General features: G+C 57.3%; 58 protein-coding genes, 3 tRNA genes and 3 pseudogenes (2 of these 64 running past the window's edge). 13 read left to right on the plus strand and 51 right to left on the minus strand.

Annotated features, from left to right (window positions below; genetic code table 11):
* A protein-coding gene (locus tag GYM47_RS11840) for an EAL domain-containing protein (protein WP_153842729.1) crosses the window boundary here: on the plus strand, positions 1-1,070 show its 3' portion. 838 nt of this gene lie to the left of the window's left edge; only the last 1,070 of its 1,908 coding nucleotides appear in the window; the start codon falls outside the window, past its left edge; the stop codon is at positions 1,068-1,070.
* A 55-nt stretch (positions 1,071-1,125) separates the two neighbouring features.
* On the opposite strand, the gene GYM47_RS11845 is transcribed toward GYM47_RS11840, so the two are convergent.
* From GYM47_RS11845 to GYM47_RS11855, 3 genes and pseudogenes are all read right to left on the minus strand, one after another.
* Positions 1,126-1,449 carry a tryptophan synthase subunit beta like protein gene (locus tag GYM47_RS11845; protein ID WP_139526945.1) on the minus strand — a complete coding sequence of 108 codons (324 nt, stop codon included), beginning with the start codon at positions 1,447-1,449 and terminating at the stop codon, positions 1,126-1,128.
* A 103-nt stretch (positions 1,450-1,552) separates the two neighbouring features.
* On the minus strand, positions 1,553-5,233 hold the full coding sequence (locus GYM47_RS11850; RefSeq protein WP_231128592.1) for an immunoglobulin-like domain-containing protein: 3,681 nt from the start codon (positions 5,231-5,233) through the stop codon (positions 1,553-1,555).
* Positions 5,230-5,481, minus strand: a pseudogene (locus GYM47_RS11855) (immunoglobulin-like domain-containing protein); the annotation flags it as partial. The gene GYM47_RS11850 and the pseudogene GYM47_RS11855, both read right to left, overlap by 4 nt.
* A 118-nt stretch (positions 5,482-5,599) precedes the next feature.
* Between GYM47_RS11855 and GYM47_RS11860 the strand changes: the two are divergent.
* The gene (locus GYM47_RS11860) at positions 5,600-5,764 is read left to right on the plus strand and encodes a hypothetical protein (protein ID WP_168444460.1); all 165 of its coding nucleotides are present in this window, start codon (positions 5,600-5,602) and stop codon (positions 5,762-5,764) included.
* A gap of 69 nt (positions 5,765-5,833) precedes the next feature.
* Here GYM47_RS11860 and GYM47_RS18295 read toward each other — a convergent pair whose 3' ends face one another.
* The 16 genes and pseudogenes from GYM47_RS18295 to GYM47_RS11925 all read right to left on the minus strand — a co-directional run bounded on the left by GYM47_RS18295 (position 5,834) and on the right by GYM47_RS11925 (position 19,255).
* Positions 5,834-6,886, minus strand: coding sequence for an immunoglobulin-like domain-containing protein (locus GYM47_RS18295; protein ID WP_331272614.1), 1,053 nt, complete (start codon positions 6,884-6,886; stop codon positions 5,834-5,836).
* Positions 6,817-7,752 carry an immunoglobulin-like domain-containing protein gene (locus GYM47_RS18525; RefSeq protein ID WP_168444461.1) on the minus strand — a complete coding sequence of 312 codons (936 nt, stop codon included), beginning with the start codon at positions 7,750-7,752 and terminating at the stop codon, positions 6,817-6,819. The genes GYM47_RS18295 and GYM47_RS18525 overlap by 70 nt, the downstream gene beginning before the upstream one ends.
* A gap of 117 nt (positions 7,753-7,869) precedes the next feature.
* On the minus strand, positions 7,870-8,226 hold the full coding sequence (locus GYM47_RS11875) for an immunoglobulin-like domain-containing protein (RefSeq protein ID WP_196781554.1): 357 nt from the start codon (positions 8,224-8,226) through the stop codon (positions 7,870-7,872).
* A complete protein-coding gene (locus tag GYM47_RS18530) occupies positions 8,157-8,432 on the minus strand; it encodes a hypothetical protein (protein WP_422822674.1) in 276 nt (91 codons plus the stop codon). The genes GYM47_RS11875 and GYM47_RS18530 overlap by 70 nt, the downstream gene beginning before the upstream one ends.
* A gap of 213 nt (positions 8,433-8,645) precedes the next feature.
* Positions 8,646-8,813 (minus strand): immunoglobulin-like domain-containing protein, encoded by a 168-nt coding sequence (locus tag GYM47_RS11880; RefSeq protein ID WP_331272616.1) that lies wholly within the window; start codon positions 8,811-8,813, stop codon positions 8,646-8,648.
* Positions 8,814-8,957: 144 nt separating this feature from the next.
* Positions 8,958-9,254 (minus strand): hypothetical protein, encoded by a 297-nt coding sequence (locus GYM47_RS11885; protein ID WP_168444463.1) that lies wholly within the window; start codon positions 9,252-9,254, stop codon positions 8,958-8,960.
* A 16-nt stretch (positions 9,255-9,270) separates the two neighbouring features.
* On the minus strand, positions 9,271-9,528 hold the full coding sequence (locus GYM47_RS11890; protein ID WP_168444464.1) for a hypothetical protein: 258 nt from the start codon (positions 9,526-9,528) through the stop codon (positions 9,271-9,273).
* A 275-nt stretch (positions 9,529-9,803) separates the two neighbouring features.
* Positions 9,804-9,977: pseudogene (locus GYM47_RS18585) on the minus strand (immunoglobulin-like domain-containing protein); the annotation flags it as partial.
* 208 nt (positions 9,978-10,185) lie between these two features.
* Positions 10,186-10,446, minus strand: coding sequence for an immunoglobulin-like domain-containing protein (locus GYM47_RS18590; protein ID WP_422822675.1), 261 nt, complete (start codon positions 10,444-10,446; stop codon positions 10,186-10,188).
* 196 nt (positions 10,447-10,642) lie between these two features.
* Positions 10,643-11,455, minus strand: a pseudogene (locus GYM47_RS11895) (retention module-containing protein); the annotation flags it as partial.
* A gap of 191 nt (positions 11,456-11,646) precedes the next feature.
* The gene (locus tag GYM47_RS11900; protein ID WP_153843751.1) at positions 11,647-12,273 is read right to left on the minus strand and encodes a response regulator transcription factor; all 627 of its coding nucleotides are present in this window, start codon (positions 12,271-12,273) and stop codon (positions 11,647-11,649) included.
* Positions 12,273-13,703, minus strand: a complete 1,431-nt coding sequence (locus tag GYM47_RS11905) for an HlyD family type I secretion periplasmic adaptor subunit (RefSeq protein WP_139526864.1) — start codon at positions 13,701-13,703, stop codon at positions 12,273-12,275. The genes GYM47_RS11900 and GYM47_RS11905 overlap by 1 nt, the downstream gene beginning before the upstream one ends.
* Complete coding sequence (locus tag GYM47_RS11910; RefSeq protein ID WP_231125652.1) at positions 13,703-15,814, minus strand: type I secretion system permease/ATPase; 2,112 nt, start codon at positions 15,812-15,814, stop codon at positions 13,703-13,705. Before GYM47_RS11910 ends, GYM47_RS11905 begins: the two co-directional genes overlap by 1 nt.
* Before the next feature lie 208 nt (positions 15,815-16,022).
* Entirely contained in the window at positions 16,023-17,831 is a 1,809-nt protein-coding gene (locus GYM47_RS11915) for a TolC family outer membrane protein (protein WP_153843752.1), read from the minus strand.
* Positions 17,832-18,101: 270 nt separating this feature from the next.
* Positions 18,102-18,989 carry a DMT family transporter gene (locus GYM47_RS11920; protein WP_153843753.1) on the minus strand — a complete coding sequence of 296 codons (888 nt, stop codon included), beginning with the start codon at positions 18,987-18,989 and terminating at the stop codon, positions 18,102-18,104.
* A complete protein-coding gene (locus tag GYM47_RS11925; RefSeq protein WP_139526857.1) occupies positions 18,986-19,255 on the minus strand; it encodes an Rdx family protein in 270 nt (89 codons plus the stop codon). The genes GYM47_RS11920 and GYM47_RS11925 overlap by 4 nt, the downstream gene beginning before the upstream one ends.
* A 128-nt stretch (positions 19,256-19,383) precedes the next feature.
* Between GYM47_RS11925 and GYM47_RS11930 the strand changes: the two genes are divergently transcribed.
* The 4 genes from GYM47_RS11930 to ettA all read left to right on the plus strand — a co-directional run bounded on the left by GYM47_RS11930 (position 19,384) and on the right by ettA (position 23,574).
* Positions 19,384-20,697: an MFS transporter gene (locus GYM47_RS11930; protein WP_153843754.1), complete on the plus strand. Its 1,314-nt coding sequence runs from the start codon at positions 19,384-19,386 to the stop codon at positions 20,695-20,697.
* Positions 20,698-20,884: 187 nt separating this feature from the next.
* On the plus strand, positions 20,885-21,322 hold the full coding sequence (locus tag GYM47_RS11935) for a PAS domain S-box protein (RefSeq protein WP_139526853.1): 438 nt from the start codon (positions 20,885-20,887) through the stop codon (positions 21,320-21,322).
* 226 nt (positions 21,323-21,548) lie between these two features.
* Entirely contained in the window at positions 21,549-21,761 is a 213-nt protein-coding gene (locus GYM47_RS11940) for a PA3496 family putative envelope integrity protein (RefSeq protein WP_139526852.1), read from the plus strand.
* Between the two features lie 151 nt (positions 21,762-21,912).
* Complete coding sequence (gene ettA / locus GYM47_RS11945) at positions 21,913-23,574, plus strand: energy-dependent translational throttle protein EttA (RefSeq protein WP_139526850.1); 1,662 nt, start codon at positions 21,913-21,915, stop codon at positions 23,572-23,574.
* A 78-nt stretch (positions 23,575-23,652) separates the two neighbouring features.
* On the opposite strand, the gene GYM47_RS11950 is transcribed toward ettA, so the two are convergent.
* The 5 genes from GYM47_RS11950 to phaR form a co-directional block, all read right to left on the minus strand.
* Positions 23,653-23,994 (minus strand): histidine triad nucleotide-binding protein, encoded by a 342-nt coding sequence (locus GYM47_RS11950; RefSeq protein ID WP_139526848.1) that lies wholly within the window; start codon positions 23,992-23,994, stop codon positions 23,653-23,655.
* A 50-nt stretch (positions 23,995-24,044) separates the two neighbouring features.
* Positions 24,045-24,917 (minus strand): phosphoribulokinase, encoded by an 873-nt coding sequence (locus GYM47_RS11955; RefSeq protein ID WP_139526845.1) that lies wholly within the window; start codon positions 24,915-24,917, stop codon positions 24,045-24,047.
* On the minus strand, positions 24,918-25,358 hold the full coding sequence (locus tag GYM47_RS11960) for an acyl-CoA thioesterase (protein WP_139526843.1): 441 nt from the start codon (positions 25,356-25,358) through the stop codon (positions 24,918-24,920).
* Between the two features lie 46 nt (positions 25,359-25,404).
* Positions 25,405-26,691, minus strand: a complete 1,287-nt coding sequence (gene purD / locus GYM47_RS11965; RefSeq protein ID WP_153843755.1) for a phosphoribosylamine--glycine ligase — start codon at positions 26,689-26,691, stop codon at positions 25,405-25,407.
* 67 nt (positions 26,692-26,758) lie between these two features.
* The gene (gene phaR / locus GYM47_RS11970; protein ID WP_139526839.1) at positions 26,759-27,223 is read right to left on the minus strand and encodes a polyhydroxyalkanoate synthesis repressor PhaR; all 465 of its coding nucleotides are present in this window, start codon (positions 27,221-27,223) and stop codon (positions 26,759-26,761) included.
* Between the two features lie 135 nt (positions 27,224-27,358).
* Here phaR and GYM47_RS11975 point away from each other — a divergent pair, with 135 nt between their 5' ends.
* On the plus strand, positions 27,359-28,069 hold the full coding sequence (locus tag GYM47_RS11975) for a 16S rRNA (uracil(1498)-N(3))-methyltransferase (RefSeq protein ID WP_153843756.1): 711 nt from the start codon (positions 27,359-27,361) through the stop codon (positions 28,067-28,069).
* 22 nt (positions 28,070-28,091) lie between these two features.
* Here GYM47_RS11975 and rloA3 read toward each other — a convergent pair whose 3' ends face one another.
* From rloA3 to hemH, 13 genes are all read right to left on the minus strand, one after another.
* Complete coding sequence (gene rloA3, locus GYM47_RS11980; RefSeq protein WP_139526835.1) at positions 28,092-28,661, minus strand: retropepsin-like aspartic peptidase RloA3; 570 nt, start codon at positions 28,659-28,661, stop codon at positions 28,092-28,094.
* A 37-nt stretch (positions 28,662-28,698) separates the two neighbouring features.
* Positions 28,699-29,973: a lytic murein transglycosylase gene (locus tag GYM47_RS11985; RefSeq protein WP_231125650.1), complete on the minus strand. Its 1,275-nt coding sequence runs from the start codon at positions 29,971-29,973 to the stop codon at positions 28,699-28,701.
* 59 nt (positions 29,974-30,032) lie between these two features.
* Complete coding sequence (locus GYM47_RS11990; protein ID WP_153843757.1) at positions 30,033-30,479, minus strand: DUF3429 domain-containing protein; 447 nt, start codon at positions 30,477-30,479, stop codon at positions 30,033-30,035.
* A gap of 2 nt (positions 30,480-30,481) precedes the next feature.
* Positions 30,482-31,903, minus strand: a complete 1,422-nt coding sequence (locus GYM47_RS11995) for a DASH family cryptochrome (RefSeq protein WP_153843758.1) — start codon at positions 31,901-31,903, stop codon at positions 30,482-30,484.
* Complete coding sequence (locus GYM47_RS18375; protein WP_231125653.1) at positions 31,887-31,970, minus strand: hypothetical protein; 84 nt, start codon at positions 31,968-31,970, stop codon at positions 31,887-31,889. Before GYM47_RS18375 ends, GYM47_RS11995 begins: the two co-directional genes overlap by 17 nt.
* 288 nt (positions 31,971-32,258) lie before the next feature.
* Positions 32,259-32,663 (minus strand): monovalent cation/H(+) antiporter subunit G, encoded by a 405-nt coding sequence (gene mnhG, locus GYM47_RS12005; RefSeq protein WP_139526827.1) that lies wholly within the window; start codon positions 32,661-32,663, stop codon positions 32,259-32,261.
* Positions 32,656-32,925, minus strand: a complete 270-nt coding sequence (locus GYM47_RS12010; RefSeq protein ID WP_044628502.1) for an MrpF/PhaF family protein — start codon at positions 32,923-32,925, stop codon at positions 32,656-32,658. The genes mnhG and GYM47_RS12010 overlap by 8 nt, the downstream gene beginning before the upstream one ends.
* Complete coding sequence (locus GYM47_RS12015) at positions 32,925-33,398, minus strand: Na+/H+ antiporter subunit E (protein WP_044628501.1); 474 nt, start codon at positions 33,396-33,398, stop codon at positions 32,925-32,927. The genes GYM47_RS12010 and GYM47_RS12015 overlap by 1 nt, the downstream gene beginning before the upstream one ends.
* Positions 33,395-34,996 (minus strand): Na+/H+ antiporter subunit D, encoded by a 1,602-nt coding sequence (locus GYM47_RS12020; RefSeq protein ID WP_139526825.1) that lies wholly within the window; start codon positions 34,994-34,996, stop codon positions 33,395-33,397. Before GYM47_RS12020 ends, GYM47_RS12015 begins: the two co-directional genes overlap by 4 nt.
* The gene (locus GYM47_RS12025) at positions 34,993-35,340 is read right to left on the minus strand and encodes a Na+/H+ antiporter subunit C (RefSeq protein WP_139526823.1); all 348 of its coding nucleotides are present in this window, start codon (positions 35,338-35,340) and stop codon (positions 34,993-34,995) included. Before GYM47_RS12025 ends, GYM47_RS12020 begins: the two co-directional genes overlap by 4 nt.
* Before the next feature lie 33 nt (positions 35,341-35,373).
* Positions 35,374-35,805 carry a Na+/H+ antiporter subunit B gene (locus GYM47_RS12030; RefSeq protein ID WP_044628498.1) on the minus strand — a complete coding sequence of 144 codons (432 nt, stop codon included), beginning with the start codon at positions 35,803-35,805 and terminating at the stop codon, positions 35,374-35,376.
* Complete coding sequence (locus GYM47_RS12035) at positions 35,798-38,146, minus strand: putative monovalent cation/H+ antiporter subunit A (protein WP_153843759.1); 2,349 nt, start codon at positions 38,144-38,146, stop codon at positions 35,798-35,800. The genes GYM47_RS12030 and GYM47_RS12035 overlap by 8 nt, the downstream gene beginning before the upstream one ends.
* A gap of 202 nt (positions 38,147-38,348) precedes the next feature.
* Complete coding sequence (gene hemH, locus GYM47_RS12040; RefSeq protein WP_139526820.1) at positions 38,349-39,428, minus strand: ferrochelatase; 1,080 nt, start codon at positions 39,426-39,428, stop codon at positions 38,349-38,351.
* Between the two features lie 109 nt (positions 39,429-39,537).
* Here hemH and GYM47_RS12045 point away from each other — a divergent pair, with 109 nt between their 5' ends.
* Both GYM47_RS12045 and GYM47_RS12050 read left to right on the plus strand, forming a co-directional pair.
* Entirely contained in the window at positions 39,538-41,151 is a 1,614-nt protein-coding gene (locus GYM47_RS12045; RefSeq protein WP_153843760.1) for a cryptochrome/photolyase family protein, read from the plus strand.
* Entirely contained in the window at positions 41,148-41,552 is a 405-nt protein-coding gene (locus GYM47_RS12050; protein WP_153843761.1) for a thiol-disulfide oxidoreductase DCC family protein, read from the plus strand. The genes GYM47_RS12045 and GYM47_RS12050 overlap by 4 nt, the downstream gene beginning before the upstream one ends.
* A 13-nt stretch (positions 41,553-41,565) precedes the next feature.
* Here the strand turns inward: GYM47_RS12050 and GYM47_RS12055 are convergent, their stop codons facing one another.
* From GYM47_RS12055 to rnr, 9 genes are all read right to left on the minus strand, one after another.
* Positions 41,566-41,868 carry a DUF6482 family protein gene (locus GYM47_RS12055; RefSeq protein ID WP_153843762.1) on the minus strand — a complete coding sequence of 101 codons (303 nt, stop codon included), beginning with the start codon at positions 41,866-41,868 and terminating at the stop codon, positions 41,566-41,568.
* A 139-nt stretch (positions 41,869-42,007) separates the two neighbouring features.
* Complete coding sequence (locus tag GYM47_RS12060; protein ID WP_139526812.1) at positions 42,008-42,301, minus strand: hypothetical protein; 294 nt, start codon at positions 42,299-42,301, stop codon at positions 42,008-42,010.
* 82 nt (positions 42,302-42,383) lie between these two features.
* Positions 42,384-43,772 (minus strand): replicative DNA helicase, encoded by a 1,389-nt coding sequence (dnaB, locus tag GYM47_RS12065; RefSeq protein ID WP_139526810.1) that lies wholly within the window; start codon positions 43,770-43,772, stop codon positions 42,384-42,386.
* A gap of 158 nt (positions 43,773-43,930) precedes the next feature.
* Complete coding sequence (gene rplI, locus GYM47_RS12070) at positions 43,931-44,377, minus strand: 50S ribosomal protein L9 (protein ID WP_044628492.1); 447 nt, start codon at positions 44,375-44,377, stop codon at positions 43,931-43,933.
* Between the two features lie 15 nt (positions 44,378-44,392).
* Complete coding sequence (locus GYM47_RS12075) at positions 44,393-45,244, minus strand: hypothetical protein (protein ID WP_139526938.1); 852 nt, start codon at positions 45,242-45,244, stop codon at positions 44,393-44,395.
* 12 nt (positions 45,245-45,256) lie between these two features.
* On the minus strand, positions 45,257-45,484 hold the full coding sequence (rpsR, locus tag GYM47_RS12080; protein ID WP_009097135.1) for a 30S ribosomal protein S18: 228 nt from the start codon (positions 45,482-45,484) through the stop codon (positions 45,257-45,259).
* A 33-nt stretch (positions 45,485-45,517) separates the two neighbouring features.
* Complete coding sequence (gene rpsF, locus GYM47_RS12085; protein WP_044628490.1) at positions 45,518-45,895, minus strand: 30S ribosomal protein S6; 378 nt, start codon at positions 45,893-45,895, stop codon at positions 45,518-45,520.
* Positions 45,896-46,106: 211 nt separating this feature from the next.
* Entirely contained in the window at positions 46,107-46,904 is a 798-nt protein-coding gene (rlmB, locus tag GYM47_RS12090) for a 23S rRNA (guanosine(2251)-2'-O)-methyltransferase RlmB (RefSeq protein ID WP_153843763.1), read from the minus strand.
* 2 nt (positions 46,905-46,906) lie between these two features.
* Positions 46,907-49,291: a ribonuclease R gene (rnr, locus tag GYM47_RS12095; RefSeq protein WP_153843764.1), complete on the minus strand. Its 2,385-nt coding sequence runs from the start codon at positions 49,289-49,291 to the stop codon at positions 46,907-46,909.
* Between the two features lie 270 nt (positions 49,292-49,561).
* Here rnr and GYM47_RS12100 point away from each other — a divergent pair.
* The 3 genes from GYM47_RS12100 to GYM47_RS12110 all read left to right on the plus strand — a co-directional run bounded on the left by GYM47_RS12100 (position 49,562) and on the right by GYM47_RS12110 (position 49,955).
* A tRNA-Leu gene (locus GYM47_RS12100) sits at positions 49,562-49,648 on the plus strand.
* Positions 49,649-49,735: 87 nt separating this feature from the next.
* Positions 49,736-49,822 (plus strand) — tRNA-Leu (locus tag GYM47_RS12105).
* A gap of 46 nt (positions 49,823-49,868) precedes the next feature.
* Positions 49,869-49,955 (plus strand) — tRNA-Leu (locus tag GYM47_RS12110).
* A 210-nt stretch (positions 49,956-50,165) separates the two neighbouring features.
* Here the strand turns inward: GYM47_RS12110 and GYM47_RS12115 are convergent.
* Together GYM47_RS12115 and GYM47_RS12120 are read right to left on the minus strand one after the other, a co-directional pair.
* Entirely contained in the window at positions 50,166-51,014 is an 849-nt protein-coding gene (locus GYM47_RS12115; RefSeq protein WP_139526804.1) for a DNA/RNA non-specific endonuclease, read from the minus strand.
* A 90-nt stretch (positions 51,015-51,104) separates the two neighbouring features.
* On the minus strand, positions 51,105-51,380 hold the full coding sequence (locus GYM47_RS12120) for an Lrp/AsnC family transcriptional regulator (protein WP_044628486.1): 276 nt from the start codon (positions 51,378-51,380) through the stop codon (positions 51,105-51,107).
* Between the two features lie 252 nt (positions 51,381-51,632).
* On the opposite strand from GYM47_RS12120, the gene GYM47_RS12125 reads away from it, so the two are divergent.
* Positions 51,633-51,947 (plus strand): high-potential iron-sulfur protein, encoded by a 315-nt coding sequence (locus GYM47_RS12125; RefSeq protein ID WP_139526799.1) that lies wholly within the window; start codon positions 51,633-51,635, stop codon positions 51,945-51,947.
* Between the two features lie 96 nt (positions 51,948-52,043).
* Here GYM47_RS12125 and GYM47_RS12130 read toward each other — a convergent pair whose 3' ends face one another.
* From GYM47_RS12130 to GYM47_RS12140, 3 genes are all read right to left on the minus strand, one after another.
* Positions 52,044-53,606, minus strand: a complete 1,563-nt coding sequence (locus GYM47_RS12130) for a SpoVR family protein (RefSeq protein WP_139526797.1) — start codon at positions 53,604-53,606, stop codon at positions 52,044-52,046.
* 20 nt (positions 53,607-53,626) lie between these two features.
* On the minus strand, positions 53,627-54,916 hold the full coding sequence (locus GYM47_RS12135; RefSeq protein ID WP_153843765.1) for a YeaH/YhbH family protein: 1,290 nt from the start codon (positions 54,914-54,916) through the stop codon (positions 53,627-53,629).
* A gap of 69 nt (positions 54,917-54,985) precedes the next feature.
* Positions 54,986-56,790: the 3' portion of a PrkA family serine protein kinase gene (locus tag GYM47_RS12140; RefSeq protein WP_153843766.1), read on the minus strand. It continues 118 nt past the right edge of the window; only the last 1,805 of its 1,923 coding nucleotides appear in the window; the start codon falls outside the window, past its right edge — the gene reads right to left on this strand; the stop codon is at positions 54,986-54,988.

A 56,790-nucleotide genomic window follows, 5' to 3' on the forward strand; every position in this document is an offset into this window, starting at 1 on the left:
ATCAGCTTGGCCACCAAGCCACCGACCAACTGCTCAGTACGTTGGTTAAGGCACTTGCCGCCCTGGAAACCAGCGCCGACGAGGCGCTCATCGGCCGTTTGAACGGCAGCGACTTCCTGCTCATGCTACCACTCGAAGAGCAGCCGGATGCCCTGCTGCCCCGTTTGCAGCAAGCGCTGGCCACCGTTACTGCCAGCGCCCCTCAGGCCGATGTACGCTTGGCCACCGCGATCGTAGCGTATCACTCAGACGACGAACGCGGGCCGCTACTGGCTACCTTAGACGACGCCCTGGCCGAAGCCGAAAGCGGTAGCAGCTCAACGAATATTGCCCTACGCCAACGGGAACAAGGGTCGCTATTTGGCAACCATAACGAGTGGCGAACCGCACTGACCGTGGCCATCGAACAAGGCCCACAGTTGGCATATTTCCCCGTGATCGATGCCCAGAACCAGGTGCTTCACTATGAATGTCCCGCACGATTGGAACTTGCCAATGCTTGGCAGACCGCCGGTATCTTCATTCCTTGGGTAACGCGCTTCGCTCTCGAGCCCGCGCTGGATATGGCCGTCGTCAAAAAAGCATTGGGACAACTCGAGGCAAATCCTGATCAGCGTATCGGTGTTAACCTCTCGATTGCATCGATCAACAATGCCCAGTTCGTCAACGAGCTGCGTTTACTGTTAGAAAAGCAGCCCGCTCTCGCCAGCAAGCTGTGCTTCGAAGTACCCGCAACGTTAACGGCCCACTCCATTGGTAGCCTACGCGGATTGTGTAGTGCTCTTCGCCCACTCGGCTGTCAGTTCGGCATCGAGCACGTGGGTGCCGAATTCACCAAACTCGCTGACTTGCACGATGTGGGGCTTGCCTACCTGAAGGTCGATAGCAGCTTGATTCGTGGGATTCACGTCTCGAACGAGCAGCAGACCATCGTGCGCGGCATGGCCACGCTGTGCCACTCCCTGGGTATCCAGGTCATCGCTGAGGGGGTCATTGACTCGGAGGAGTTACAAAGCCTATTCCGCACAGGCGTGGACGGTGCAACGGGGCCCGGTGTTCGCTTGAGCTAACACGGAAGACGACTCGAAGAAATAACACGATAGGAATGACGCGGCACCTGCCGCGTCAGATAATACCGCCATCATCACCGATCAAGTTGACATCGTTCTTAGAACGAAGCGACTTACGCTCCATCACCTTGCTCTGAGCGGCAGCAGGCAAGTCGGTAAAACTGAGCACGCCCTTCTCCAGCAACACTTCCAGCATATCTTCGACGACCCGTACAAACGCCAAATCCGACGCGATCATTTGCGCCGACTGCCCCGTTTGCTGGGCCAGAAAGGCAAACACCTCCGGCGAGTCCGCCGCGATGGTGTCATTACACTCAGGCGAGGGCTCTTTGCTGAGCATCACAATCTCCCCACGGGCATTTCGTTTGATGTAGAGCATAGCGGCTTCCTCTGTAAGTAAACGCGCCGATTGGTTGCGAAACGTAAACCTTCGTTAGAGACAACAAGGCCGCCCGGAGGCGGCCTTTGGGTTGAGTGAGGGGTTACTGATCGATTTTGAGCTGGTCGTTATTCAACATATGCTGAATGACATCCTGAGCACTTCCGCCGCCGAAGTCAGAGAAGCTCTTACCTTCTAAGCGAACTACTTGGTCTGCGTTCTCTTTATTGCCGGCCAAGTTGCCGTCCGAGCTGATATATAGAACCGTGTCCGTCCCCTCCTCTTCTGCAACGATATAGGTACTCAGATCGGTGGCATTCTCTTCGTTCTGAAGCAACTCAGAGATATCCAAAACATCCCCTTCACTAGCATTGAAGTCCATCACCGTATCAGTGGCAGGTTGATCGGTAGTGCCTTGATCATTGAGCTCCCACTTGAAAGTATCGGCACCGAGTCCGCCAATCAAGATATCGTCTCCTTGACCTCCAATCAGCGTGTCATTGCCACCTTTAACAGGGTCCGGATCTACCAAGCTCTCATAGTTATCCTTGATGTAGTTGTAAATATCATCCGTTGTTGGCACACGGCCCAGATCATCCTCAAGGTACGCTTTCAGAGCCTTCAATCCAGAACCATCAGGAAGCTCAGCCGAGTCGCGTCCCTCCCATGTCAAATTATCAGTGAAGATAGCATCGCCAAAGATAATATCGTCACCCTCCCCACCACGGAGTATGTCGTCCCCGACGTCTGCCAACTCCAGTTCGGTAGACCCTTGGTTCAACGCAACAGAGAGTTCATCTGCTGTATTGACGATTTGTGGTTGGCCAATAGCGGCTGTCACGGGTACAGGAGACACTAGGCTAATTTCATTCAAAGACATTGTTGCATTGGAGTTATTGCTACTCCGGTCATCTACAGAGTAGACAAGCCTGTAGTCACCTGCAGCCAGATCATTGATGACAATGGTAGAGCCACCCGTTCTACTCAAACCGCTATTGATGAGCGAGTTCCAAGAGCCTCCAACCAATTTTTGAAGCTGATATCCAAAGACGTCACTTGAGTTACTAAAAGTGGAGTAAGAGAAACGTAACTGGCTACCATCGGCGGCCACGTTAAACTGATCGCTCGTAACAGAGAAGGCACCCTGGTTTCTTGAATCTGAAATTTGCAGATAGCCTTGATCGATGACAAAGCGACCATTACTGCCAGCTCCTGCCCAATTAGACGCTCTGTCAAGTACGTCATTACTGCCACTAAAATCAGCCAACGTAACGGTATCGATTACACTGACAGTTCCTTGACCTAAGCTATTGGTATTGTCAAAGAAGTTCAAATAATCTTGATTGACCCCATTTCCAATGCCTACGCCATAGACCTTCGTGCTACTAGCCTGCACCAACGATCCATAAGCATCGATAGAGGCGCGCAACACGTCAGCATTTGTTGAGTTCCCTGGGCCTTGATCATTAGCCCCGTAGAAGGTGGGATCACCATCGGTTAAAAAGAAGGTTAGGTTCTCATACCCAGCCTTGGCATCACTACCGCTAAACCACTGCTCGGCGGCATTGAACGCGGCAGAATAGTTCGTACCGCCGTTAGCACTTAACGTATCAATGGCGTCAGTCAAGTTCTTAAGAAGCTCGCCACTTTGTAAATCTTTTACCGATGCTTTGATGGACGTTTGTCCGCTACCGGCAAACGGTATCAGTGCAATATTGATGACGCCGGAATGGCCCGCAAGCTCGGTAACAAGTTGTGAGAGCGCCTGCTTGGCTAGCTCCATCCGAGTTAGACCGGCGGTGCCCGAAGCATTACCCATACTCCCCGAGACGTCGACGATTAGGGCAATATTATAGTTACCGCCTGGCTCAACAGTCACTTTCGCCCCTCCGACATCACCAATGATGACGTCGTTACCAGAGCCACCTTGAATCACACCACTATTGGGCTCTTGCGGGTTAGGCGTATTATGTGCTGGCGGCGCCGCTTGGCTACCATCATCATCTAGGTTACTGCCAACAACCAACAGGCCTTTGTAGAGAGTGGCACTTTCTGGCACAGCTACTGATTCGAAATTGCCATTGACTTCAAGCACTGTTGCTGTCAGGTCGCTATTCCCGTCCGCACTTACCGATAGCGTCCCCTTACCATTGCGGTCAAGGTTAACTAAATACTGTGTACCGGCCACTTCCACGAGTGCAGTTGGGAAAGTGTATTCAAAATCATATTGGCTCACATCCGGCGGATTGGACGTCTGTATATCAAAGACGACGTCAGAAGGACCATCAATCGTAGCCGCATCTTCAGACAGCACTTCTTTATACTTGATAGCATGTATCAAGTAGTCATCATCATGACCAACAGCTGTAAATTCAGCTCGATTAAAGAGCAAGCCGCTTCCAGGCTCGAACGTATAAGCGTTATCTACCCTATCAGAGCCACCCGGCGCATGTTCTGTTTTTGTGACATTGCCTTGAGCGTCGTAATAAGTCACTAACGCATCTGTGGCACTGCCACCGCCCGACACGACAGCCCAACCAACAGAGTTCCCTTCGCTGTCAAAGAAGTCTACACGTGCCTTCTCAGCATTATTTCGCCATGCAAACTGAACGTCAAAAGACTTGACCTGGTTGTTAAATTCAACCGCAATCTTCTCACTCTGGCCATTTCCAACGTAGCCAAGCTCGCTGCTGGCTGCACCGCCCGATGAAGAGCCAACCACACCAAAGCCATCATGGACGGTTCCCGTGACCTTAGAGATCTGCCCCACCTCACCGTTACCTTTATAAGCAGTTACGGTAAAACTGCTGGTCGTATCAACGTTACCTACGTTGATTTCAGACGTTTTAGTGACAATCGCACTGATACTGACGGTCGTCGTATCAACGGTATCGTTCACTGTCACAGTAGCTTTATCGCTGATATCCAAGCTTTCGAAATTATGATCGCCTGAATCACTCACTGAGACTTCATAGCTTTCACTATCGAGGTAAACATCATCACCTTGAATAGCAAACGCAGTCGAGGTGCTTTCCGTTGCTCCAGGAGCAAACGTAATGGTCGCTCCATTACTCAACGTCACCGTGAATTCTTTACCCGCTGGATGGCTCAATGTGGCACTGATCGTAGCCGTTCCGCTGCCTTCGTTCACAGTAATGTCGTGGAGGGCAATGGTGGCAGCGTCAGTGTCATCGCTGATGGTGACAGCGGCAGTGGCGTCACTGTCCAGAGCTTCGTAGTTGCCGCCTTCGGCGCTCTCGATGCTCAGGTTCAGCGTGTCGGTGCCTTGCTGGTAGACATCGTCAGCACGACTCTCGAAGGTCACGCTGCCGGTGGTCTCGCCCACGGCGATGGTGATCTGTTGGCCATTGCTGAGCGTAATGACCAGCGGGCTGCCTTGCGGGGCGTTATTAACACTCGCGCTGACGGTGATCGGCTCGCCTTCGGTGACGGCGCTCGGGGCGCTCAGCGTGATGGTGGTAGCGTCGGCGTCATCGCTGATAGTGACCGCGGCGGTGGCGTCACTGTCGAGAGCTTCGTAGTTGCCGCCTTCGGCGCTCTCGATGCTCAGGTTCAGCGTGTCGGTGCCTTGCTGGTAGACATCGTCAGCACGGCTCTCGAAGGTCACGCTGCCAGTGGTTTCACCCACGGCGATGGTGATCTGTTGGCCGTTGCTTAGCCTGATGACCAGCGGGCTGTCTTGCGGAGCGTGGTCGACGCTCGCACTAACGGTGATCGGCTCGCCTTCGGTAACGGCATCCGGGGCGCTGAGCTTGATGGTCACGGTGTCGATGGTGTCGACGATGTCGGCCGTCGCGGCGTCACCCAGGTGACGTTCTCGAACGCGGTGCCGTCGCTGGCCGCGGCGCTTTCGAGTTCAACCGTGACGGTCTCGCCGTCGTTGAACACGTCGTCGCCTTGGGCGGGACGGGTGTAGGTGGTCTCGGTCTCACCGGCGATGATCGTCACGGTGTTGCCGCCGTCCAGGGTGACGGTGACGTCACGGTCCACGGCTTCGCTGAGGCTGACCGTGAACTGCGCTTCGCTTCGGTGAACTCGGCTTTGTCGGCCACGATGCTGACGGTGATGCCGTCGCCGCCGTTGGGCGTGCCGGGATCACCGGGGTTACCGGGGGTGCCGGGTTTCGTCGGTGACGGTGACGCGCGGCGGTGACGAGGTTTTCGAACTCGCTGTCGCTGTTGTTGAGCACCGCGTCGATGCGGTTGACCAGGGTGTCCTGGCCGCCCACGAAGGCGTCATCGGCGCCGTCACGGTGGTTGCCTTGAGCTGTCCGGCGGCGATGGTGACGCTGTGACGGTGCTGCCATCGGCCAGGCGGAACTCGAGGCCGTTGTGGCCCGTGAGGTCGGCGCCTTGCGGGCCGGTTAGGGTGACGGTGTAGGTGACGGTGCCGCTTCGGCCACGCTGGAGGCGTCGGCACTCAGGGTGGCGGTCACGGTGTCGATGGTGTCGACCACTTGCGTTTTAGCGGCGTCACCCAGGGTGACGTTCTCGAACGCGGTGCCGTCGCTGGCCGCGGCGCTTTCGAGTTCAACCGTGACGGTCTCGCCGTCGTTGAACACGTCGTCGCCTTGGGCGGGACGGGTGTAGATGGTCTCGGTCTCACCGGCGATGATCGTCACGGTGTTGCCGCCGTCCAGGGTGACGGTGACGTCACGATCTACGGCTTCGCTGAGGCGGACCGTGAAGGTCTGCGCTTCGGCTTCGGTGAACTCGGCTTTGTCGGCCACGATGCTGACGGTGATGCCGTCGCCACCGTTGGGCGTGCCGGGATCACCGGGGTTACCGGGGGTGGTGCCGGGTTCGTCGGTGACGGTGACGCTGGTGTTGCCGGCGGTGACGAGGTTTTCGAACTCGCTGTCGCTGTTGTTGAGCACCGCGTCGATGCGGTTGACCAGGGTGTCCTGGCCGCCCACGAAGGCGTCATCGGCGGCGGTCACGGTGGTGCTGCCGCTGAGCTGTCCGGCGGCGATGGTGACGGTGCTGCCATCGGCCAGGCGGAACTCGAGGCCGTTGTGGCCCGTGAGGTCGGCGCCTTGCGGGCCGTTAGGGTGACGGTGTAGGTGACGGTGCCGCCTTCGGCCACGCTGGAGGCGTCGGCACTCAGGGTGGTGGCGGTCACGGTGTCGATGGTGTCGACGATGTCGGCCGTCAGCGGCGTCGCCCAGGGTGACGTTCTCGAACGCGGTGCCGTCGCTGGCCGCGGCGCTTTCGAGTTCAACCGTGACGGTCTCGCCGTCGTTGAACACGTCGTCGCCTTGGGCGGGACGGGTGTAGGTGGTCTCGGTCTCACCGGCGATGATCGTCACGGTGTTGCCGCCGTCCAGGGTGACGGTGACGTCACGATCTACGGCTTCGCTGAGGCGGACCGTGAAGGTCTGCGCTTCGGCTTCGGTGAACTCGGCTTTGTCGGCCACGATGCTGACGGTGATGCCGTCGCCACCGTTGGGCGTGCCGGGATCACCGGGGTTACCGGGGGTGCCGGGTTCGTCGGTGACGGTGACGCTGGTGTTGCCGGCGGTGACGAGGTTTTCGAACTCGCTGTCGCTGTTGTTGAGCACCGCGTCGATGCGGTTGACCAGGTGTCCTGGCCGCCCACGAAGGCGTCATCGGCGGCGGTCACGGTGGTGCTGCCGCTGAGCTGTCCGGCGGCGATGGTGACGGTGCTGCCATCGGCCAGGCGGAACTCGAGGCCGTTGTGGCCCGTGAGGTCGGCGCCTTGCGGGCCGGTTAGGGTGACGGTGTAGGTGACGGTGCCGCCTTCGGCCACGCTGGAGGCGTCGGCACTCAGGGTGGCGGTCACGGTGTCGATGGTGTCGACCACTTGCGTTTCAGCGGCGTCACCCAGGGTGACGTTCTCGAACGCGGTGCCGTCGCTGGCCGCGGCGCTTTCGAGTTCAACCGTGACGGTCTCGCCGTCGTTGAACACGTCGTCGCCTTGGGCGGGACGGGTGTAGGTGGTCTCGGTCTCACCGGCGATGATCGTCACGGTGTTGCCGCCGTCCAGGGTGACGGTGACGTCACGATCTACGGCTTCGCTGAGGCGGACCGTGAAGGTCTGCGCTTCGGCTTCGGTGAACTCGGCTTTGTCGCCACGATGCTGACGGTGATGCCGTCGCGCACCGTTGGGCGTGCCGGGATCACCGGGGTTACCGGGGGTGCCGGGTTCGTCGGTGACGGTGACCTTGCCGGCGGTGACGAGGTTTTCGAACTCGCTGTCGCTGTTGTTGCACCGCGTCGATGCGGTTGACCAGGGTGTCCTGGCCGCCCACGAAGGCGTCATCGGCGGCGGTCACGGTGGTGCTGCCGCTGAGCTGTCCGGCGGCGATGGTGACGGTGCTGCCGTCGGCCAGGCGGAACCGGCCGTTGTGGCCCGTGAGGTCGGCGCCTTGCGGGCCGGTTAGGGTGACGTTGTGTAGGTGACGGTGCCGACGCTGGAGGCGTCGGCACTCAGGGTGGTGACGGTGTCGATGGTGTCGACGATGTCGGCCGTCGCGGCGTCGCCCAGGGTGACGTTCTCGAACGCGGTGCCGTCGCTGGCCGCGGCGCTTTCGAGTTCAACCGTGACGGTCTCGCCGTCGTTGAACACGTCGTCGCCTTGGGCGGGACGGGTGTAGGTGGTCTCGGTCTCACCGGCGATGATCGTCACGGTGTTGCCGCCGTCCAGGGTGACGGTGACGTCACGATCTACGGCTTCGCTGAGGCGGACCGTGAAGGTCTGCGCTTCGGCTTCGGTGAACTCGGCTTTGTCGGCCACGATGCTGACGGTGATGCCGTCGCCGCCGTTGGGCGTGCCGGGATCACCGGGGTTACCGGGGGTGCCGGGTTCGTCGGTGCGGTGACGCTGGTGTTGCCGGCGGTGACGAGGTTTTCGAACTCGCTGTCGCTGTTGTTGAGCACCGCGTCGATGCGGTTGACCAGGGTGTCCTGGCCGCCCACGAAGGCGTCATCGGCGGCGGTCACGGTGGTGCTGCCGCTGAGCTGTCCGGCGGCGATGGTGACGGTGCTGCCGTCGGCCAGGCGGAACTCGAGGCCGTTGTGGCCCGTGAGGTCGGCGCCTTGCGGGCCGGTTAGGGTGACGGTGTCAGTGACGTGCCGCCTTCGGCCACGCTGGAGGCGTCGGCACTCAGCTTGGCCACGGTGTCGATGGTGTCGACGTGCGTTTCCGTCGCGGCGTCACCCAGGGTGACGTTCGTCGAACGCGGTGCCGTCGCTGGCCGCGGCGCTTTCGAGTTCAACCGTGACGGTCTCGCCGTCGTTGAACACGTCGTCGCCTTGGGCGGGACGGGTGTAGGTGGTCTCGGTCTCACCGGCGATGATCGTCACGGTGTTGCCGCCGTCCAGGGTGACGGTGACGTCACGATCTACGGCTTCGCTGAGGCGGACCGTGAAGCGGTCTGCGCTTCGGCTTCGGTGAACTCGGCTTTGTCGGCCACGATGCTGACGGTGATGCCGTCGCCACCGTTGGGCGTGCCGGGATCACCGGGGTTACCGGGGGTGCCGGGTTCGTCGGTGGACGGTGACGCTGGTGTTGCCGGCGGTGACGAGGTTTTCGAACTCGCTGTCGCTGTTGTTGAGCACCGCGTCGATGCGGTTGACCAGGGTGTCCTGGCCGCCCACGAAGGCGTCATCGGCGGCGGTCACGGTGGTGCTGCCGCTGAGCTGTCCGGCGGCGATGGTGACGCTGTCAAGGCGGTGCTGCCGTCGGCCAGGCGGAACTCGAGGCCGTTCTACCCGTGAGGTCGGCGCCTTGCGGGCCACGGTGTAGGTGACGGTTTCGGCCACGCCATGGAAACGGCACTCAGGGTGGCGGACGGTCGGTCGATGGTGTCGACCACTTGCGACGTTCTTCGACCGCGGTGCCGTCGCTGGCCGCGGCGCTTTCAACCGCAATCCGGGTCGGTCTCACTCTGGCTTTTCCAACGTAGCCAACCGGCGCGTCACGATCTACGGCTTCGCTGAGGCGGACCGTGAAGGTCTGCGCTTCGGCTTCGGTGAACTCGGCTTTGTCGGCCACGATGCTGACGGTGATGCCGTCGCCACCGTTGGGCGTGCTCACCGGGCTGCACCGCCCGATGACTGCGAGCCAACCACACCAAAGCCATCATGGCCGCGGTGTCCCGTGGCGATGGTTAGAGCCAGGCGGAACTCGAGGCCGTTGTGGCCCTGAGGCGGCCACCTGCGGGCCGGTTAGGGTTACCTTTATAAGCAGTACGCCACGTGGAAAACTGCTGGTCGTATCGTGTCGGTGCCTTGCGGTCGTTGATTTCAGACGTTTTAGTGACAATCGCACTGATACTGACGGTCGTCGTATCAACGGTATCAGGTTCACTGTCACAGTAGCTTATCGCTGATATCCAAGCTTTCGAAATTATGATCGCCTGAATCAGCGTGATGGTGGTAGCTCACTGAGACTTCATAGCTTTCACTATCGAGGTAAACATCATCACCTTGAATAGCAAACGCAGTCGAGGTGCTTTCCGTTGCTCCAGGAGCAAACGTAATGGTCGCTCCATTATGCTCACGTCGGTGCCTTGCTGAATTCGTTTACGCTGCCGGTGGTCTCGCCCACGGCGATGCCGCTGGATGGCTCAATGTGGCACTGATCGTAGCCGTTCCGCTGCCTGACCGCGTTCACAGTCGTAGTTACCGCCTTCGGCGCTGTCGTGGAGGGCAATGGTGGCAGCGTCAGTGATCTGTTGGCCGTTGCTGAGCGTCATCGCTGATGGTGACAGCGGACAGTGGCGTCACTGTCCAGAGCTTCGTCGTAGTTGCCGCCTGCGGCGCTCTCGATGCTCAGGTTCAGCGTGTCGGTGCCTTCGTTGCCGTCGGCGCTCTCGATGCTCAGGTTCAGCGTGTCGGTGCCTTGCTGGCCGGTAGAGCGTAATCGTCGCACACTCTCGAAGGTCACGCTGCCGGTGGTCTCGCCCACGGCGATGGTGATCTGTTGGCCATTGCTGAGCGTAATCGTCAGCACGGCTCTCGAAGGTCACGCTTGACCAGCGGGTGCCTTGCGGGGCGTTATTAACACTCGCGCTGACGGTGATCGGCTCGCCTTCGGTGACGGCGCTCGGGGCGCTCAGCGTGATGGTGGTAGCGATCGGCTCGCCTTCGGTGACGGTTTCCGGAACGGTCAATGTAATGGTGGTGATGTCATTATCATCGCTAACAATCACATTGGCTTCAGAGGTGGTATCGATAGTGTCATATCCGCCTCCCGTGGCCGTATCAATGCCAATCGCAATTGATCCATCACCCTGCAAGTAGGCATCATCTGGACGGCTATCGAACGTAACGCTGCCGGTAGTCTCACCAATGGCAATAGTGATCTGCTGCCCGTTGCTGAGCGTAATCACTAGCGGGCTGCCTTGTGGTGCAACACTGACAGTGGCAGTTATCGTAATCTGCTGACCTTCTGTCACCTGCTGAGGAGCCGTCAAAATAATCTCAACGTCAGCACCGGGCTCTGGAGCAGGGGTGGGAACAGTCACATCCTCCCCATCGTCAGCCGCAACGGCACCACCATCAAACTCAACGAACTCGGCGCCTTCTAAGCCGCCTTCTGTACTAAAGCTAAGGGGGTCGGTCTCTTCGGCGATACGGGCAACACGTACGAAGCTGTTGCCACCACCGCCGCCACCGCCGGCACCCGCACCTGCGGCTGTCGCGTCTAGGATATCGAGCAGGTCACCATCTTCGTCATCGAGCGCGGCGAGGAGTGCTTCTAGATCGTCATCTTGCGCACTGGCATCGGTGGCAACGATCAAGTCGCTGACGAGATCGGATGTGACGGCGACTTCTTGGCCACCTTCGACGACGTTGGCTCCCGTGCCGTCAGCAAAGTCGAGTTCGACACGGCCGTCGGCAGAGGTAATGAGCGTTTCACCTTCCTGAAGGACATCCCCGATACGCAATTCGCGTAGGTTGCCGTCTTCGTCACGCGCCCATGCTTGACCTGTAATCGCGATAACCGTTGCCGTCGCCATGTGTCACTCCTCACTCGTTGTAGGTTGCCGCCCGCTAGTACGTTGGGACTAGATAGATCGGTGGCATATACAGCGAGATTAGGAGGGTATGGAACAAAAAAGTATTGTACCGATGGACAAAAAAACGAGGCCCTGGTGGCCTCGTGGTAGTAAACGTATATATAGGAGATTGTCACGTTTCGGCAGTCGAGCTACATATCTGCCTGCTCTGCTACTGGCGCTAATTTGAGGATCAATTGCAACCGATCACGCACCTCCAACTTCTTGAAAATAGCACTCAAATGCGCTTTCACCGTTCGCTCGGTGATATCCAACTGGCGGGCCGCTTCCTTGTTGGTAGCACCACGCGCAACCGCGAGTGCAACACCGCGCTCTCGCTCGGTCAGCAGCCCTAAGTAATCGCTATGCTGGTAGCGGTCATGATCAACACGCTGCTGAAGAGCTTTGAACGTACCGCCAAGTACTTTAGCCAGTAACTCTTGCCCTACCCAGACTCCCTGGTTCGTAACGACCAGCGCCACTTGGTTGAGCACATCGGCGGCGGCCAGGGTGTGCACATAGCCTCTTGCGCCCAGATCCAGTGCACTCAGCGCCTCTCGGTCATCAGGGGTGTAGCTAAGCACCACGACAATGGCACCCTGTTCGACTAATTTAGGCAGTAGTGAGGGCCAGCTCTCGATGGTCGTCGAGAGCCAAGCGAGATCGTTGGGTGATATCTGATGCTCGTAGGTGGCTGGCGTCGAAGCTCCTACATTTTGGAACGCTTTTTTCCACCGCGCCTTTAAACTGCCATCTGTTGTGATAAACCAGTGTTTCATCAGCGCTCCCCCATGGAATCTCGCCACGCCCTTAAAACAGGTTTCAGCATAAACTGCATCACCGTTCGCTTACCGGTGACGATATCGACCTGCGCCGTCATGCCCGGTATTACCTGCAGCCGGTCGGCTACGTTTTCATTCTCTAAGCTGCGCACTCGCACCAGATAAAACGTGTTGCCGTCATCATCGGTGATGGTATCGGCACTGATGTGCTCAAGCTCTGCCTGTAGACCGCCGTAGATGGCATAGTCGTAGGCGGTGAGCTTGATGGTGGCTGGCTGGCCTGGGTGAAGGAAGGCGATGTCTTGAGGCGCAATCCGTGCTTCCACGAGCAGTTGATCATCGGTAGGCACGATTTCCACCACTTCCTGGCCAGGCTGGGCAACACCGCCAATGGTATTGATGTGAATACGCTGCACGATGCCATCCACCGGCGAGCGAATTTCCGTCAGCCGCACTCTATCCTGCAGCCCCGTACCCGACTGCTGTAGTGCGTTGAGCTCGCCCAGCGCTTGCGCGAGGTCGTTACGCCACTCGCTTCGACGCTCGGCATCCAGCTCTCGCAGCTGCGTTTGCGCCTCCTCGACGGCTGCCTGCAGGCGGGCAACCGCTGCATCGGCCTGACTCCTCTCACCAGATGCTCGTGAAACTTCCCGCTGTAAACGCAGCACCTCGACTTCAGAAACCGCTCCCGAGGCCAGCAGTGGCCGCGTCAGGTTCAGCTCCTGGCTGGCCATGCTAGCCTCACGCGCAGCGGTATCCCGTCGTGACTCTGCCTCACGCAACTCCTGCTCGCGCTGGCGAACGCGATCTTCTAACACGTTCTTTTGCTCGCGCAGCTCTTCGCGTCGGCTCTCGTATACCTCACGCTCTTGCATGACGATGTTGGGCACTTCCTGGCGTAGCTCTTCGGAGGGCTCGAAAGCCGTACCGGTCGCCAGCGCACGCAGACGTTCAGCGCGGGCTTCCAGAGCGAATCGCTGGGCGCGATTTTCACGAAAATCCGAGACGAACCGGGTCGGGTCTATCTGCATCAGCACCTCACCGGCGCTCACCATCTGCCCTTCCCGCACCATGATCTGTTCGATCACCCCGCCGTCAAAGGACTGGATACGCTGAAGTTGGCTGGCAGGAATCACCCGTCCAGACCCGCGGGTCACTTCATCAATAGCGGCAAAGTAAGACCATATCAGCAGCGCCACGATCGCCAACAGGACCGTATAAAGAAACAGCCGCGCCCGAATGGGCTCTTGCTGCATTCGCGCCCAGTCGGTGTCGCTCGCCCAGTCACGATTGAGGTGCGCGGAGGTCACTCGTTTGGCAAACAGGCGATCCATAAAGGGTCGAAACGGTTTTTGGCCCTTTTCAGAGAAGCGCCCAATCGCTTCAAAGCCTTTTTGTTCGGATGTCGAGGAGGATTTACGCGCCATTACGAAGCCCTCCCGATTTGGCCTTTGCGCAGCGCTTCCACCACGGTATCCCGCGGACCGTCGGCGACGACTTTACCGGCATCCATGACGATGATGCGATCCACCAGAGAGAGTAGCGAGGTACGATGCGTTACGACGAGAATGGTTTTGCCTGCTGCGACGTTTTTTAGATTGGCTTTGAACGTCTCTTCACTGGCGTTATCCATAGAGCTGGTAGGCTCGTCCAGTAATAAGATGGGCGGGTCTTGAACCAACGCGCGGGCAATGGCAACCGACTGTTTCTGCCCACCCGATAGCGCTTGGCCGCGCTCGCCTACCTGCAGATCGACGCCATGAGGATGGCTGTTGACCAAGCTTTCCAGCCCCGCTAGCTCGATGGCCCGCAGCAGCGCATCGTCATCCACTCGGTCACTACCACCCCCTGCCACGATATTGTCACGCAGCGAGCCTGAAAATAGGCTGACATCCTGAGGCACATAGCCTATGTGGCGGCGTAGTTGTAACGGGTCGAGCTGACGAATATCGACATTATCGACCAGCACCGCCCCGGCGGTGGGCTGATAAAAACCCAGCACGAGTTTATTGAGCGACGATTTTCCACAGCCAATGCGCCCCAGGAGCGCCACTTTTTCGCCCGCTTTGACCGTGACAGAGACATCCTTCAAGGCGTCGCGCTCTTCATTGGGATAGCGTAACGTCACTTTTTCAAGGCGAATATTGCCTGCAAAGCTGGGCTTTTCTACGTACGCCTTGCCTTCGTGCCGCTCTACCTTTTTATTCATGACCGCATTCAATGACTCTAATGCGGTGGAGGATTGATGATACTGAGCCAGCAGTGCAGCGGCTTGGCTGATAGGCGCCATGGCTCGCGAAGAGAGCATATAGGCAGCGATCAGGCCACCCTGAGTCAGATTCCCCTGAATGATTTGATACACCCCGACGATGATGACGCAAACGGCCACACTATGCTGTGCCCACTGAGCGACGTTAGAGACCGACGTGCTGACCATTTTCAATTGCGCGCCGGTCTTGGATAGAAAGGCCGACGCTTTTTCCCAATGACGCTGGATGCGACTTTCGGCCCGTAACGCTTTGACGTTTTCCAACTGGGAGATGGACTCGACCAAGAGCGAGTTACGCTGCGCGCCGACCTCCCAGGTCGTTTGCGAAAGTTCGTGGAGCTTTCCTTGAGCCGCCAAGGCGTAGAGCAATACGAATACGATCCCAACCAGTACTGGGAGCACGAGCCAGGGGTTGATCAGCGCAATAATGGCGGCAAACATCAGCACGAACGGTAAGTCCACGATGCCTAGGATGGTTGCAGAACCGATAAAGGCACGCACTGATTCGAACGACTGAAGCGTGGAGGTGAAGGACCCCGTCGAGGCGGGCCGCTCTTCCAAACGCAGCCCCAGTGATTTGGCCATGATACTTGATGAGAGCTTGACGTCTGCCCGGCTGGCGGCCAAGTCGACAAAGCTGCTTCGCATTAGCCTTAGGGCTAAGTCGAAGCAGAGAACGATAAAAATACCGACGGCGAGCACCCAAAGCGTTTCTGTCGCTTGGTTAGGCACGACACGATCGTAAACATTGAGAACGAATAGGGGCATGGCGATGGCGAATAAGTTAATCGCCACCGACCCCAGAACGATATCGCGGTAAAGCCGACGATTTTCACGAATAACGCCCCAAAACCAGTGCTGGTCACGGCGTTTTTTAACGCCCGGCTCGGATGCGTTATCAGCCAAAAACTTTGGGCGAACGTAAATAGCCTCGCCACTATAACCCGCGTAAAGCTCGTCGAGAGAAATGTCGACGTCCGACTCTGAGAGTTCGGGAAAAATGACGCGGGCTCTTTTCTGCTTAAGATCCAGCCCCAACAAGACACAGGCTCTGCCGGGTTCGAGCAGAAGAATCACCGGGAATAGCGCTGGATTCAGTCCAGACAGCCGAGTTTTGGTAATTCTAGCCGTCAAACCCGCCCGTGAGGCAGCTCGCCCAAACACCGAGGGCGTCAATTTGCCTTGTTCCAACGGCAGGCCTGCCCGAAGTGCTTCCGATGACACTTCATGTTGATGAAAAGAAGCGATTACCTTGAGGCACTCAAGCAGCTCATCACGCCCCTCTAGTTCATTGGGGCTGATGTCATCCGATCGCGAATGGGGAGCCTCCGCCCTACTCAGGTTTGGTTGTGTCACAAAGACCTCATTACCCTAAAACGCATTAAGCGACTCGTATTACACACCCAATGGGTAGTGCTTGCCTGCCGCCCTGCGCGGCAGGCTCAGAGGATGGCTAGTTACTCATAGACGCTTGATGCTAACCATTGGTGACAAAGGCATCACCATACCCCATTCGTTGTAGCGTTTGCTGTAGCGCCTGAGCATCACTGAACGAGGCCACCGGCCCCAGTTGAACGCGATAATTTCCCGCCGACGCATACACCCGTGACTGGCTCGTTAGCTGCTCTCCTAACTCAACGCTTAACTGTTGAGCGCGCTCAGCGGCACTTAGCGAGGCGACTTGAATATAGAGACTGCTCTCGATGGCCTCAGGCTCAACCGCTGCGTTGGCGTACACAGGCGCATCGTTTGGCATTACGACGGGCTCACTCGGCTCGTTGTAAGCGGTGGTGAGCGTGTCGCTGGACAACGGGGCAGCAGAAATACCGCGGGTGAAATCTTCCAGAGTGAAGCCACGCGGCCCATCGGTAGCGCAGGCCATCTCAGGGTCTTGCGCTAAATCTTCGTAGCCCAACTCTGCCAAGGTTGGAATGTCTTCACGGACGACTTCCAACGTTTGCATGAGCTGCCCCATGGCGGCCAGCGTCCGCGCCTGGGCCAATGTTAGGTCGAATTCCGCATTGGCATAGGCGCGGCTGGCCTCGAAGTACTCATTCTCACTGTCCAGCACGTCCAAAAGGGTGCGCTGGCCAATATCGAACTGCTGCTGGTAAGCGCCACGCACGCGGTCGATGGATTGGCGGTGGTCGTTGAGATAGCGCAACTGCTCATTAAGACGCTGCGTATCGTTGTAGGCGATTTGTGTCGTCTGACGGACATTGGTACACGCCACTTCACGCTGATTGACGGCCTGCTCGATGCGCGTCGTGGCAGCTTCGAACGCGGCACTATCAGAACCACCGCGATAGAGGTTCATGCTTGCCACGAGCTGAATGCTGTGCTCATCGCTACGCCCAGCGATCGAGTCGTCTTGGTTATTGGTACCGGTACGGCCTTGAATATCCAGGCGTGGCATGAAGGCGGCACGAGCGGCATTTTGCTCAGCACGCTGAACGGCGATGTTCTCAATGGCCGCATGGAAATCGGGATTGCCCTCAAAGGCCATTCGCACTGCTTCACTGACATCGCTGGGTAGCTCGTCGGCCAGCGAGGGTGCAGGCGACATATTTTGCGGTGGTAGCTCACCGACGATCCGCTGGTAACGAGCCGTCACATCATGCAGGTTCGAAGCTTCGGTCATCAAATTGGATTCGGCCAGCGCCAAACGACCGCTGATTTGCTCCAGATCCACACCACGTCCAGCGCCGGACAGTGCACGCTCTTCGATCTGCGAGAAAACACGCTGGTGTTCACGATAGTTATCTTGCGCCAAGCGGACCATTTCTCGGAATCGCAAGACATCTAAATAGGTTTCAAACGCTTCTAGCGCTACCGTTTCGCTGGCCCCCAGCAACTCGAAGTAAGCAATGAGGCGCGCACGATCCAAGCGCTCTACTTCGCTGCGTGTCGCAAAGCCATCGAATACCATTTGCGTCAGAGTGAGCTCGGCAAAGTCACTGCTGTAACTGCCACGTCCATCGTTTTGCTGGTCTTGGCGCCCCACCCCGGCCGTCACGTCGATCGACGGCAGGTAGTTACCCTGAGCCACGCGCACATCACTTCCCGCCGCGCTAAAATTGTTCCATGCTGCATTGACCTGCGGGTTACTCACGATCGTTTGCTGAATCGTGGTATTGAGATCGGTCATACCAGGCGCGTACAGCGTAGCAGGCAGCTGCTGGGCAAGCGCCGTCAGCGGTAAACAGGCAAGCGTGGTCAGTGTCCAGGGTCGGACAGCGCGCTGAAGTGAGAGAGGTGTGCGTTTCGTTGTAACGTTGTCTTTCATGGCCAGAGATCCCTAATGAACGTTTTCGCTACCGATGAGCAAGTCGCCTTTCCTTCGTAACAACGCACGACGCATTGTCACCCCCTGGGCTGCTTACCCCAACTGAACACTGCCAGGCCAACATGAAGCTGGCTATCGTCGCTGGTGATATGGGCTTAGATAAATCACCCTAACTGGATGATATTAGCTTCAATTAATCGTATTAGCGGCAGTGACAAGCTATAAAAACAAAAGTCACAAAAATTTACAATAAGCGGCCAAAAAAACACACTACAGCGCTGGCTCACGCCGTGCTTGAGGAATCTGTTGAATCGCCAACCCGCACAGAATCAGTATTAAACCCACTAGGGTAGACAGCCGCATTGGCTCACCGACGACCAAGAACAGCAGCAAAAGGGAGACAGGCGGCGACAAGAAGATCAGATTAGAGACCTTGGCAGTTCGTGAAACGCTCTGCACGGCCATTTGCCAAAGCACGAACGCAACACCCATTTCGAAGAGGCCGACATACGCACCAGCCCCAAGCGCAGACCACCCGTGCCACTGCAGACCAGGGCCAAAAAGTAACAATAGTGTTAAAACAGGTAACCCAACACTGAAATTCTGCCACTGCCCTACCAACGGCTGCCGCGCGTCTTTCGCATTGAGCAGCCAGTAAAGCGCCCATACCAGTGTCGATGCCAACGCGAAAACGACCCCCAAAGGATCTTCGAACGCAACGTTGAAAACCTCTCCTCGGGTAGCAATGACCCAAACGCCGCTGTAAGCCACCAAACCAGCCCCTACATCCGAGCGGGTGAGACGATGTCCCAGCAGCGGCACTGCCAAAAAAGCCATCGCCAGTGCCCATGTATAGTTGAGCGCCATGGCCTCTTGGCCAGGTAGCCGGTCATAGGCAGCAAATAGCAACAAGTAGTAAGCCACGGGGTTCATTAACCCAGCCCAAAGCGCCGTCCCCCACCCCCGGCGTAGCGCAACGCGCATATGCCCTTGCTTGACGACGATGGCGCCCATTAGCATCCAGGACACCAGAGCGGCCAACCACATGAGTTCAAGCGGGCTCATCCAGGCCAGGGCGACTTTGAATGCCGTCGCCACGGTCGACCAAAGCGCGACGGCGCCCAAGCCATACAGTACTGCCTGCTGATCTTGCGTCATCGGTCGATATGCCCCAGGTCTTGGGCAGGATCGATCTGGTCGCGCACCTGCTGTTTGAGCGTTTTAATGTCGGGAAACCCACCATCTCGCTTACGCTCCCAGAGAAGCGAGTCATCACACCAGATCTCGAAAGTACCGCCGTGAGAGGGTGAGAGCGCGACTTCTGTCAACTGCTCACCAAACGTAGAGAGAAGCTCTTGCGCATACCAAGCGCTGCGTAGCAGCCACTGACACTGGGTGCAGTAGCGAATATGAATGCGGGCCATTGTGCAAATCCTTATCGATCGGTTCCTTTTACTGCGCAGCGGCGCTGACTAACCCCTTTTGCCAGCATTATGTGGCATCCTGAGGGTATTCTGTCATCTTGTATGAGTAAACCGCCAAGGAACCGATGATGGCCCAACCGGATGTTTCACAAACGCAGCTTTATGAGTGGCTTACTGGCGATGACGACAGCCGGATGTGCGACGACATCCCTGACGGCGCTTGTCAGGAACAGCCGCGCAACTTTTTTCTTCACCTATCGGCATCGCTGGGCAATAAACTCGCCGACGAACTCTCGAGCGCTCGTCTGGTCCTGCCCTGGCTGCTGGGCATCATCGGCGCACCGGTCTGGATGGTGGGGTTACTCGTTCCCATCCGCGAGGCAGGCGCCCTGCTCCCCCAACTGTTCGTCGCCGGCTTCATTCGTTTGAAGCCCCAGCGTAAATGGGTGTGGGTCGCGGGGGCCACACTCCAGGCCTTGGCCGCCGCCCTGTTAGCACTGCTTGCCTTGATCGGCCACGGAGCACTTGGCGGCGGGCTGGTGCTGGCCGTACTCGTCATGCTGTCATTAGCGCGCGGACTCTCGTCAATTGCTACGAAAGACGTGCTCGGCAAAACCATTGCCAAACGCCGCCGCGGTACGCTGATGGGTTGGAGTGGCAGCATCGCCGGTGCCGCCACGCTCATAGCCGGGGGTGTCTTAGTCCTCTTTGGCGACCGTCCCGGGAATATTGCCTTAGCAATTCTGCTAAGCGTGGCCGCAGCGGGGTGGCTGCTCAACGCGCTGTGCGCTGCGCGCATCAAAGAGGTGCCAGGCGCCGTGGAAGGCGGTGAAAACGCCTGGGATAGCATCAAACTCGGCATATCTCTGATGCGCGAAGACACTACGTTTCTTCACTTCAACGTGGCGCGTGCGCTGCTGCTCTCTAGCGCGCTCGCCCTGCCCTACCTGGCCCTGCTGGGTCAGCAGCAAAGTGGCACCGAGCTAGGCGGGCTGGGCATTTTGGTAGTGGTGTCGGGACTGGCCGCGATGGTAGCAAGCCCTATATGGGGAAAAAGAGCGGACCGCTCCAGCCGTCGGGTCATGCGCGACGCGGCCATCGGCACGGCTATGTGTTGCCTGCTGGCAGCTCTGATTGCCTGGTTGCCAGGCAGTTGGACGCAGAGCGTGCTGCCTTATGCGGGTGTATACGCTCTATTGGTGGTGGTTCACCACGGCGTGCGCTTGGGGCGCAAAACGTATTTGGTCGACATCGCTAACCAAGACAATAGAGCGCTATACGTTGCGCTTTCCAATACCTTTACTGGTGTGCTAATGCTCATCGTTGGTGGCATGATTGGCGCATTGGCACAGTGGTTAGGCAGCGCTATGCTGCTGGTGATTTTGGCGTTGATAGCCCTCGGCGCCATGCTTAGCGCGCACCGACTCCCCGAAGCGGAGTGATATTGCCGATTGCAAAGCCGATCGACGCTCGCCATGATGGTCAGCAAATCACGGTGGCTAGCTGTTTTTTTGCTATCCTATTTTTGTTTGATGGTGTTAAAGACGGCATCGTCCTGCACTAAAGAGCGCCCCGCGCTGACGCACAGCGCCATGGCGGAGAAAGACGAGAAGCAACAGGAACCCATTGATGAAACGATCTCCCTTGATAAGCCCGGAGTTACTCGAACGCATTGTTGACGCTTCTGAAGATGGCATTGTCGTTGCAGAGCAGGAAGGTGACGAAAACATTCTGATTTACGTGAACAAAGGCTTCGAGCGTTTGACGGGCTACAGTGCAGACGAAATCCTCTATCGCGACTGCCGCTTTCTACAAAACGAAGATCGCGATCAGGATGCGCTCATGTCGATACGTGAGGCGCTGCAGGACGGTCGCCCCTCCCGCGAAGTGCTACGTAACTACCGTAAAGATGGCACGATGTTTTGGAACGAACTCTCCATCACCCCGGTATACGATGAAGCCGATAAGCTGATGTACTACATCGGGGTGCAAAAGGACGTAACGGAGCGTGTCGAAGCGCAGCTAGCCCTGGCAGAATTGAAAAAGCAGCAGGAGCACGCAGAGTAACGTCTCACCGTCATCGCACCGACAAGAATAAGTAATACTCAGACGATTAGAGACCACTCCCACGCCACAATCATGACACATGCGTCAAAAACGCTTGAACTTCCAACCCAGTGGCGCTATATAGCGCCTAGGCGCTTAATGAGCGTTAGGCGCTTTTTACGCATTTTCCTATAGCGTAAGAAGCCGTTGTGATGCCGGTGCGCCGGCTTGGGTTGGAGGGCATACCATGAGCCGTGACCCCTTAAATCGTGACACCTATACCAACGACGGTCTTGACGCAGACGATTTCGACACTGTGGATGCCGTCAACGACGATCACTACGGTAAAAGCAAACCCAGTAAAGCGGATACCCTGCGTGCACGTCGCCAAGTAGAAGCGTGGCTGGAAGAGCGTCGCCTGCAGCGGGCGATCGAAGACGACTGGGACGAAGAAGAGTAATGACGACCCGGAGGGCACCTAGACGTGCCCTTCTTTTTGGGCGCCTCTTGCAACGCGGGTTTACTGGCCTTTAGCCGCGCTGGGCACTATCATCTGTGCACCAAGCCAGCCTCTTGCTGGTCTCGCTTTTACTACAACCTAACGGATTTCCATGGCGCAATACGTATTCACCATGAACCGGGTCGGCAAAGTCGTGCCGCCCAAAAAGCAAATTCTCAAGGATATTTCGCTCTCGTTCTTCCCCGGCGCCAAAATTGGCGTGCTGGGTTTGAACGGTGCCGGTAAATCCACGCTGCTGCGCATTATGGCCGGTGTCGATAAAGAGTTTGAAGGTGAAGCTCGTCCGATGCCCGGTATCAATGTGGGCTATTTGCCCCAGGAGCCGCAGCTAGATGACGAGAAAAACGTCCGTGATACCGTCGAAGAAGCGCTGGGTGCCATCAAAGAAGCACAGGAAAAGCTCGATGCGGTATACGCCGCTTACGCTGAACCTGACGCGGACTTCGATGCCCTTGCCAGCGAGCAAGCACGTTTAGAAAACATCATCGAAGCGGCAGACGCGCATAACATCGAGCGCAAACTAGAAGTGGCCGCCGAAGCTCTACGCCTGCCGCCATGGGAGGCAAAAGTCGGCAACCTCTCTGGCGGTGAGCGTCGCCGTGTGGCGCTCTGTCGTCTGCTGCTCTCCAGCCCTGACATGCTGTTACTCGACGAGCCCACCAACCACCTGGATGCAGAGTCCGTGGCTTGGCTGGAGCGCTTTTTGCACGACTACAATGGCACCGTCGTGGCAATCACCCACGACCGCTACTTCTTGGACAACGTTGCGGGCTGGATTCTCGAGCTTGACCGTGGGCAGGGCATTCCGTTCGAAGGCAACTACTCCCAGTGGCTGGAGCAGAAAGAGCAGCGCCTGACCCAAGAGGCGAAGCAAGAAGCGTCTCGTCAGAAAGCCATCAAGCAAGAGCTCGAATGGGTGCGCAGCAATGCCAAAGGCCGCCAGGCGAAGAGCAAAGCGCGCCTTAACCGCTTCGAAGAAATGCAGTCTGGCGACTTCCAGAAGCGTAACGAGACCAACGAGATCTACATTCCGCCTGGCCCGCGCCTGGGTGACAAGGTGATCGAGTTCCACAACGTCACCAAGCGTTTCGATGACAAGCTGCTCTACCAAGACCTCTCCTTCACCATCCCCCCTGGCGCCATCGTCGGGATCGTGGGTGGTAACGGCGCGGGTAAATCGACACTGTTCAAGCTGGTCACCGGTAAAGAACAGCCGGATGCCGGTGAGGTGGTGATCGGTGAAACCGTCGACATCGCTTACGTCGAGCAGTTGCGCGATGCGCTAGACGATAAACAGACCGTTTGGGAAGCCGTGTCAGACGGGCAGGACATTCTCAATATCAACGGCTATGAAGTCTCCTCACGCGCCTACGTGGGCCGTTTCAACTTCAAGGGCAACGACCAACAAAAACGTTTGGATGAGCTGTCCGGCGGTGAGCGGGGTCGCCTGCAGCTAGCGCAGACCCTGAAACAGGGGGCTAACGTACTGTTGCTGGATGAGCCCTCGAATGACCTGGACATCGAAACGCTGCGCGCTCTGGAAGAGGCGTTGCTCGCCTTCCCCGGCTGCGCGATGGTGATCTCTCACGACCGTTGGTTCCTGGATCGTATCGCCACGCACATTTTGGCGTTCGAAGGTGATTCCGAAGTGGTGTTCTTCGACGGTAACTACACCGAGTACGAAGAGGACCACAAAAAACGCGTCGGTAACGACACGCCGAAGCGCATGAAGTACAAGCGTATCGACGCCTAACGTCGTGCTCCTCGGTGCAAAAAGCCCTGCTCATGCAGGGCTTTTTTTATGACGATGGGAACGTGTCTGACGAATGTCTCATCCCGCGGGCCAAGTAAACTCACGCCCGCCCAGTAGATGCATATGAATATGATAGACGGTCTGCCCACCCATCTCATTGCAGTTCATCACCACTCGATAGCCGTCTTCCGCGAAGCCTTGTTGTTTGGCGAGCTGTGCCGCGGTGTGCTGTAAGCGACCTACGAGCGCCACGTCGTCTGCTTCGATATCGTTTAGCGTTGGGATGTGCTTTTTAGGAATGATGAGCTGATGCGTTGGCGCCTGGGGGTTAATATCGTTGAACGCCAGTACGTGCTCATCCTCGAACACGATGTCTGCCGGAATCTCGCGGTTAATGATTTTACAGAATAGACACTCCATCGCAGCCTCCTTACGTTTGGCGCGTTTATGGTCGGTCGAGCAGCGCCACCTTAGCGAAAACGGCGCTGCGATAGCAGGTGGCGAACCAGCGGTGCGAGTATCAGCTCCATCGCCAAGGACATACGAGCACCGGGCACCACCAGGGTATGCGGACGGGTCATAAAAGAATCTTGGATCATCGCCAGCAGCCATGGAAAATCCACCGTCGACGGGTCACGAAAACGAATCACCACGAACGACTCGGCATCGGTGGGAATATCCTGCACTTCGAAGGGGTTGGAGGTATCGACCGTGGGCACCCGCTGGAAATTGATGTGGGTACGCGAAAACTGCGGCTGAATATAGCGCACGTAATCATCCATACGCCCCAAAATGGTATCAATGACCGCTTCCTGAGAGTAGCCGCGCAGTTTGGTGTCACGGTCGATCTTTTGAATCCACTCGAGGTTCATCGTCGGTGCCACGCCGACCAGCAAATCGACGTGACGGGCAATATCGTACTCTTGCGTCACCAAGCCGCCATGCAACCCTTCATAAAAGAGCAGATCGGTACCGCAGGGCAGTGACTGCCACTCGGTGAAAGTGCCTACGCGATAACCCGCCTCGATTTTCTGCTTGTCTTCCGCGTGAATGTAGTGCCGAAACGTGCCGGTACCGTGCTCTCCGTACTCGATGAACAGGCCTTCCAAGCGGTCGAGCAGGTTGGCCTCGACGGCAAAATGAGACAGCTCGTCCTTACGCTCCGGCTCTTCGCGGAAAATACGTTTGAGATCATCGCGGGTATAGCGGTGGAAAGCGTCGCCATCCACCATGGCCGCATGCACGTCTTCACGGAGGAACATGCGCTCGAAACTGCGGCGGACGGTCGTGGTCCCCGCCCCTGACGAGCCCGTCACCGCGATGATGGGATATTCTCGCGACATTTATCCCCCCCGGGCATCCGCCAGCGTTTGCTTTAGCGCATCGGGAATCGCCACCGGCCGACCCACCGCCAGGTCCAGTAGCAGCTTGTTGACTCGCGCGGTCGCTACGACATCGCCTGTATCTGCCTTGATGACCCGCTGATAGATCGTCAACGCTTTGCCCTCGGGCTCGGGCACCGCCGTTTCGATGACCAGCGCGTCAGGAAAGCGCGCCTCCTGTTGATACTGCACGGCGAGATCCACGACCACGCTGGGGTAGCCGTGCATATCCCACTCCGGCAGATCCAAGGCCATAAAGGCCTTCGCCCGCGCTTCATGAAGCAGCGACACCAGGGCATCGTGCCCCAAGTGGCGGCCATAATTCATATCCGTCACCCGCACCGTCAGCGAATGGCGATGAATGACCGCTGCCAAAGGGAAGTCCAGCGAGACACGCTCCATTGCTTTACTCCTTGTCGGGTGACGATATGACCGGGAAAAGTCGCTTTTACTGCTCCCGCGCAATGGCGCGGAAGGCGATATCACGGCGGAATTCGACGCCTTCCCAATGAATCGCGCTAACCCCTCGATACGCCTGCTGCTGAGCCGCCGAGACGCTGTCGCCCAAGGCCGTGACACACAGCACGCGCCCACCGGCCGTAGTGATCTCACCTTCTGCATTTTGCGCCGTCCCCGCGTGGAAGACCTTGCACTGCGCCCGCTCGGCATCGTCCAAGCCGTGAATCACGTCGCCTTTACGATAGCTACCGGGATACCCACCCGCGGCCAGCACCACGCCCACGGCGGCACGGGAATCCCACGTACACTGCTTTCCGGCCAGCTCGCCTTTTGCGCCAGCCAAACAGAGCGCCGCCAAATCGGAGGTAAGACGCATCATGATCGGCTGGGTTTCCGGGTCACCAAATCGGCAGTTGTACTCGATGACTTTGGGATGGCCTTGCGCATCGATCATCAGCCCCGCATACAGGAAGCCGGTATACGCGTTCCCCTCCCCGGCCATACCGCGCACGGTGGGGAGAATGACCTGCTCCATGATCCGCGCATCGACGTCGGGCGTGACGACCGGCGCAGGGGAGTAGGCGCCCATGCCGCCCGTGTTGGGGCCCGTGTCGCCATCGTAGGCGCGCTTGTGATCCTGACTGGTCGCCATCGGAACGACGTTTTCGCCATCTACCATGACGATGAAGCTCGCTTCTTCGCCGTCGAGAAACTCTTCGATGACGACACGCGCGCCCGCATCACCAAAGGCATTGGCTTCGAGCATATCGCGAATCGCCGCCTCGGCTTCCGCTTCGCTCATGGCCACGATGACCCCTTTACCCGCCGCTAAGCCGTCGGCTTTGATCACGATCGGCGCGCCCATCTCAGCCAAATACGCTAGCGCAGGCTCTACGGCCGTAAACGTCTGGTAGGCCGCGGTGGGAATGTCATGACGGGCCAGAAAGTCCTTGGTGAACGACTTGGAGCCTTCGAGCTGGGCGGCGCGCTGGCTGGGGCCAAAAATCGTCAAACCGGCGGCTTGGAAACGGTCGACGACACCTTCGACGAGCGGCGCTTCTGGGCCAACGACGGTCAGGGCAATCTGCTCTTGCTGAGCAAACGCGACCAGTGCCTCTAGGTCGGTGACACCAATGGCCACATTGGTCAGCTTGGGCTCCGTTGCGGTCCCTGCGTTGCCAGGCGCGACGAAGACTTGCTCGACATCACTGGACTGGGCGAGTTTCCACGCCAGGGCATGTTCGCGGCCACCGCCACCGATCATCAAAACTTTCATGGGTATCCTTCTTAAACGGGAGAGCGTCGATGGGCGGCATTATGCCACAACGTACCACCCCGTGGCCTTAGGAACGCTTGTCCGATGTCTCGTCATCGTCCGTCTGGGTAGGCTGGTTGAGCGCGTTTTGCCAAAACCGCATGTTCTCTTCGGCCAATTCACGCATGAACTCGATCGGCGAGTGGCGCATGGCCTGCTGCCACTGGGTCTGCATCCGCTTTTGCTGCTCTAGCATTAGCTGCGTGCCCTGCTCCAAGTAGCGTGCCAGCGGCAGTGGAGAGGACATATCGTACACACGAATCAGCTGCGCCAGCAGGTCATTGGAAAACACTTCGGCTTCACTATCCGCCTGTTCTTGTTCGATAATGATCGATAGCAGGATGGTGCGCGTTAGATCTTCACCGCTTTTCGCATCTTCGACGCGAAACGGCTCTTCTTCAATGATCAAACGGCGCAGGTCCTCGAGCGTGACATAACGGCTCTGCTGGGTGTCGTACAACCTGCGGTTGGCATATTTACGAATTACGCGCACAGCGCATCTCCTTAAACGCGATAAAGGCTTTTGTCGCCGTTGCTGCTATTGTGCCTGCAACACGCGCCCATGCAAGCCAGCTTAGCGGATTCGTGGTGTTAAGCACGCCTTTCCTTGGACCAATAGACGACGACTATGAATTTGATACTGCTAGACCCAAGCGAGGTCGACGCTCACCACGCGCGCATTACCGATGCGCGGCGCTTGACCCATTTACACGACGTACACCGTGCCCAACAGGGCGACCGCTTGACGGTGGGCATTCAGGGCGGCGCCATGGGTAAAGCCTCGCTGATAACACTCAGTCAACACGAAGCGCTCTTTGCGCTGGAGGATCTTTGTGAATCGGCGCCCCCCGCCCTGCCCGTTCACCTCGTGCTGGCCTTGCCGCGCCCCCGTATGTTAGCGCGAACGCTAGAGCACGTGACGGCGCTGGGCGTCAAAGAGATCACCTTGCTGCATACTAAACGGGTAGAAAAGAGCTATTGGCAATCACCGGAGCTAAGGGCTGACAAGATTCATCAACATTTAGTGCTGGGCCTCGAGCAAGCACGAGATACCCTGCTGCCCAATGTGACGCTGTGCAAGGGCTTCAAAGCGTTTCTAGAAGGCCAGCTCCCGCAACTACTGAGCGAACGTCGCGGGCTAGTCGCTCACCCGGGAATGGAAAACGCCTGCCCACGCGACGTGGATGAACCCACTCTGCTACTGGTCGGTCCTGAAGGTGGTTTCATTCCTTGGGAGGTGGAGCAACTGATTCAGGCAGGCTGCGACGGCATGCACTTGGGACCGCGCATCCTACGCGTCGAAACAGCCGTCACCGCGCTGCTGTCACGGCTGTTTTGAGTGCTACCTGACTAATAAAGGATCAAGACTGGTCGTCTTCTGGGTCGTGGGGAACGTACGCAGCGTTTTCTCCACACTCGGGTTCCTGTAGAAACGTATTGCGTACGTCCAGCAAGCCCAGGTGGCTGATGGTACGACGCCCCAATAGTAGCGGATAGATCATCTCTTCTCGGTCACGCAGGCTAAACTGCTCCTCGTAGATGGTATCCCCCATGCACACGTCCATCAGCACCACCGGGCGCTCGTCACGCCCCCCGGCGCCGCGCACGGTTTGCTCGCGATAGAGAGGACGCTCGATTTGGTCGCTAAAGGTGTCACCGCTCTCTTGATCTTCCAGCTTCAAACGAAAGCGCACCCACTCCTCACCCTCTTTCTCGAACATTTCAATGTCTCGGGCATCCAGAGAAGAGGTCAACGCCCCGCTGTCCAGCTTGGCTTTGACCGCGATGCCCCAGGGCTCGATATAGGCATTTTCGACCCAGCCGAAGACGTTGTCTTGCGTTTGAGCGTCCTCTGCCTGTGCAGTCGCTCCCAACAGTAGCGTGCTGGCCAGCACGCTGGCACCCCATACTCCTAAGCCAGTTTTTACCATCTCGACTCATCCTTGGTGAAACATCGACGATTGAACATTAACGTAACCGCTCCAGCAGCGATTGAGTGGCGAAGCCATCGGGAACGATCCCCTGGTCGCGCTGGAAAGCCCTCAAACCCGCCTGGGTATTCGGCCCCATGATGCCATCCGCGACACCTACCGAGTAACCGGCATCGTTCAAGCGCTGCTGGAGCGTTCTGACATCGTCACGCGTCAAAGGTGCCTCATCCCGGGGCCATGACTGCGCGATGCCATCGCGTCCGGCAATGGCATCGGCCAGCGTCGCCACGGCTAGTGCATAGCTCGTTGCATTGTTATAGCGCAGAATCGCGCGGAAATTGGGACCAACGATGAACGCAGGGCCACTCGCCCCAGCCGGGACGATGACCGCAGCGCTATCGAAAGAGGGAAGCTCACCCCGAACGGCACGCACACCTTGTGCAGCCCATTCGGCGCTGCTCTTACGGTCGGTTTGCGAGTAGTCAAAGTCGTCGGGTAACCTGACCTCAGCACCCCAGGGTTGGCCTGCCTGCCAACCAGCGCGCGCAAGATAGTTCGCCGTCGACGCCATGACATCGGGAATACTGCCCCAAATATCGCGCCGCCCGTCGTCATCGCCATCCACCGCGTAGGCTTCGAAACTGCTGGGGATAAATTGGGTATGCCCCATCGCCCCCGCCCAGGAGCCTTTCATCTGTTCGGCGGCAATGTCCCCTTGGTCGATGATGCGCAGGGCCGCCAGCAGCTCACCCCGGGCGAACTCTCGTCGGCGGCCATCGTAGGCCAGCGTCGCGAGGGATTCGAGTGTCGAGAAATCGCCAAAATTGCTGCCGTAATTACTCTCCACGCCCCAAATCGCTACGATGATCTCGGCGGGGACACCGTAGCGCTGCTGCATCATATGCGCTGTCTCGCGGTGCTGCGCCAGCGTCTCTCGTCCATTGTCGATACGCGTTGGCGACACAGCACTATCTAAATATTGCCAAATGGCACGGACGAATTCTGGCTGGTAACGATCTAGCTCGATGACCCGCTCCCGGTAACGAATCCCATCGAACGCCGACGCAAGCGTGGCCTCACTGATACCTTGGCTGGCGGCATAGCGGCGGAACTCGCCGAGCCACTCATTGAAGTTGCCATAGCGCACCTGCTCTGCGGCGCGGGCGTCGACTTCCGTCATGAGCTGGGGGCTTGCCGTCACAGCAGGGACGTATAAAGTAACAGCGGCCAACAGTGGCCACAGCAGGTGGCGGCGGGTACGTATCGAACCATTACGTTTCAATGACCTGGGGCGTGACGTCATAGTATTCATCTCTTGGCAATCCTTAGCGTGAGGCTGATGATGGCTCAGAAATAAACGAGTTACCAGCCTCAGAGAGACAAGCGCCCCAAAACCACAAAATGGAGCATCACCACACTCACCGTTAGCACACAACGCAGGATCAGATACCACTTGGGAAAGCCTTCGCGCCCTTCCCGGCTAATATCGTAGCCTCCCATCAACAGAAACCCTGCCAACAACACCCAAAGCCCGGTCACCGTGTTGAATAGCAAAGCGGGCCACGCTATCAGGCTAGGCACCATGGCCAGTACTAGCCGCCGTACGTTGTTGTCACGGGGCACTTGAAGCGCACTGCCCCAATGAATGCCCCCTAAAAACGACAAAATCACGGCGCTGTAGTAAGTAAAGCCATAGATGGCACTGACCTGCCAGACAGGCGGTGCCCACCAAGCGGCGAGGCCGCCACCGATGAACGGCAGCAGACCGGCCAAGCCTAAGCTCCATGCCAAGCGTTTTTCAGACTCCATTCGCGCCATCGTTACTCATCCGTTTCTTCGAATTCGGTAGCAGCAATCAACCAGCGCTGCCACTCGTCCGGCAACACGCAAGGCTGCTTGAATTGAGAAGGTGCCACACGCCAGGGCTGGTGGCGCTCCAATCCATAAGGCAACGATTCGAGAGCAGGTAACCAGTAGGCCACGTAAAGCCCTTTCGGGTCGTAGTGGCCTGCCTGCTTCAATACATTGAAGTAGCGATCCTGCCGCGGATCGCGTCCCACTCCGGCAATGTAGCGCCAGTTGCCCCAGTTACTGGCCACGTCATAATCGATCAGGCAGTGTTCGAACCACCAAGCCCCTAACCGCCAGTCGACCTGAAGATCTTTGACTAAAAAGCTCGCGACGTTTTGTCGAGCCCGATTAGAGATCCAGCCAGTACGCCTGAGTTCGAGCATGGCAGCGTCAATGAAGGGGACACCGGTATCGGCGTTACGCCACGTATCGAAAGCCGCATTCGCAGCGGGCAGCGAATCACGGCCGAACAGTGACGCACCTTCAAGCTGCGCAGCGCGATGAAAATAGTCGCGCCATAAAAGTTCGAAGACGATCCAGTAGCTTGATTCACAGCTACCGAACTCGGCCTCCCACGCTTTTACTTCGTGATTCACTTGGCGGGCTGATAGGCAGCCACGGGAAAGCCACGGAGAAAAGCGCGTGGAGAAGTTGGCGCCTAGCAGGCCATTGCGCGTTTTCTTATAAGACTCCGCGCCGTTTTGACGCCATAAGTAGTGCTGTAAACGATCGTTCGCTGCCGACTCGCCGCCCACGAATACGAACCCCTGACGATTATCGGGTTGCCAAGCGGCGCTGGTTTCACACACCGACCTCAACGGTGGGAAACCGCGTGGCGCACCGTCAGGCCAGCCTGGCAGGGTGACCGGCGCGGGTAAGGGAGGCGGTATTTCACACTGTTTTTCTACACTGCGACGAAACGCGGAAAAACTGGATGGCAACGCGTCCAATTCGAACGGCAGCGCAGCAGCGTCGATCAAATAACCGCTATCTGCACGGTAAAGTCGGCAACTATCGGGCAAACCGGCAGCCGCGCGAGTGATGTTCTTCGACTCTTCGCATCCTGAGTGTTCAGCCACTCGGACTTCACGCGCATCAAGCGAGGTAGCCAGTTCGACGACGACCGCTGCCGGGTCGCCAATGCGCACCAACAGGTCGCTACCTCGGCGCAACAATTCTCCGCGAAGCTCCATCAAGCTTTGCCATAAAAAGCGCAAACGCGCTGGTCCTAGCCTAGGCGTCTTTTCACCCGGCACGGCCGCCTGGAGCCAACGCTGGTCGAGCACGTAAAGGCAGAGTAGCTGATGTGGGCAGTGTTCGAAATGTAATAAGGGGTTGTCGGCGACACGCAGATTATCCTGCAGCCAGACAATGTCAGTCGTGCTGTTCATGCTCTTGCCTCCTCGGCGTGCTGTGCTGCTTGGCCTCGCGACGGCAACGTTCGCTGCAGAAGCGCACCTCGTCCCAGCAGCGCGCCCATTTTTTTCCGCCAAGTAAATGGGCGCTGGCATTGAACGCAGTCTTTTTGCGGTAAATCGTGTTTCCGTTTCATCTATCCATCTCGCTGCGTGCTGGCTATGCCACGCTACGCCGTAATACATGGACATAATAACTTATACAGTACAATTATTGTATATAAATTGATACCTCGACTTTGCCATAACACGCACCTACCCTCTTTTAAGTCGCGCATAAAAAAAGCCACCCAACCTGGGTGGCTTCTCTTAATTACGGTGACTCTTAACGTTAGTCGGGATCGGTATTGCGAGGGTGGCGCTTCGCGTTTTCTTGCGTCTCCATACCGCTTTTCAGCTCATGGGTGAGCGGGTCGTAGTTAGGGCGCAGCTCATCTTTGACCGTGCCGCTCCAAAGCCGAGAACCTACAAAGTAACCGGCTCGGCCAATCACGTGGGCGGCAATAGGTGCGGTGATCAAAATGAACACGATAATGGCTAACGAACGAGCGACGACCCCTACCTCGGCAAAATGCATGGCCGAGGCCAACATGATCAGAATCACACCCAGCGCGGCGGCTTTGGTGGTGGCATGCATGCGTGTCAGTAGATCGGGCAAGCGAAGGAGCCCTACGGCGGCTAGCAGCATAAAACTCGCGCCAACCAGCAGCATGGCGCCTTTGATGGCATCAATCATCCCGAGGCCCTCCCCGTTCCAAGAAGCGTGCAAAGCCAATCGCGGCCAAAAACCCCATCAACGCAATGACGATGGCCGCATCCAAAAAGCTGGAGACGCCCGATTGAATGGCATACACACCGACCAACCCCACGACCGTCGTCGAGAACAGTTCTAGGGCCACTACGCGATCTGGCAGACTAGGTCCACGCACCACGCGAACGAAGGTCAGCACGAGCGCCAAGCCCATGATCACCTGACTAATTAAAATCACGGTTTCCATTAACGAAATAACTCCAGTGCCCTGTGTTCCATCTCTTTCAAATTGCGCCGAAGCTCCTCTTCGTCGTCCAGGAACATCGCATGGATATACAACACTTTACGGTCATCGGACACGTCTAGGCTCAGGGTACCCGGTGTGAGCGAAATCAAATTCGCCACCAGGGTGATCTCCATTTCGGTGCGTGCCGACAGCGGTAAGGCAATGACCCCCGGCTGCATGTGCCAAGGCGGCGTCAGGATATCGAATGCCACGCGTAAGTTGGCCTGAACCAACTCTTTGATGAAAAAGCCGAGAAAGCCGATGAAGCGCGGCACACGAGCAGGATAGCCTTTCAACCCATCGACTTGAGGCTCGATCAGCAGCAACGCGATATAGCCAAAAATCATCCCTACCAACAAATTCAACCCGGAGAAGTCGCCGCTCAGCAGCACCCAGGCCAAACCAAGCAAGAGGTTCCAAATGGCGCCTGTCATGGTGTTTCCTCCAAGCGGTCATCGACACGTTCGGCCTGTATCTCAAGGGGATCCAGTAGCGCTGCTTCCGCGCTTGCGGAGGCACCGAGTACCGCTTCGATATAGCCTGAAGGCGTCATCAATTGATCGCCTATTTGGTTCATCACCAGCATGATGGGTTCGGCAAACACGCCAATGAGCAGGGACATCATGGCCAGCACCACGACAGGCAGATACATCATCCACAGGCTGGGCTTCAGCAACCGGCCGTCATCGCCAGTCGGTGTCGGTGTTTCGGGCACCTGGTTTTCTTCAGGTAGCGCCTTCCAGAACACTTCGTTCCAGATCTTCACCATGGAGTAGAGCGTCATCAAACCCACGGCCAGAGCGATGCCGGTCGCCACGTAAGCCTCTGCCTCAAAGCCCGCGCGCACCAGCACGAACTTCGCAAAAAACCCCGAGAGCGGTGGGATACCCGCCAGAGAAAACGCGCTGATAAAAAACGCGACGGCCAGCCAAGGCCGCTCACGATAGAGCCCACCCATTTTTTTGAGCTGGTACGTCCCTTGGAGGCGATGCGTAATGCCGCTGATCAAGAACAGGTTCGTCTTGACGATGATATTGTGCATGATCGCGAACACACCGCCGGCAATGGCCAGCGGCGTATAGAGCGCCAGTCCCAATATCATGTAACCAATCTGACTGACGATATGAAACGAGAGGATACGACGAAATTCATACTGAGCGGCGGCGCCTAACACGCCGGTCACCATGGTCAATACTGCTCCCCACAGCATGATGTCTTGGAGGTAGCCCATGGTTTGATCAAAGATCAGCGTAAATACCCGAAACAGCGAGTAAACGCCCACCTTGGTGAGCAGTCCCGCAAACAACGCCGATACCGCCACCGGCGGCGTATGATAGGACGCAGGCAGCCAAAAAAATAGCGGAAACGCGGCGGCTTTGATACCAAAGGCCACCATGAACATCACCGCCAGCACTTCGACCATACCGCTGTGCTCGGCCTCATCCATGCGCAGCGCAATATCGGCCATATTGAGCGTTCCCACCGTGCCGTAGAGCAACCCCACCGCGCTGAGAAAAATCACCGAAGCCAGCAGGTTGAGCGTGACGTACTTGATGGCGCCCTCCATCTGGGCGCGCTCGCCACCGAGCGTTAGGAGCGCAAACGAGGCCACCAACATCACTTCGAACCAGACATAGAGGTTGAAGATATCGCCCGTTAAAAAGGCGCCCGCCACCCCCGCCAGTAGCAAATGCATCAGCGGGTAGTAGCCAAATTTTTCGTGGCCGCGGCCAGTCGTCGCCAGGGAGTAAATCCCCATGGCCAAGCCGATGATGCCGGTGAGCAGTATCATCACAGCGCTGAGCATGTCAGCGACGAGCGTTATCCCAAACGGTGCTGGCCAGCTGCCCATTTGAATGGTGATGTAGCCATCTTCTAAGACCGCAACGAACAGCCACAGGCTGACGACGAATAGCGCGACGTTGCCCGCCACGGCAATAAAACGCTGCATCGGGCGCGAACGCCAAAACATCAGCGAAATGGCCCCAGAAAGTAGCGGCAGTAAAACGGGGAGTGCGACTTCAGGCCTCACGTGTCGGTATCCTTCATCTTGTCCAAGTCATCGGCCTTGACGATTTCATAAGCGCGGCGAATCAGCACCACCGCAAACGCCAATACACCAAAGGCAATCACGATAGCCGTCAATACCACTGCTTGCGGCAAGGGGTCGGCAACGCCACCCAATGGCTGCATCATGCCTTCGGGGATCAGGGGGGGCGCACCCCGCGTCATACCGGCCGTGGTAAAAATTAACAGGTTAGCGGCGTTAGACAGTAGCAGCAGACCAATCACCAGCTTGACGATAGAGCGACGCAACATCATGAATATGGCGGTCGCGTAGAGCAGGCCTATGACGAGGGCCATTAACGGTTCCATCGGCGACCTCCCGATTCGATGAGTCTAAGGGACTTATGGCTCATCCTTATCCACCTCCATTAATGCCATGACCATACCCATGACGGAGCCCAGTACCGCCAGATAGACGCCAATATCGAAAATCAGCGGCGTCGAGGCTTTGAAGTCGATCACCGGAATCGTCCACCACTGAGCAGTCAGAAAAGGCTGCCCCATGAACCAAGCGGGCACTACCGAGATCATCCCAAAAAAGAGTCCTGCGCCGATCAAGTCTCGCGGGTCGACCATGCGCAGTACCTCTTTCGTGGCGCTTACGCCAAAGGCAAATAAATACAAAGTGAACGCGCCCGCTGCCACGAGCCCAGCAATGAATCCTCCCCCGGGCTCATCATGCCCCCGCAGCAGCAGGAAGACCGAGAACATGAGCTGCAGCGGCATGAGAAAGCGCGCTGCGGTGTTTAAAATGATCGTGCCTGATTTAACCATCGTAGGGCTCCTTCACGCTGGCTTTTTCGCCACTATTTGTCCTACCCTCCGTTTCGCCGTGGCGAAGCTTGAGCATGGCAATCACGCCAATGGCGGCCAACGCTAGCACGAACATCTCACCCAAGGTGTCGAGGGCACGGTAATCGACCAGGATGACATTGACGATATTTCGACCATGGGCAAGCGGCGCACTGTTCTCGACCATGTAGGTCGAGATGCTTTCGAACTGATCGATACTCCACGCCGTCATGATCAATAAGAACATCAGCACGCCCATGGTCGCTGCAACCGACCCATCGCGAATGCGCTCCAGATTCGTGGAGAGGTTGGAGAAGCGAGGCAGCCGGAAGAGCACCAGGACTAGCAGAATCACCGTCATGGTTTCAACGAGCAGTTGGGTAATGCCTAAGTCCGGCGCGCTGAACAGAATGAAGATCAGCGCGATGGAGAAGCCCATGATGCCGACCGAGACAACGGCTCCCAACCGAGAGCGCGAAATCGTGGCGAACAGAGCCCCCATCGCCATGGTGCCCACCACGATCACTTCGTGAAAGCGCACGTCTAGCTCGAGCGCTAGCTGGGGGGAATGGCGCAACAAAATGGAGTTGCCGATTAGCGCAATCAGCACGACCAGCATCACCAATATATAGTTACGCATATAGCCGTTTTGCAGGAGTCGAGTTTGCCACTCGGAAAAGCGCACGATGCCATTCATCAGGCCCTCGTAGCCTGCTTCGGGCCCATAGCGCATCACGGGGGTCAGTCTGGCCAACTGGCCACGTACACTGTCCCAACGCTTGAAGAGAAAGAAACCGAGCAGTAGGCTCACCACGGACATGATCAACGCCATGTTGACGCCATACCACAGCGACAGCGAGATCGGCAGCGCCTCCCCCGCCACTGCCGTGGCCGCCGACGTCAATAACGCATCGGCTCCCAACATGGCGGGCGCTAAGCCAAGCGCGAGCGATCCAAGGGCCAATAGGCCTGGGCCGATCAGCATGCTTAGCGGTGCTTCATGGGGCGTTTTAGGAGTTTCATGGCGTGCGCCATAAAAAGGTCGCAGCGCGATGATGGACGCCACCGCAATGGTCAACACGGCCGCCATAAAGGCGAACACCACCAATATTGACCGGACACGCTCGGCGCCTAGCGCTGCTTCGAGCATTAGCTCTTTACCGATAAAGCCGAGTAACGGTGGCACACCCGCCAAGGAAAGCGCTGCTATCAGTGCAATGGTCGCCGTCACGGGCATCACGCTGCGCAGTCCCCCCATGGCCGTGACATCCTTGGTACCGGTTTCGTGATCAAGAATCCCCGCCACCATGAACAGGGCGCCTTTGTACAGTGAGTGGGCCAGCAAGAACGTCACGAACGCTGTCATGGCATACTCGGAGCCAATGCCTAACAGCATGGTCAGCGTACCCAGCGCCATGACCGTCGAGTACGCCAGCAACTTCTTGATGTTGGTGTGATGAATCGCCAGAAAAGCGCCGGTCAGCATGGTGGTCGCTCCGACCACGGAGAGTATCGTCACCCATAGGGCAGTGCCACCCAGCTCGGGCTGCAGCCGTGCCAATAAGTAAATGCCCGCCTTCACCATGGTGGCGGAGTGCAGATAGGCGGACACGGGCGTTGGCGCTGCCATGGCGTTGGGCAACCAGAAATGGAAAGGGAACTGCGCCGATTTGGTAAACGCACCCAGCAACAAACAGATCAACATGGGGGTATAGAGCGCGTGTTGGCGCAGGTCCTCATCGGCGCGCAGAATGTCATGGAGAGACCAGCTACCGCTTGCTACACCCAGCAGCACTAGCCCTGCCATCAGTGCCAACCCACCGGCCACCGTCACGAACAAACCTTGACGTGCCGATTTACGCGCCTCGATATCCTGGTGATTGAAGCCAATCAGGAGGTAGGAGGTGATGCTGGTCAGTTCCCAAAAAATGAATAGCGTAAGCAGGCCATCGGCGAGCACGAGCCCCAGCATGGAGGCCATGAACGCGACCAGAGCCAAATGGAAACGGGCCATATCCTGATGACCTTTCAAATAGCCACCTGCATAGACCAAGACGCAGGTGCCGATCCCCGTAATCAGCAAGCCAAACAGCAGCGACAGGCCATCGAGCAAAAAGCTTAAGCTGATACCCAATGACGGCACCCACGACCACGCCAATAGCTGAGGGCCCTCATGGAGAACCAACGGCGCTTGGCTTAACAACCAAGCGGCCAAAAGTGCCGGAAATAGCGCAAGCAGCAGGCTTGCTCGCTCCCCAAACCAGCGGTTGAGCAGCGGTGACAGCGCTGCCAACACGAAGCCCATTAATACGGCAAATTGCATCCGGCGCCTTCTCCCTAATTGCGTGCATTCACCTCAAAACGGCCGCTTGTCGACACGTCAGCAGCCGTTCGAGCGTTGAATAAGTGTGATTTTATATCCACAAACCTTATACCAACCCTTCCCACTTTTCTAGGAAAGTCGTTCTCAATAAAAAACCGCCTAGCGCAATACGCTAGGCGGTTTTATGCACCGCCATATGACGTTACGTTGTTGGTAACCAACCCGATAATTCGTTATTCACTACCGCCAATAGTGCATCGATATGGTCATCGCGATCGTTCAAGCAAGGGATGTAGCTAAAGGTTTCACCACCCGCTTCCATGAAACTATCGTGGATCTCCTCTTTGATCTCTTCGAGGGTCTCGACACAATCAGAGGAAAAGGCTGGCGAAAGAATCGCAATGTGCTTGTGCCCTTGTTTCGCCAGTTCGGCAACATGGTCGACCGTTTGCGGACCGACCCACTTTTCAGGACCGAACTGCGACTGAAACGCAGTATCGACCTCCTCTTTGCTCAACCCCAGCTTTTCACGCAGTAGGCGCGTCGTTTTCTGACACTGGCAGTGGTAGGGGTCACCCTCCATCAGATAACGCTCCGGCACGCCGTGATAGCTCGCCACGAGTTTGGTGGGACGACTATCGAAGCCGTCGTACGCCTCTTGTACCGAGTTAGCCAACGCCTGGATATACGTCGGATGCTCGAAATAGGCCGGTACGGTACGGATATAGGGCTGCCACTTCATTTTCATCAGCGTACGAAACGCTTGATCATTGGCAGTAGCGGTAGTGGGCGAGCCGTACTGCGGATAGAGCGGGAAGAAGACGATGCGCTCACAACCCTTCTCTTTCATGCGTTTGAGCACGCTGTCCGTTGAAGGATTGCCGTAGCGCATACAGAAATCGACCTCGACATCGTCGCCGTAAAGCGCTTTCAGGCGCTCGGTCATTTTTTCCGTTTGTGCACGGGTGATGGTCAGCAACGGGCTTTCGTTCTTCTCGTTATTCCAGATGCTTTTGTACGCGTTGCCCGAGGAGAACGGACGCTTGGTCAGGATGATGAGCTGCAAAAGAGGCTGCCATTTCCATCCGGCATAATCTACGACTCGTTTATCGGACAAGAACTCGCTGAGATAGCGACGCATGGACCAGTAATCGGTGGCATCGGGCGTTCCCAGATTCGCTAGAACGACGCCCACCTTGGCGCGGGGAACGGCAGGGTGGCTGCTGGGCGCGTGGGCCAAGCGCCCCTCACCGGGTTGATCCTTCACGATGCTATCGGCCATCTCGCTAACTCCTCGGGTGTACGTAATGGGCAAAATCTTAACACTTTTCAGCAAAGTCGCGGCATAAAGTTATACTATCAACATTATTTGTATAACTGCAGGCCAACTCATGTCCAAGCCGTTACTCCTGGTACTGGGTGATCAGCTCACGCTGACGCTGCCAACCCTTCGCGAAGCGCCTTCCAATGCGGTGGTGGCGATGTGCGAAGTGGCCGAAGAGGCACGCTACGTGCCTCACCATCTGCATAAGATCGGTCTTTTCATGGCCGCCATGCGCCACTTTGCCGACGCCTTGAGAGACAAAGGCTATACGGTGCATTACAGCCGCATCAATGATGGCGATAACACCCAGTCGCTGATAGAAGAAGCCGAGCGGCTCGCCAAGCAGTACGGCTGTGATGAAATTCGCGTTACCCGCCCCGGCGAGTGGCGGCTGTGGAACGACATGCAGCAGCGCCAACACAACGCCCTCCCCTGGCAGTTGTGGGAAGATGACCGCTTCTTCACCACACCGGACGACTTTTCACGCTGGGCAGAGGGCCGCAAACAGCTGCGCCTGGAGTATTTCTACCGCGAGCAGCGCAAGCGCACCGGCCTGCTCATGGAGGGCGATACGCCCAGCGGCGGCCAGTGGAACTACGACCACGACAACCGCGAGCCCATCGATGCCTCGCTGAGCTTTCCTGCACTGCCCAACCACGGCCAGGATGACGTGACAAAAGCAGCTCTTAAGGACGCCGCTGACCATTTCGCTGATCACATGGGAACGATGGAGACCTTCAACTTGCCGGTCACCCGGCGGCAGGCACTGGTCGATTTGAACCACTTCATCGAACACGGGCTAGCAGACTTTGGCCGCTACCAAGATGCCATTAGTGACCGAGAACCCTTTTTGTATCACTCACGCCTGTCTGCGGCGATGAACATTGGCCTGCTCTCGCCGATGGAAGTGTGTGACGCCGCCGAGGCGCACTACCATGCGGGCAAAGCGCCTATCAATGCGGTAGAGGGTTTCATCCGCCAAATACTCGGCTGGCGCGAATACGTGCGCGGGCTCTACTGGACGCACATGCCCGGGTACAAACAGGAGAACCAGCTAGGCTTCACCCGCGAGCTGCCCGCGTTTTATTGGGACGCCAACACCGACATGCGCTGCCTGCAGCGCGCCATTCAAATGACCATCGACAACAGCTATGCGCACCACATCCAGCGACTCATGGTCACCGGCAACTTTGCCCTGCTGTGCGGCGTCAAGCCCGAAGCGCTGTGCGACTGGTACCTCGCCGTCTACGCCGATGCCTGCGAGTGGGTCGAACTGCCTAATACCCTCGGGATGGTACTGCACGCCGATGGCGGTTTGATGGGCTCCAAGCCTTACTGCGCTTCGGGTAAATACATCGATAAGATGTCTGATCACTGTCAGCACTGTCGCTACTCGCCCAAACAGATGACCGGCCCCAAAGCCTGCCCTTTCAACAGTCTTTACTGGCACTTTTTGGAAACCAATGCGGAACGGCTCAACCGTAATCCACGAATGAAGCTCATTTATGGCTCGTTAGGACGCATGAAAGAGGAGAAGCGCGAGGCCATTCGCCAGCAGGCCGAGCAATTCCTTGCCAAACTGCCAACCAGTAAAGGCTACGGCCAACCGGCGCATACGAAGGGCTATGCCTCTGCTGCCCAACACGCTTCCTCTACATCTAACTCGGAGAACCGCTCATGAGCCGTTTCGCAGCGCTGGATGCCCAGGCTCCGGTCACGCTCTACCATGACGGGGACTGCCCCTTTTGCCGAGTGGAAGTCGCTTGGCTCGCCAAACACCGCCATCGGTCTCGCGTTCGGCTGGTCGATATTCAGAGCAGCGAGTTCAAGCCAGACGAGGTCGGTCGCAGTTTCGACGCCATGATGGGCCAACTGCATTTGCAAGATCAAGAAGGGAGGTGGTTCATCGGGATGGACGCCAGCCGGGCCCTCTATGCGGTGTTGGGCTACCGGCGGCTGGTAAAGCTATCTTACTTACCGGGCCTGCGCAGCATGATGGATGCAGGCTACCGTTTCTTTGCCCGTCGCCGTATTCGGCTGGGGCGATGGTGGGAAAAACGACAGGGTAAAACCGTCAGCTAATACAGCGGCTGGATCAAAAGACGAGCGGCATACGCGAGGTCAGCGGCGCACTATAATGAGCGTCGCGGCCAATCACCTCATCTTGAGGCACGTGCTGCACTAAGTAGGCGCGATGGATACCCGCACGCTTGAGCTCTAGATAAACGTCATCCAGTGAGCGAAACAGCATCGGTTTACCGCGCTGCATCAACATGTGGCGCTCACCTTCTACATCTTCAAGCTCGACTTGGTAAAAACGACTACCCGAATGGGTAATCACACGGATTTCAAAATTGTCGTGATTCACGACGAACTGTTTCAGCGCTTTCAGTTCCATGGTTCCCTCCTGTTATTGGTCATCGTCATGGAACACAGCATGAAGCGGCTCCATGACAATCATATTACCTTGGCACTAACTGCCTAAGACGGCAATAACAGGGAAGAGTTCCTGTCTCAATCGTCAACTAACGGTCGACTTATTGATACTCGGAGGGGTCGATTGCTTTGCCCAGCGAGTTACGATCGATCCAGTTCCCACCTTTGGTCTCTTTATAGCGAAACACCACTTTGTCGCCTACAACGACGGGGAGTTCAGCATCTTCGGTTTGGTAGCTGTACTTCTCCCCCTCCACCACCAAAAAGTAGCGATAGAGATCGGGCATGCCCAGCCACTCTTTGAAAGGGCCTTCGCGCTCTAGCGACTGGAGTTCACCACGGCCTTCCAGTTTCGGAAGACGTTTGCGGTTACCGCGCCTAAAACCACCTGCCATTTGTTACTCCTGTCTCTCTATCTGCTCGAGGCGAACTACTCATGAGGGTGCGCATTATACGTTCTCCCCCATGACGCTCAAGTTAATCGCCAAACGCCTCGCCATAGCTATCGGGCGCCAAATCCTCGAAGCGCGTGTATTTACCAATGAAAGCCATGTGAACGGTGCCAATCGGCCCGTTACGCTGCTTACCGATGATGAGCTCCGCAATGCCCTGATTATCTGGGTTGTCCGGGTTATACACCTCATCCCGGTAAACGAAGGCAATGACGTCCGCATCCTGCTCGATCGCGCCCGACTCCCTCAAATCCGACATCACGGGGCGCTTGTTGGGGCGCTGTTCGAGCGAGCGGTTAAGCTGCGAAAGCGCCACGACCGGGCAGTTGAACTCCTTTGCCAAACCTTTCAGAGAGCGTGAGATCTCAGAGATTTCCCCCGTGCGGTTTTCGGAAAAGCCAGGGATCTGCATCAACTGAAGATAGTCGATCATGATCAGCGCCATGTTGCCGTGCTCACGCACGATACGGCGCAGTCGCGAGCGCATCTCATTGGGCGAGAGCGCGGCGGTATCATCGATGAACAGCTGTTTGTCTTTGAGAAGGTTGACAGCCGATGTGAGCCTTGGCCAATCCTCATCTTCCAGCTGGCCCGAGCGAACGCGCGTCTGGTCGATGCGCCCCAGTGAAGAGAGCATACGCAGCATCAGCGACTCTGCGGGCATCTCCATGGAGAACACCATGACCGGCTTGTCGCTAGAGATGACCGCATGCTCGACCAAGTTCATGGCGAATGTCGTCTTACCCATCGATGGACGCCCAGCGATGATCACCAAGTCGGAGGGCTGCAGACCCGAGGTCATCTCGTCCAGATCGCGGAAACCGGTGGAGAGACCAGTCATCTCGCCTTTGAGGTTGAATAGCTCATCAATGCGGTCGACCGCTTTGGTGAGCAGATCGCTCATACCGATAGGTCCACCGGTTTTGGGGCGCTCTTCGGCAATTTGAAACACCAGCCGCTCGGCTTCGTTCAACAGCTCATCGGCGGGTCGTCCCTGCGGTGAGAACGCCCCTTCGGCGATTTGGTTGGCGGCACGAATCAGCTTGCGCAGCGTGGCGCGTTCGCGAACGATATCCGCGTAGGCGCGTATGTTGCTGGCCGAGGGCGTATTGCGGGCAAGCTCCGCCAGAAACCCTAGCCCGCCGACGGTATCCAACTGGTCCCGCGCTTCCAGCGCTTCGGACAGCGTGACCACATCGAGCGGCTGCCCTGATTCCGCCAAGTGAATCATCACGTTGAACACCAAACGGTGCTCATAGCGATAGAAATCGTCGGCGACCAAGCGCTCGGACACGTTATCCCAGGCTTGATTGTCTAGCATGAGCCCGCCTAACACCGACTGCTCCGCCTCTAGCGAGTGCGGCGGCAGCTTTAGCGCCGCCGTTTCCTGATCAGCAGAGGGCTGGTCCTGCATAGCGAGCTCCTTAAATGTAACGCGTTGCCAACGGCGCTTATCTTAGCCGGGCAGCTTCCTTCACACCACTGGCCGAATCACACTCGTCAGCGGTTCATAAAAGACAAAGGGCGCGGGAGATCCCGCGCCCTTTGAGGCGTTAGCGTTGGCGAGCGAGATTACTCGGCGACAACGACCACGCGTACAACGGCGTCCACTTCTGCATGCAGGTGGAGGTCGATGTCGTATTCGCCCGTTTGGCGAATCGGGCCCTGCGGCATACGCACTTCGCTCTTGGCAACTTCGATGCCAGCAGAGGAGATGGCGTCGGCCAGGTCACGCGGACCGATAGAGCCGAACAGCTTGCCTTCGTCACCGGCTTTGGACACCAACGACAGTTCGATGTCGTTGAGCTGCTCAGCGCGTGCTTGGGCTTCGGCTTTACGCTCAGCGGCTTGTGCTTCGAGCTCGGCACGCTGCGCTTCGAACGCTTCTACGTTCTCTTTGGTGGCCGGTACGGCTAAACCGTAGGGTACCAAGTAGTTACGACCATAACCGGGCTTGACAGTGACTTTGTCACCCAGGCCGCCCAGCTTACCAATGTTGTCGAGCAGAATGACTTCCATCTCGTAAACCTCTTGTCAATTGCTGCGGGCAAGGCGTGCGCGAACGTTCGCGAATGTATCGATCAGCCCCAACAGCAGCACAATGAGAATCGTGGGCCAGGTCGTGATCAGCAGCACATAGAATGCTACCAGCCACAGCCCGTTCATCCCCTTTATTCCAATAAACCCGTGCACTAACGCAATACCGGCGATCAGCAGCGGAATCCAACTCAGCATGGCCAGCGCCTGCGCTCCCAGCACCATGCCTGCCACCCCAAGCCCCACTAAGATAGCGAGCTCCTTGGGTGTCAAACGCAAGGCATGAAACTCATCACGAAAGCCACCTGGGTTATAAAGCCCAGCCTGCCAGCTGCGTGCTAGCGCCAAACATGCGATGGCCGCTAACAGCACAACCAACCCCGTGACGCCGCCAATGACCATGGCGGCCAGAGTCGTCGTATCGATGCCTTGGTTGGCAAACTCCGTGAGCATGCGGTCGATCTCTTGCGAGCTCTCGCGCAGCTGCTCCAGCATGAGTTCGGTGCCACCCGGGGGGCTGAAGATGCCAAGCTGAACCATGACCGCGGCCGCTAAGGTGCCAACGATCAAAGCTTCGCTCCAGCGCATCCTTTCGCGCAATATGACCGCCATTAGCGAGACGAGTAGTACGCTCGCCAGCGGAATCACATCGCCCTGCGCCCACCAGAAACCAGCTGGTAATGCCGCAGCGATAATCACCGGAAGCGCGGGAGCAAAGCCCTTGCGCAAGGTCACTAACGCTGCGATGGCCGCACCCAACCAAAACAGCCAGGGCACTAACGCTGCTAGCGCTGCCCCGCCTGCGGCATAGGGCGTGCCACGCATCAGCCATCTTGCGAGTGCCAGCATCACGTCAAACGCTTACTGGTGGCTATCGGAGTAGGGCAGCAGTGCCAGGTAGCGTGAACGCTTGATAGCGGTCGCCAGCTGACGCTGATAGCGTGCTTTGGTGCCGGTGATGCGGCTCGGAACGATCTTGCCGGTTTCGGTGATGTAAGCCTTCAGCGTGTCGAGATCTTTGTAGTCGATCTGCTTGACGCCTTCAGCGGTGAAGCGGCAAAACTTACGGCGACGGAAAAAACGTGCCATGGACTAGCTCCTTAAAACGTGCGGTGGATAAAATCAGGCAGTTTCTTCAGCTTCAGCGCGCGGTTTTTCTTCGCGACGCGGACGCTTCTCTTCTGCCGGCTTCATCATCGGAGACGCTTCGGTGATCGCTTCTTTGCAGCGAACGACCAGGCTGCGGATGATGGCGTCGTTGAAACGGAAGATGTTCTCGATCTCTTCGAGAGTCTCACCGGTGCACTCGACGTTCATCAGCACGTAGTGGGCTTTGTGGATCTTGTTGATCGGGTAAGCCAGGTGACGACGGCCCCAATCTTCCAGGCGATGCACAGTACCAGCGTTTTCGGTAACGATGCTGGTGTAGCGCTCGACCATAGCCGGCACTTGCTCGCTCTGATCCGGGTGGACCATAAACACGATTTCGTAATGACGCATGGAATCTCCTTGCGGTTTGGCAGCTTCCGATGCGCGCTGGGGCAGATGCCTCAACGGCGACAGGGAAGCAAGGAGTTAACTGAAATGCCCTTTCTAGGCCGCGAACAGCCGAGATAGCGCATCAAGCAGAACTGTTAATCGTACGGATGAGTTATCCATACGAACGCCCGCTTATGAATAAACGGGCGCAAGCATTCTAGTGGGCTGGCCGCTAACTTGCAAGCTGCCGCTGGCGAACGGCTTCGAACAGGCAGATACCGGTGGCCACCGAGACGTTCAAGCTCGACACTTGCCCGGCCATGGGCAGCTTGGCGAGATTATCGCAGGCTTCCCGGGTCAACCGGCGCATGCCCTTGCCTTCGGCGCCCATCACCAGTGCAGTAGGACCCGTCATGTCGATCTCGAACACGCTGGTCTCTGCTTCACCGGCAGTACCGGTAATCCAGACACCCGCATCTTTGAGCTTGGCCAACGTGCGCGATAGATTCGTGACCTGATAGACCGGCACGACTTCCGCCGCCCCACAGGCCACCTTTCTGACCGTGGCGTTGAGCGGTGCGGCTTTATCTTTCGCCACGATCACGCCGTGGGCCCCGGCGGCATCGGCACTGCGTAGGCAGGCACCGAAATTATGCACATCGGTGACGCCATCGAGCACCAGTAGCAGGGGCGGTGTAGATGCCTGCCAGGCGCGCAATTTCAACCACAGCGACTCTTCCCCTTCGGGCGTCAAAGGCGCGCAAAACGCCACCACGCCTTGGTGCGCCGCGCCCTGGGTGAGCTGGTCGAGCACATCCCGGGGCTGCTCTTTGATGCGTGCACCACTGGCCTGGGCGCTTGCCACCAGCTCTTTCAAGCGGTTACCCGCCCCTTGCTGAACCCACAGCTCGCGGGGTGCCTCTCCCCGCTCGAGCAGACTCTCGAGGGCGTGAACGCCGTAGACGTGATCCAAGCCATCCGGCGTGCGGATGGCCTTTTGAGGGTGACGTCGAGACGACGACGATTTCATGCTCACCCCTTTTTCGCTGATGGTTTGCGCGAGCCGCTGCGCGTGCGGCGCGGGCCGCGACGCGCTGGCGGTTTATCGGTGGCGGCGGCCGCTTTGGGGCCACCCTCTTCGCCACGACGCTTACGGGGCTGACGACGCGGGCGCGGCTTGTCGTCGGCCAAACCAAAGTCGATTTTCCGATCGTCCATATCGACACGCGCCACTTGAACGGTCAGACCGTCACCCAAGCGGTAGGTAGTCCCCGTGCGCTCCCCTTTCAGGCGATGTTTCTCGGCTTCGTAGTGGTAGTAGTCCGAGGGCAGTGACGTTACATGTACCAACCCTTCGACATAGAAGTCATCGAGGCGCACGAACAGGCCGAACTGAGTCACCGAGGCAATCGTGCCTTCGAACGTCTCCCCAAGCTTATCGGACATGAACTCACACTTGAGCCAGCTCTCGACATCGCGAGTCGCTTCATCCGCGCGCCGCTCGGTCATCGAGCAGTGCTCGCCCAGTTCCAGCATTTGCTCGAAGGTATAGGGGCACCACTTGCTCGGCGGCTCTACCGGTGCCCCTTCTACCCGCACGACCGTATTGGTCTGGCGCGGCCCGCGAATGACCGAGCGAATAGCGCGGTGAACCAAGAGATCGGGATAGCGGCGAATCGGTGACGTAAAGTGCGCATACGCCTGGTACGCCAAACCGAAGTGTCCTTCGTTCTGAGGCGAATAAACGGCCTGGTTCATCGAGCGCAGCATGACCGTCTGAATGATATCGGCATCCGGTCGGTCAGCGATGGCTTCGCGTAGCGCTTGATAATCTTGCGGCGTGGGTTCGTCGCCCCCACCCACGGAAAGCCCCAGCTCACTCAAGAACAGGCGCAGCTTGTCTAAACGCTCGGGCGTGGGCCGCTCGTGAATACGGTAGAGCGCTGGAAGGTCGTGCTTGTCCAGGAAGCGCGCCGTGGCCACGTTGGCGGCCAGCATGCACTCCTCGATAAGCTTGTGAGCGTCGTTACGCGTTCGCGGCACGATTTTTTCGATCTTGCGCTCATCGTTGAAGATGATCGCCGTTTCGGTGGTATCGAAGTCGATCGCGCCCCGCTCTTCACGGGCGGTACGCAGCAGGCCGTAGAGTTCGTGCAGGTTCTTGAGCGGCTTGACCAATTCCGCATGCTCACGACGCAGCGCCTCACCCTCTTCGCTCTCGCCGTCCAGCATGGCCGCCACCTTGTTATAGGTCAGGCGTGCATGGGAGTTCATCACGGCTTCATAGAACGAGTAGCGACTAATGGCGCCGGTTTTGGAGATATTCATCTCGCACACCATCACCAGGCGGTCGACATGCGGATTCAGCGAACAGAGGCCATTGGAGAGCAGCTCCGGCAACATCGGGACGACTTGACCGGGGAAGTAAACCGAGTTCCCACGCGTACGCGCTTCATCATCCAGCGCAGTGCCGGGTCGAACATAGTGCGACACATCGGCAATCGCTACCAACAGCTTCCAACTACCGGATTTGGTCTTCCAAGCGCAGACCGCATCGTCGAAGTCTTTGGCAGATTCGTCATCGATGGTGACAAGCGGAATAGCACGCAGATCGACGCGATGCTTTTTATCCTCCTCCAAGACCTCGGCAGAGATTTCGCTGGTTTGATCCAGTACCTCTGGCGGAAACTCGGCAGGGATATCGTAACTGCGAATGGCAATGTCGATCTCCATGCCAGGATCCATACGCTCACCTAGCACTTCGATGACTTCACCCACCGGCTGCACCCGCGTGGCGGGCTGCTGCACGATCTTGGCCGAAATGACCTGGCCGTCTTTGGCACCCCCACAGGCGGTATGTGGGATGATCACTTCTTGCGTAATACGCGGGTTTTCAGGAATCAGCACCCCAAACTCCGGCGTGTTACTACGATATACACCGACAATGGTTTGAGTATTACGGGCAATCACATCGGCAATGGTCGCTTCATCACGACCGCGACGGTCACGACCACTAATGCGTACCAGCACGTGATCCCCGTGAAACACACGCCGCATTTGACGAGGCGGCAGGACGAGATCCGGCTTTTTGCCATCATCTCTGAGCACGAAGCCAAAACCATCGCGATGCCCAAGCACCTTACCTTTAATCAGATCGAGCTTATCGATCAGCGCGTAAGCACCTCGTCGATCACGCAGCACTTGCCCGTCGCGCTCCATAGCGGCCATGCGTCGACGCACGGCTTCGAGATGATCTTCATCCTCGATGCCCAACATGCGGCTCATGTTTTCATGGGTGATGGGCTTGCCGTAGCTCTCTAAGGCAGCCAACAGATATTCGCGGCTGGGCGCAGGGTTGTCGTACTTTTGCGCCTCGCGCTCGGCGTGCGGATCATCACTTAACGTCCAGTACTTCATGCGATCAACATCCTTGATGGCGTTTGCGGGAGGCGGACAGTTGGCGCAGCGCCATGGCACTGCGGGCGGGAATCACTATCGACGCAACTGGCGTCGGCATCAGCGACTAATGAGCTGACGCATGGCATGTTTTGTTTGGTCATGGGCGCAGTATAGCGCTGCCCGTTCAATCACCCAACCACCTAACGTCCCATTAATGGTATTTCAGCGTTAAAAAATCCGCCTAAGGGCTTGCATTTAGCGGCGACCCGGGTATCATACGCGCCACTTGCCCAGATGGCGGAATTGGTAGACGCGCTAGCTTCAGGTGCTAGTGACCGTATGGTCGTGGAGGTTCAAGTCCTCTTCTGGGCACCACTTGACATCATGTTACCCCCTTTTCATGACGTCACGATGGTGCAGCGGCAAGTCAGTAGCAAAGGCTACGGCAGTGAGTTCGTGTTCGCCCAGGTGGCGGAATTGGTAGACGCGCTAGCTTCAGGTGCTAGTGACCGTATGGTCGTGGAGGTTCAAGTCCTCTCCTGGGCACCATGCGAGTACGAACGTTGCGCTGTGACCACAAACGAAAAGATGATGCGCCCAGGTGGCGGAATTGGTAGACGCGCTAGCTTCAGGTGCTAGTGTCCGTACGGACGTGGAGGTTCAAGTCCTCTCCTGGGCACCATGATGGGTTCCCATCCGCATCACTCTTTCATATCTCTCCTTCTTTTATTCTCTTTGTTCTTACGCTTCTTTTTCGTCAGTGCGAAACGTTGATGCACTTCTTCTTTTTATTTGACCCATTCCTCTCTGCGAATGTTGATTTGTCGCGCCTAAACCCTACTACGGTGATACACGACGACGAGCGAAAATCAAACGACTCTCGCCCGCCGACTTACTGGTAGCGACCCGGCCGACGCGCCACCTCTTCCAGTGCCCAGCCTTGAGTGCGTAACTCGCCCTCAAGCACCGCCTCCATCGCAGGCGTTAAGTCTGGAAAGAAATTGAGCCCCGTTCGCGCCTCGACCTCATCGATGGTGACGAGATAATCATCCAGCGGCTCGTTACCTCTTACCTCTTGGGGCATGATGAACGCTAGCGCCAAAGGCGCTTCCTCGTGGGGGGCGACGATGATTTTATAAAACGCTATCGGCACTTCCACGAAGCCCACGCGATTGAACACGTTATCCATGAAGCGCTCCGGGTAAATAGGCCCAGTGATCACCTGCAAGCGCTCGAAACGAGGCGCAAAGTGGTCCATCACCGACTCTTCCAAACGCTGCCACAGCTGACGGTTCAAGTTAGGTCGTTGAGGCGCCATGTTGCTCATCAAGAAGGTATCGATTTGCGCACGGCGGCCATGCACCGCAGCAATGGCGTAGTTGGGAGCTAGGTGTCCGCGATCATAGCCACTGCCTGAGTAGCTGTCGGTGCCCACGGGCCAAAGCGTTCTCCAGTCTGCTTGAAAATTGGGTCGGCCACCGATGCGCGTGTCGTCCGGCACGGCAGCGACTTGATAGCTCACCCATAGCGCACCGACACGCACATCCGACCACCCTGCCAAAAATCCGTCGTTACGCAACACCCGATGAATGGTGGTAGGCCTAAACGTTTCCCAAGTAGGCACGCCTTTCCAGGTGTATGCCTCTTGGTGTTGCCGTCCTTGGAACTCCCATAGACCGGTGCCCACCATGACAAACAGCACAGCAATGCCCAGACGCCGCCCTTGCCGGCGCCAGCGCACAAATGAATTCCCCAACGACGTCACTCCCCTGCACTTTCTTTTGAGCCACTTCTTTTATGTATTTATGAGCTACTGTTTCACTGACCTGTACTACCAGCCAAGCGAAAACATGGTTTCCAGGTCGTGACGAGAGTGTACTTGCATGGCGTTCAACGTTTCGGTATCGCTGATCCCTTCCACCGCATTGAGCCGCTCGGTCACCAGCTCGGCGAGGCTCTCGAAGTCGCGGGTTCGAGCAATGGCCACCAAGTCGTAACGACCACAAGTTGAGTAGACTTCACTGATCCCTTCTACATCGGCTAGGCGCTCGGCAACGGCTTTTACCTGGCCTTTTTCGGTATTGATCAAGATCACTGCGTTTTGCATGGCGCCCTCGCTGCTCATGAAGTGTGGTTATCACGCTACGGGGCGAGTATAGCAGCCTGTAAGGCTCGGCCAAGCGCTGGTGCTCGGCGTGGCTAATTGTCGCGCTATTTATAAGGTTATTCGCACTAATTTTTAGCATGCGCTAGCATGTACCTTAGACCTCCGATTTATAAGAATTGTCGGAGTTTTAAGAGGTGGACCACCACCCGATCACCGTAGTAAAACGTCAGACCGTGACGATAAGGAGACACCATGGCTAATCAGAGCCGTCGTAAGTTCATGCGTAACAGCGTGCTTGGCCTCGCCGCCCTGCCGTTTGGTGCTGGAATCCTGTCTAAGAGTGCTTTTGCCCAGGAACTCCCGCGCTTGGATCCGTCCTCTCCTACTGCTCAGGCGCTCAACTACGTTGAAGAAGCCAGCGATGCGAGTGACCACCCCGCTTATGAAGAGGGCGAACTCTGCTCTAACTGCATGTTCTTCAATGCAGACACCGAGGGTTGCCAGCTCTTCCCCGAAAATAGCGTTGCCCCAGAAGGCTGGTGCCAATCCTGGACCGCAAAAGCGTAAGCTGCTTTTTGGCAATGCCAACGACATTACCCCGCGCACTGCGCGGGGTAATGGTTTTTTTGGGCGAAAAACCCATTACTTGGCTGAATACCATCATCAACCCGCTTCTTTGCTCTCCTCTTCGACGGGCCAACGGTAACGACGCGTGACTTTTCCCTCTTCCATTGATATCAAGTGGACAGGAAAGCCCCAGAGTTCCTGTAAATGACGAATCACAGGGTAGACACTTCTGCCCAGAGGACGGCGATTATCCTGAATGTGGTGCAGCGTTAGCGAACGATCTCCGCGAATGGCGGCTTCCACCACCTGAATATTGGGTTCGCGAACGGACAGCGCATACTGGCTCGCGAGCGCTTCGCGAACGCGCTTATAGCCACGGTCGTCGTGAATGGCAGCGACTTCCAGGGTCTCCGCATGATCGTCATCGACGATCAAAAAGAGTTTTAGATCGCGAATGACCTTGGGCGATAGAAACTGCTGGATGAACGACTCATCCTTGAAATTTCGCATCGCAAACTCTAAGGTCTCCCGCCAAGCGCTGCCCGCCATGTCGGGGAACCACTCCCGATCTTCTGCGGTCGGCGCATCGCATATCCGTTTGATGTCCATGAAGATGGCAAAGCCCAGTGCGTAAGGGTTCAGCCCGCTGTAATAGGGGCTATCGAACCCCGGCTGATTGATGACCGCCGCGTGGGACTGCAAGAACTCCAGCATCAGCCCTTCATCGACCTTACCCTCATCGTAAAGTCGATTCATTAGCGTGTAGTGCCAGAAGCACGCCCACCCCTCGTTCATGACCTGGGTTTGCCGCTGTGGGTAAAAGTACTGGGCCAACTTACGCACGATACGCACGATTTCACGCTGCCAAGGGGCCAGCAGCGGGGCATTCTTTTCGATGAAGTAGAGCAGGTTCTCCTGGGGCTCGGAGGGGTAGCGACCCCCCGTATGCAGCCCTAAGGGGTCATCGTCGCTGTGCAAGCTTCCCGGGAGCGGCGCGACGCCAGCTGGCGGCTCGGGGATCGTTCGCCACAACATGTTGACCTGGGTTTGCAGGTACGCTTCGCGCTCGTCTTGGCGTTTGGCCTCCTCCTCCGCCGAGATGGGTGATGGCCGCTTGTAGCGGTCTACCCCGTAGTTTTGTAGCGCATGACAGGCATCCAAAAGTTGCTCGACGGCGTGCACGCCGTGGCGCTCTTCACACTGCGCGATGTATTTGCGGGCGAACACGAGGTAATCGACGATGGATTCCGCATCGGTCCACGTGCGGAATAGGTAGTTGCCCTTGAAGAAGGAGTTATGACCGTAGCAGGCATGAGCAATGACCAGCACCTGCATCATCAAGGTATTCTCCTCCATCAAGTAGGCAATGCAGGGGTTGGAGTTGATGACCAGCTCGTAAGCCAATCCCATTTGTCCACGTTTGTAGGCCTGCTCGACAGCGAGAAACTGCTTACCGAATGACCAGTGGTGATACCCCACTGGCATACCGACGCTGGCATAAGCATCCATCATCTGCTCGGTGGTGATGACTTCGATCTGATTGGGGTAGGTATCTAGCCGATACTCATCGGCGAGCCTAGCAAGCTCCTCATCGAAGCGCTCCAGCACGCTGAAATTCCAGTCCGACCCAGTGGCGATGGGCTTGCGGTTTACACTCATGGCGCACTCCTCGACTCGCACTACCGCTCTTGGCTCATGCGGCGCTTGAATAGCTCACGAAAAACGGGGTAGATATCGCCCGCATCGACGATCTGGCGCATGGCGAAACGCTCGGGAAACTGCGCCGCTACGGCTTCGTACTCGTGCCACAGCGATTGATGATCGTGCGGGGTAATCTCCACGTAGGCGTAGTACTGCAGTTGAGGCATCAACTGCTTCACCAACAGATCACGGCAGATATTGGAATCATCGTCCCAGTTGTCACCATCGGAGGCCTGGGCCACGTAGAGATTCCACTGGCCAGAGGGGTAGCGTTTTTCGATGATCTTGTTGACCAGGTTCAGCGCGCTGGAGACGATGGTGCCGCCGGTTTCTCGTGAGTAAAAGAACTCCTCTTCATTCACCTCTCTAGCAGCTGTATGGTGGCGCACGAACACTAGCTCGACTTTCTCGTAATGCTTTTCTAAAAAAAGATAGAGCAGTAAGAAAAACCGTTTGGCGATGTCTTTATGGTTCTGCGTCATGGAGCCCGACACGTCCATGACACAAAACATCACCGCTTGGCTCGATGGTTGCGGCTGGGCGGCGAGCTGGTGATAGCGCAAATCGTAGGTATCGATGAAGGGAATGGCGTCGATACGTTTTTCCAGCCGTTCGATCTCGGCCTTGAGCTCCCCGACGCGAGCAGGATTACGCAGTACCGGATCTTTACGCTCCTCGGCCGCCAGCGCCTCTTGCGCCTCCTTCAAAGCACGCTTGATGGGTGCACGCATGGCGATGCGCCGTGCATAAGCCTCGCGCATCGATCGGGTAATACTGATGCGTGACGGCACCCCATCCCGCGCCAGTCCTGCGCGCACCATTTTGATCTCTTCCAACGACTTGAGCGGCTTGCGTTGTAAATGGGGAAGCTCCAAGCCATCGAAGACGAACTCCAGAAACTCTTCGCGGCTAAGGGTGAACGCAAACTCGTCGTTCCCCTCTCCTTGGTTGGAAGCGCCGCCTTCCCCGGCACCGCCACCACCCCCTTGGCCGCTAGGTCGACGGATTTTGTCACCTTCCAAAAACTCCTTATTACCCGGCGAGACGATGTTGCGTGCCCCACCCGGGCCGTGCTGAAACACGGGTTCGGAAATGTCCTTGGTGGGAATCGATATTTTCTCGCCGCGCTCCATGTCGGTGATGGAGCGGCGGTTGACCGCCTCCTCCACCGAGCGCTTGATGTGCTTGCGGTAACGCTCCAAAAAGCGCTGCCGATTGACCGCGCTCTTATGCTTAGCGTTGGGTCTGCGATCAATAAAGTAGGTCATTCGACCTCCTCAACACCTCGATCTTGAGCGCCGAATCGTGGCGCTCTTGTATGCGGGCCAAGCAGCCCGCTACTGAGACTTACGCACGCGCAGATACCACTCTGAAAGCAGCCGCACCTGTTTCTCGGTATAGCCACGGTCCACCATGCGCGCCACGAAATCCTCGTGCTTTTTCTGATCCGATTTCGACGCTTTGGCGTTGAAGGAAATCACCGGCAAAAGCTCTTCGGTGTTGGCAAACATCTTGTGTTCGATGACGCCTTTCAGCTTCTCGTAAGACTGCCAGCTGGGATTCATACCGTTGTTTTGCGCCCGCGCCCGCAGTACGAAGTTCACCACTTCATGGCGGAAGTCTTTCGGGTTGGAGATGCCTGCTGGCTTCTCGATCTTCTCGAGCTCTTCGTTCAGCGATTGGCGGTTGAGCAGCTCGCCTGTCTCGGGATCACGATACTCCTGGTCTTGAATCCAGAAATCGGCGTAGGTGACATAGCGATCGAAGATGTTCTGACCGTACTCGCTATAGGACTCGAGATAAGCGGTTTGAATCTCTTTGCCGATGAAGTCCACGTAACGCGGGGCCAAAAACTCCTTGATGAAGCCCAGGTAACGCTCGAACACTTCGGAGGGCAGCTGTTCGCGCTCCAGCGCCTGCTCCAGCACGTAAAGCAGATGGACCGGGTTAGCCGCGACCTCCATACTGTCGAAGTTGAACACTTTCGACAGAATCTTGAAGGCAAAGCGGGTCGAGAGCCCCTGCATGCCCTCGTCTACGCCTGCCGCATCGCGGTACTCCTGAATCGATTTGGCGCGCGGATCGGTGTCCTTCAGGTTCTCCCCGTCATACACCCGCATCTTGGAGTAGATGCTGGAGTTCTCCGGCACCTTGAGCCGCGACAGCACTGAGAACTGCGCCAGCATGCGCAGCGTATCCGGCGCGCAAGGCGCGGCGCTGAGGGAGGAGTCTTCCAACAGCTTTTGATAGATCTTGATCTCTTCCGACACCCGCAGGCAGTAGGGTACTTTGACGATATAGACACGATCCAGAAACGCCTCGTTATTGCGGTTGTTACGAAACGCCTGCCATTCGGACTCGTTGGAGTGGGCCAGAATCACGCCATCGAAAGGAATCGCGCCCATGCCCTCGGTAGGGTTGTAGTTGCCCTCTTGGGTAGCGGTCAGCAGCGGGTGCAGCACCTTTATGGGAGCCTTGAACATCTCCACGAACTCCATCAGCCCCTGGTTGGCACGGCACAGCCCGCCGGAGAAGCTGTAGGCATCCGGATCGTCTTGGGAGTAAAGCTCTAACTGGCGGATGTCCACTTTACCGACCAGCGACGAGATATCTTGATTGTTCTCATCCCCCGGCTCGGTTTTGGAGATGGCGATTTGGTTGAGACGCGACGGATAAAGGCGCACGACTCGGAACTGAGAAATATCGCCGCCGGCCTCTTTCAAGCGCTTAGCGGCCCATGGCGACATGACGCTACGCAGGTAGCGCCCAGGTATGCCGTACTCCTGCTCTAGCAGCTCACCATCCTCTTCCGGTGAGAACAGTCCAAGCGGCGATTCATAGACCGGCGATCCTTTGATGGCATAGAAGGGAATGCGCTCCATCAATAGCTTCAGGCGCTCGGCCAGCGAGGATTTACCGCCGCCGACCGGGCCCAACAAATAAAGAATCTGTTTGCGCTCTTCGAGCCCCTGGGCCGCGTGACGGAAGTAAGCCACGATCTGCTCGATGGCCTCTTCCATACCGTGAAACTCGGCAAAAGCTGGATAGCGGCGAATCACCTTGTTCGAAAAAATGCGTGATAGACGCGGGTCTTTCGCCGTGTCGATCACTTCAGGTTCGCCTATCGCTTCCAGCATGCGCT

The organism is Vreelandella piezotolerans (genome assembly GCF_012427705.1).
GTDB lineage: Bacteria > Pseudomonadota > Gammaproteobacteria > Pseudomonadales > Halomonadaceae > Vreelandella > Vreelandella piezotolerans.

Excerpts from the sequence above, each read along its gene's own strand:
- GYM47_RS11845 (WP_139526945.1), bottom strand. The coding sequence starts at position 1,449 with ATGCTCTACATCAAACGAAATGCCCGTGGGGAGATTGTGATGCTCAGC.
- GYM47_RS12030 (WP_044628498.1), bottom strand. The coding sequence starts at position 35,805 with ATGGTTAAATCAGGCACGATCATTTTAAACACCGCAGCGCGCTTTCTC.
- GYM47_RS11925 (WP_139526857.1), bottom strand. The coding sequence starts at position 19,255 with ATGGCCCGCATTCATATTCGCTACTGCACCCAGTGTCAGTGGCTGCTA.
- GYM47_RS11915 (WP_153843752.1), bottom strand. The coding sequence starts at position 17,831 with ATGAAAGACAACGTTACAACGAAACGCACACCTCTCTCACTTCAGCGC.
- GYM47_RS11975 (WP_153843756.1), top strand. The coding sequence starts at position 27,359 with ATGAATTTGATACTGCTAGACCCAAGCGAGGTCGACGCTCACCACGCG.
- GYM47_RS12125 (WP_139526799.1), top strand. The coding sequence starts at position 51,633 with ATGGCTAATCAGAGCCGTCGTAAGTTCATGCGTAACAGCGTGCTTGGC.
- GYM47_RS12060 (WP_139526812.1), bottom strand. The coding sequence starts at position 42,301 with ATGGCAGGTGGTTTTAGGCGCGGTAACCGCAAACGTCTTCCGAAACTG.
- rpsF (WP_044628490.1), bottom strand. The coding sequence starts at position 45,895 with ATGCGTCATTACGAAATCGTGTTTATGGTCCACCCGGATCAGAGCGAG.
- dnaB (WP_139526810.1), bottom strand. The coding sequence starts at position 43,772 with ATGCAGGACCAGCCCTCTGCTGATCAGGAAACGGCGGCGCTAAAGCTG.
- GYM47_RS12010 (WP_044628502.1), bottom strand. The coding sequence starts at position 32,925 with ATGGAAACCGTGATTTTAATTAGTCAGGTGATCATGGGCTTGGCGCTC.
- GYM47_RS12015 (WP_044628501.1), bottom strand. The coding sequence starts at position 33,398 with ATGACAGGCGCCATTTGGAACCTCTTGCTTGGTTTGGCCTGGGTGCTG.
- GYM47_RS11960 (WP_139526843.1), bottom strand. The coding sequence starts at position 25,358 with ATGGAGCGTGTCTCGCTGGACTTCCCTTTGGCAGCGGTCATTCATCGC.
- GYM47_RS11950 (WP_139526848.1), bottom strand. The coding sequence starts at position 23,994 with ATGGAGTGTCTATTCTGTAAAATCATTAACCGCGAGATTCCGGCAGAC.
- rloA3 (WP_139526835.1), bottom strand. The coding sequence starts at position 28,661 with ATGGTAAAAACTGGCTTAGGAGTATGGGGTGCCAGCGTGCTGGCCAGC.
- ettA (WP_139526850.1), top strand. The coding sequence starts at position 21,913 with ATGGCGCAATACGTATTCACCATGAACCGGGTCGGCAAAGTCGTGCCG.
- mnhG (WP_139526827.1), bottom strand. The coding sequence starts at position 32,663 with ATGATTGATGCCATCAAAGGCGCCATGCTGCTGGTTGGCGCGAGTTTT.
- GYM47_RS11920 (WP_153843753.1), bottom strand. The coding sequence starts at position 18,989 with ATGACGCAAGATCAGCAGGCAGTACTGTATGGCTTGGGCGCCGTCGCG.
- GYM47_RS11990 (WP_153843757.1), bottom strand. The coding sequence starts at position 30,479 with ATGGCGCGAATGGAGTCTGAAAAACGCTTGGCATGGAGCTTAGGCTTG.
- rpsR (WP_009097135.1), bottom strand. The coding sequence starts at position 45,484 with ATGGCACGTTTTTTCCGTCGCCGTAAGTTTTGCCGCTTCACCGCTGAA.
- GYM47_RS12025 (WP_139526823.1), bottom strand. The coding sequence starts at position 35,340 with ATGGAACCGTTAATGGCCCTCGTCATAGGCCTGCTCTACGCGACCGCC.
- GYM47_RS12050 (WP_153843761.1), top strand. The coding sequence starts at position 41,148 with ATGAGCCGTTTCGCAGCGCTGGATGCCCAGGCTCCGGTCACGCTCTAC.
- GYM47_RS11930 (WP_153843754.1), top strand. The coding sequence starts at position 19,384 with ATGGCCCAACCGGATGTTTCACAAACGCAGCTTTATGAGTGGCTTACT.
- GYM47_RS12045 (WP_153843760.1), top strand. The coding sequence starts at position 39,538 with ATGTCCAAGCCGTTACTCCTGGTACTGGGTGATCAGCTCACGCTGACG.
- GYM47_RS11995 (WP_153843758.1), bottom strand. The coding sequence starts at position 31,903 with ATGAACAGCACGACTGACATTGTCTGGCTGCAGGATAATCTGCGTGTC.
- GYM47_RS11985 (WP_231125650.1), bottom strand. The coding sequence starts at position 29,973 with ATGAATACTATGACGTCACGCCCCAGGTCATTGAAACGTAATGGTTCG.
- rnr (WP_153843764.1), bottom strand. The coding sequence starts at position 49,291 with ATGAAGTACTGGACGTTAAGTGATGATCCGCACGCCGAGCGCGAGGCG.
- GYM47_RS12130 (WP_139526797.1), bottom strand. The coding sequence starts at position 53,606 with ATGAGTGTAAACCGCAAGCCCATCGCCACTGGGTCGGACTGGAATTTC.
- GYM47_RS12075 (WP_139526938.1), bottom strand. The coding sequence starts at position 45,244 with ATGCTGGCACTCGCAAGATGGCTGATGCGTGGCACGCCCTATGCCGCA.
- GYM47_RS11900 (WP_153843751.1), bottom strand. The coding sequence starts at position 12,273 with ATGAAACACTGGTTTATCACAACAGATGGCAGTTTAAAGGCGCGGTGG.
- hemH (WP_139526820.1), bottom strand. The coding sequence starts at position 39,428 with ATGGCCGATAGCATCGTGAAGGATCAACCCGGTGAGGGGCGCTTGGCC.
- GYM47_RS12055 (WP_153843762.1), bottom strand. The coding sequence starts at position 41,868 with ATGGAACTGAAAGCGCTGAAACAGTTCGTCGTGAATCACGACAATTTT.
- GYM47_RS11940 (WP_139526852.1), top strand. The coding sequence starts at position 21,549 with ATGAGCCGTGACCCCTTAAATCGTGACACCTATACCAACGACGGTCTT.
- GYM47_RS11955 (WP_139526845.1), bottom strand. The coding sequence starts at position 24,917 with ATGTCGCGAGAATATCCCATCATCGCGGTGACGGGCTCGTCAGGGGCG.
- GYM47_RS12135 (WP_153843765.1), bottom strand. The coding sequence starts at position 54,916 with ATGACCTACTTTATTGATCGCAGACCCAACGCTAAGCATAAGAGCGCG.
- GYM47_RS11935 (WP_139526853.1), top strand. The coding sequence starts at position 20,885 with ATGAAACGATCTCCCTTGATAAGCCCGGAGTTACTCGAACGCATTGTT.
- GYM47_RS11905 (WP_139526864.1), bottom strand. The coding sequence starts at position 13,703 with ATGGCGCGTAAATCCTCCTCGACATCCGAACAAAAAGGCTTTGAAGCG.
- GYM47_RS12120 (WP_044628486.1), bottom strand. The coding sequence starts at position 51,380 with ATGCAAAACGCAGTGATCTTGATCAATACCGAAAAAGGCCAGGTAAAA.
- GYM47_RS12035 (WP_153843759.1), bottom strand. The coding sequence starts at position 38,146 with ATGCAATTTGCCGTATTAATGGGCTTCGTGTTGGCAGCGCTGTCACCG.
- rplI (WP_044628492.1), bottom strand. The coding sequence starts at position 44,377 with ATGGAAGTCATTCTGCTCGACAACATTGGTAAGCTGGGCGGCCTGGGT.
- rlmB (WP_153843763.1), bottom strand. The coding sequence starts at position 46,904 with ATGAAATCGTCGTCGTCTCGACGTCACCCTCAAAAGGCCATCCGCACG.
- purD (WP_153843755.1), bottom strand. The coding sequence starts at position 26,691 with ATGAAAGTTTTGATGATCGGTGGCGGTGGCCGCGAACATGCCCTGGCG.
- GYM47_RS18525 (WP_168444461.1), bottom strand. The coding sequence starts at position 7,752 with ATGACGCCTTCGTGGGCGGCCAGGACACCCTGGTCAACCGCATCGACG.